Origin of the sequence: Agrobacterium sp. SORGH_AS_0745 (genome assembly GCF_030818995.1) — a bacterium.
Taxonomy (GTDB): Bacteria; Pseudomonadota; Alphaproteobacteria; order Rhizobiales; family Rhizobiaceae; genus Agrobacterium; species Agrobacterium tumefaciens.
Genome location: NZ_JAUTBI010000003.1, coordinates 2,703,523 through 2,761,193 on the forward strand (window position 1 = coordinate 2,703,523; position 57,671 = coordinate 2,761,193).

At 58.8% G+C, this 57,671-nt stretch carries 46 protein-coding genes, 1 tRNA gene and 1 pseudogene (2 of these 48 only partly in view); 22 read left to right on the top strand and 26 right to left on the bottom strand.

The genetic code is table 11. The annotated features are described in order from the left end of the window. From QE432_RS23010 to QE432_RS23020, 3 genes are all read left to right on the top strand, one after another. On the top strand, positions 1 to 650 hold the 3' portion of the coding sequence (locus QE432_RS23010) for a CaiB/BaiF CoA transferase family protein (protein ID WP_080798121.1). Its footprint begins 553 nt before the window's first position; only the last 650 of its 1,203 coding nucleotides appear in the window; its start codon lies beyond the left edge, outside the window; its stop codon occupies positions 648 to 650. Continuing rightward, positions 647 to 2,314, top strand: coding sequence for a thiamine pyrophosphate-binding protein (locus QE432_RS23015; protein ID WP_162701135.1), 1,668 nt, complete (start codon positions 647 to 649; stop codon positions 2,312 to 2,314). Before QE432_RS23010 ends, QE432_RS23015 begins: the two co-directional genes overlap by 4 nt. A gap of 67 nt (positions 2,315 to 2,381) precedes the next feature. Further along, positions 2,382 to 3,134: a HugZ family pyridoxamine 5'-phosphate oxidase gene (locus QE432_RS23020; RefSeq protein WP_306625849.1), complete on the top strand. Its 753-nt coding sequence runs from the start codon at positions 2,382 to 2,384 to the stop codon at positions 3,132 to 3,134. 222 nt (positions 3,135 to 3,356) lie between these two features. Here the strand turns inward: QE432_RS23020 and QE432_RS23025 are convergent, their stop codons facing one another. From QE432_RS23025 to QE432_RS23035, 3 genes are all read right to left on the bottom strand, one after another. After that, complete coding sequence (locus QE432_RS23025; RefSeq protein WP_003513295.1) at positions 3,357 to 3,698, bottom strand: RidA family protein; 342 nt, start codon at positions 3,696 to 3,698, stop codon at positions 3,357 to 3,359. Positions 3,699 to 3,747: 49 nt separating this feature from the next. Further along, complete coding sequence (locus QE432_RS23030; RefSeq protein ID WP_003513297.1) at positions 3,748 to 4,086, bottom strand: TIGR01244 family sulfur transferase; 339 nt, start codon at positions 4,084 to 4,086, stop codon at positions 3,748 to 3,750. A 142-nt stretch (positions 4,087 to 4,228) separates the two neighbouring features. After that, positions 4,229 to 5,062, bottom strand: coding sequence for an aldose 1-epimerase family protein (locus QE432_RS23035; protein ID WP_112682122.1), 834 nt, complete (start codon positions 5,060 to 5,062; stop codon positions 4,229 to 4,231). Positions 5,063 to 5,218: 156 nt separating this feature from the next. On the opposite strand from QE432_RS23035, the gene QE432_RS23040 reads away from it, so the two are divergent. Beyond that, positions 5,219 to 6,610, top strand: coding sequence for a L,D-transpeptidase family protein (locus tag QE432_RS23040; RefSeq protein WP_003513302.1), 1,392 nt, complete (start codon positions 5,219 to 5,221; stop codon positions 6,608 to 6,610). Between the two features lie 70 nt (positions 6,611 to 6,680). Here the strand turns inward: QE432_RS23040 and QE432_RS23045 are convergent, their stop codons facing one another. From QE432_RS23045 to QE432_RS23085, 9 genes are all read right to left on the bottom strand, one after another. Further along, positions 6,681 to 7,886, bottom strand: coding sequence for an MFS transporter (locus QE432_RS23045; RefSeq protein ID WP_306625851.1), 1,206 nt, complete (start codon positions 7,884 to 7,886; stop codon positions 6,681 to 6,683). Between the two features lie 46 nt (positions 7,887 to 7,932). Next, positions 7,933 to 8,580 carry a TetR/AcrR family transcriptional regulator gene (locus QE432_RS23050; RefSeq protein WP_026330777.1) on the bottom strand — a complete coding sequence of 216 codons (648 nt, stop codon included), beginning with the start codon at positions 8,578 to 8,580 and terminating at the stop codon, positions 7,933 to 7,935. Between the two features lie 59 nt (positions 8,581 to 8,639). Continuing rightward, positions 8,640 to 9,356, bottom strand: a complete 717-nt coding sequence (locus tag QE432_RS23055) for a ParA family protein (protein ID WP_038491666.1) — start codon at positions 9,354 to 9,356, stop codon at positions 8,640 to 8,642. A gap of 161 nt (positions 9,357 to 9,517) precedes the next feature. Then, positions 9,518 to 9,901 (bottom strand): hypothetical protein, encoded by a 384-nt coding sequence (locus QE432_RS23060; RefSeq protein ID WP_035251832.1) that lies wholly within the window; start codon positions 9,899 to 9,901, stop codon positions 9,518 to 9,520. Positions 9,902 to 9,910: 9 nt separating this feature from the next. Then, positions 9,911 to 11,056 (bottom strand): iron-containing alcohol dehydrogenase, encoded by a 1,146-nt coding sequence (locus tag QE432_RS23065; protein ID WP_306625853.1) that lies wholly within the window; start codon positions 11,054 to 11,056, stop codon positions 9,911 to 9,913. Further along, entirely contained in the window at positions 11,053 to 12,441 is a 1,389-nt protein-coding gene (locus QE432_RS23070) for an aldehyde dehydrogenase family protein (RefSeq protein WP_306625855.1), read from the bottom strand. The genes QE432_RS23065 and QE432_RS23070 overlap by 4 nt, the downstream gene beginning before the upstream one ends. An 18-nt stretch (positions 12,442 to 12,459) precedes the next feature. Further along, entirely contained in the window at positions 12,460 to 13,824 is a 1,365-nt protein-coding gene (locus tag QE432_RS23075; protein ID WP_013636540.1) for a glutamine synthetase family protein, read from the bottom strand. Between the two features lie 64 nt (positions 13,825 to 13,888). Beyond that, positions 13,889 to 15,403, bottom strand: coding sequence for an amino acid permease (locus tag QE432_RS23080; protein WP_003513319.1), 1,515 nt, complete (start codon positions 15,401 to 15,403; stop codon positions 13,889 to 13,891). 212 nt (positions 15,404 to 15,615) lie between these two features. Continuing rightward, positions 15,616 to 16,389, bottom strand: a complete 774-nt coding sequence (locus QE432_RS23085) for an N-formylglutamate amidohydrolase (protein ID WP_306625857.1) — start codon at positions 16,387 to 16,389, stop codon at positions 15,616 to 15,618. Positions 16,390 to 16,566: 177 nt separating this feature from the next. On the opposite strand from QE432_RS23085, the gene QE432_RS23090 reads away from it, so the two are divergent. The 6 genes from QE432_RS23090 to QE432_RS23115 all read left to right on the top strand — a co-directional run bounded on the left by QE432_RS23090 (position 16,567) and on the right by QE432_RS23115 (position 22,897). Further along, on the top strand, positions 16,567 to 17,445 hold the full coding sequence (locus QE432_RS23090) for a MurR/RpiR family transcriptional regulator (protein ID WP_111796076.1): 879 nt from the start codon (positions 16,567 to 16,569) through the stop codon (positions 17,443 to 17,445). A 288-nt stretch (positions 17,446 to 17,733) separates the two neighbouring features. Continuing rightward, entirely contained in the window at positions 17,734 to 18,840 is a 1,107-nt protein-coding gene (locus QE432_RS23095; protein ID WP_003513325.1) for an ABC transporter substrate-binding protein, read from the top strand. Between the two features lie 202 nt (positions 18,841 to 19,042). Then, positions 19,043 to 19,927, top strand: a complete 885-nt coding sequence (locus QE432_RS23100; RefSeq protein ID WP_038491680.1) for an ABC transporter permease — start codon at positions 19,043 to 19,045, stop codon at positions 19,925 to 19,927. Next, positions 19,924 to 20,706, top strand: a complete 783-nt coding sequence (locus tag QE432_RS23105; RefSeq protein ID WP_003513330.1) for an ABC transporter permease — start codon at positions 19,924 to 19,926, stop codon at positions 20,704 to 20,706. Before QE432_RS23100 ends, QE432_RS23105 begins: the two co-directional genes overlap by 4 nt. 13 nt (positions 20,707 to 20,719) lie before the next feature. Further along, positions 20,720 to 21,778, top strand: coding sequence for an ABC transporter ATP-binding protein (locus QE432_RS23110; protein WP_003513332.1), 1,059 nt, complete (start codon positions 20,720 to 20,722; stop codon positions 21,776 to 21,778). Positions 21,779 to 21,853: 75 nt separating this feature from the next. Then, positions 21,854 to 22,897: a zinc-dependent alcohol dehydrogenase family protein gene (locus QE432_RS23115; RefSeq protein WP_003513334.1), complete on the top strand. Its 1,044-nt coding sequence runs from the start codon at positions 21,854 to 21,856 to the stop codon at positions 22,895 to 22,897. 47 nt (positions 22,898 to 22,944) lie between these two features. On the opposite strand, the gene QE432_RS23120 is transcribed toward QE432_RS23115, so the two are convergent. Next, positions 22,945 to 23,589 carry a hypothetical protein gene (locus tag QE432_RS23120; protein ID WP_306625860.1) on the bottom strand — a complete coding sequence of 215 codons (645 nt, stop codon included), beginning with the start codon at positions 23,587 to 23,589 and terminating at the stop codon, positions 22,945 to 22,947. Positions 23,590 to 23,789: 200 nt separating this feature from the next. On the opposite strand from QE432_RS23120, the pseudogene QE432_RS23125 reads away from it, so the two are divergent. Next, a pseudogene (locus tag QE432_RS23125) lies at positions 23,790 to 24,567 on the top strand (AAA family ATPase). A 79-nt stretch (positions 24,568 to 24,646) separates the two neighbouring features. After that, positions 24,647 to 25,978, top strand: coding sequence for an MFS transporter (locus QE432_RS23130; RefSeq protein WP_306625862.1), 1,332 nt, complete (start codon positions 24,647 to 24,649; stop codon positions 25,976 to 25,978). Positions 25,979 to 26,047: 69 nt separating this feature from the next. Here QE432_RS23130 and metH read toward each other — a convergent pair whose 3' ends face one another. Beyond that, positions 26,048 to 29,821: a methionine synthase gene (gene metH, locus QE432_RS23135; protein ID WP_019565253.1), complete on the bottom strand. Its 3,774-nt coding sequence runs from the start codon at positions 29,819 to 29,821 to the stop codon at positions 26,048 to 26,050. 179 nt (positions 29,822 to 30,000) lie between these two features. On the opposite strand from metH, the gene QE432_RS23140 reads away from it, so the two are divergent. Next, a complete protein-coding gene (locus tag QE432_RS23140) occupies positions 30,001 to 31,260 on the top strand; it encodes an AGE family epimerase/isomerase (protein ID WP_306625864.1) in 1,260 nt (419 codons plus the stop codon). A 99-nt stretch (positions 31,261 to 31,359) separates the two neighbouring features. Here the strand turns inward: QE432_RS23140 and QE432_RS23145 are convergent, their stop codons facing one another. Both QE432_RS23145 and QE432_RS23150 read right to left on the bottom strand, forming a co-directional pair. Next, a complete protein-coding gene (locus QE432_RS23145; RefSeq protein WP_003513343.1) occupies positions 31,360 to 31,920 on the bottom strand; it encodes a dual specificity protein phosphatase family protein in 561 nt (186 codons plus the stop codon). A 202-nt stretch (positions 31,921 to 32,122) separates the two neighbouring features. Next, entirely contained in the window at positions 32,123 to 32,575 is a 453-nt protein-coding gene (locus tag QE432_RS23150; RefSeq protein WP_003513344.1) for a hypothetical protein, read from the bottom strand. Positions 32,576 to 32,961: 386 nt separating this feature from the next. On the opposite strand from QE432_RS23150, the gene QE432_RS23155 reads away from it, so the two are divergent. Further along, a complete protein-coding gene (locus tag QE432_RS23155) occupies positions 32,962 to 33,594 on the top strand; it encodes an outer membrane protein (RefSeq protein ID WP_003513345.1) in 633 nt (210 codons plus the stop codon). Positions 33,595 to 33,806: 212 nt separating this feature from the next. Next, the gene (locus QE432_RS23160; protein ID WP_003513347.1) at positions 33,807 to 34,169 is read left to right on the top strand and encodes a hypothetical protein; all 363 of its coding nucleotides are present in this window, start codon (positions 33,807 to 33,809) and stop codon (positions 34,167 to 34,169) included. Between the two features lie 156 nt (positions 34,170 to 34,325). Here the strand turns inward: QE432_RS23160 and QE432_RS23165 are convergent. Further along, positions 34,326 to 34,401: transfer RNA gene (locus QE432_RS23165), tRNA-Ile, on the bottom strand. A gap of 178 nt (positions 34,402 to 34,579) precedes the next feature. On the opposite strand from QE432_RS23165, the gene QE432_RS23170 reads away from it, so the two are divergent. Beyond that, positions 34,580 to 35,323 carry an SIMPL domain-containing protein gene (locus QE432_RS23170; RefSeq protein WP_003513348.1) on the top strand — a complete coding sequence of 248 codons (744 nt, stop codon included), beginning with the start codon at positions 34,580 to 34,582 and terminating at the stop codon, positions 35,321 to 35,323. Positions 35,324 to 35,494: 171 nt separating this feature from the next. Here the strand turns inward: QE432_RS23170 and QE432_RS23175 are convergent, their stop codons facing one another. Both QE432_RS23175 and QE432_RS23180 read right to left on the bottom strand, forming a co-directional pair. Continuing rightward, complete coding sequence (locus QE432_RS23175) at positions 35,495 to 35,872, bottom strand: hypothetical protein (protein ID WP_003513350.1); 378 nt, start codon at positions 35,870 to 35,872, stop codon at positions 35,495 to 35,497. A gap of 159 nt (positions 35,873 to 36,031) precedes the next feature. Then, positions 36,032 to 36,457 (bottom strand): secondary thiamine-phosphate synthase enzyme YjbQ, encoded by a 426-nt coding sequence (locus QE432_RS23180; RefSeq protein ID WP_026330776.1) that lies wholly within the window; start codon positions 36,455 to 36,457, stop codon positions 36,032 to 36,034. Between the two features lie 252 nt (positions 36,458 to 36,709). On the opposite strand from QE432_RS23180, the gene QE432_RS23185 reads away from it, so the two are divergent. Next, positions 36,710 to 39,262, top strand: coding sequence for an HWE histidine kinase domain-containing protein (locus QE432_RS23185; RefSeq protein WP_306625866.1), 2,553 nt, complete (start codon positions 36,710 to 36,712; stop codon positions 39,260 to 39,262). Between the two features lie 176 nt (positions 39,263 to 39,438). Here QE432_RS23185 and QE432_RS23190 read toward each other — a convergent pair whose 3' ends face one another. The 4 genes from QE432_RS23190 to QE432_RS23205 form a co-directional block, all read right to left on the bottom strand. Further along, the gene (locus QE432_RS23190) at positions 39,439 to 40,359 is read right to left on the bottom strand and encodes a DUF930 domain-containing protein (RefSeq protein ID WP_306625868.1); all 921 of its coding nucleotides are present in this window, start codon (positions 40,357 to 40,359) and stop codon (positions 39,439 to 39,441) included. A 195-nt stretch (positions 40,360 to 40,554) separates the two neighbouring features. Continuing rightward, positions 40,555 to 42,609 (bottom strand): RNA polymerase sigma factor RpoD, encoded by a 2,055-nt coding sequence (rpoD, locus tag QE432_RS23195; protein WP_003513359.1) that lies wholly within the window; start codon positions 42,607 to 42,609, stop codon positions 40,555 to 40,557. Positions 42,610 to 43,003: 394 nt separating this feature from the next. Further along, positions 43,004 to 44,989, bottom strand: coding sequence for a DNA primase (dnaG, locus tag QE432_RS23200; RefSeq protein ID WP_003513370.1), 1,986 nt, complete (start codon positions 44,987 to 44,989; stop codon positions 43,004 to 43,006). Positions 44,990 to 45,371: 382 nt separating this feature from the next. Then, positions 45,372 to 45,821 carry a GatB/YqeY domain-containing protein gene (locus tag QE432_RS23205; protein ID WP_026330775.1) on the bottom strand — a complete coding sequence of 150 codons (450 nt, stop codon included), beginning with the start codon at positions 45,819 to 45,821 and terminating at the stop codon, positions 45,372 to 45,374. Between the two features lie 339 nt (positions 45,822 to 46,160). Between QE432_RS23205 and carA the strand changes: the two genes are divergently transcribed. Then, entirely contained in the window at positions 46,161 to 47,366 is a 1,206-nt protein-coding gene (gene carA, locus QE432_RS23210) for a glutamine-hydrolyzing carbamoyl-phosphate synthase small subunit (RefSeq protein WP_035198637.1), read from the top strand. A 39-nt stretch (positions 47,367 to 47,405) separates the two neighbouring features. Here carA and QE432_RS23215 read toward each other — a convergent pair whose 3' ends face one another. Next, positions 47,406 to 48,803 (bottom strand): MATE family efflux transporter, encoded by a 1,398-nt coding sequence (locus tag QE432_RS23215; protein WP_013636556.1) that lies wholly within the window; start codon positions 48,801 to 48,803, stop codon positions 47,406 to 47,408. Positions 48,804 to 49,132: 329 nt separating this feature from the next. Here QE432_RS23215 and mcpU point away from each other — a divergent pair, with 329 nt between their 5' ends. Continuing rightward, positions 49,133 to 51,223 carry a methyl-accepting chemotaxis protein McpU gene (mcpU, locus tag QE432_RS23220; RefSeq protein ID WP_065659165.1) on the top strand — a complete coding sequence of 697 codons (2,091 nt, stop codon included), beginning with the start codon at positions 49,133 to 49,135 and terminating at the stop codon, positions 51,221 to 51,223. A gap of 200 nt (positions 51,224 to 51,423) precedes the next feature. Then, positions 51,424 to 51,903, top strand: a complete 480-nt coding sequence (locus QE432_RS23225) for a DUF2938 domain-containing protein (protein ID WP_306625871.1) — start codon at positions 51,424 to 51,426, stop codon at positions 51,901 to 51,903. 40 nt (positions 51,904 to 51,943) lie between these two features. On the opposite strand, the gene ypfJ is transcribed toward QE432_RS23225, so the two are convergent. Beyond that, positions 51,944 to 52,873 carry a KPN_02809 family neutral zinc metallopeptidase gene (gene ypfJ / locus QE432_RS23230; protein WP_003513383.1) on the bottom strand — a complete coding sequence of 310 codons (930 nt, stop codon included), beginning with the start codon at positions 52,871 to 52,873 and terminating at the stop codon, positions 51,944 to 51,946. A 95-nt stretch (positions 52,874 to 52,968) separates the two neighbouring features. After that, positions 52,969 to 53,457: a DUF2306 domain-containing protein gene (locus QE432_RS23235; RefSeq protein WP_112673545.1), complete on the bottom strand. Its 489-nt coding sequence runs from the start codon at positions 53,455 to 53,457 to the stop codon at positions 52,969 to 52,971. A 48-nt stretch (positions 53,458 to 53,505) separates the two neighbouring features. Here QE432_RS23235 and QE432_RS23240 point away from each other — a divergent pair, with 48 nt between their 5' ends. Both QE432_RS23240 and carB read left to right on the top strand, forming a co-directional pair. Further along, positions 53,506 to 54,372, top strand: a complete 867-nt coding sequence (locus QE432_RS23240; RefSeq protein WP_065687156.1) for a LytTR family DNA-binding domain-containing protein — start codon at positions 53,506 to 53,508, stop codon at positions 54,370 to 54,372. A 156-nt stretch (positions 54,373 to 54,528) separates the two neighbouring features. Further along, positions 54,529 to 57,671 carry the 5' portion of a carbamoyl-phosphate synthase large subunit gene (carB, locus tag QE432_RS23245; RefSeq protein WP_003513392.1) on the top strand. The gene runs 346 nt beyond the window's last position, so only the first 3,143 of its 3,489 coding nucleotides appear in the window; it begins with the start codon at positions 54,529 to 54,531; its stop codon lies beyond the right edge, outside the window.

Sequence of the window (57,671 nt, forward strand, 5' to 3'; positions counted from 1 at the left end):
GCATCTATTCCGTGTCAGCCATTCAGGCCGCCCTCATCCACGCCATGCGGTCAGGTGAAGGCCAGCATATCGACATGGCGCTTCTGGACGTGCAGTCGGCCGTGCTCGCCAACCAGAATATGAATTACCTGATTTCCGGCAATGCCCCCGTCAGGCTCGGCAACGCCCATCCGAATATTTCCCCCTATGAGGTGGTGCCGACGGCTGATGGTTTCCTGATCCTAGCGGTCGGCAATGACGGCCAGTTCCGCCGTCTCTGCAAGATCCTCGGAATCGAGGCGACCGCCGATGACGAACGTTTCGCCACCAACAAGGCGCGCGTGGCGCATAAGGCAGAGGTGCGGCGGATCGTTTCCACCGAAACGCTGAAATGGCAGAAGCGCGATCTTCTGACCGCCTGCGAGCAGAACGCCGTACCGGCCGGGCCAATCAACTCCATCGAGGAAATGTTCGCCGATCCACAGGTTCAGGCACGCGGCCTGCGTGTTGATCTCGAGGCGCAGGATGGCACCGTCATCCCCGGTGTGCGGACACCGATTATCATGTCACAGACGCCGCTGCGTTACGAACGCCCGAGCCCGAAGCTTGGCGAGCATCAGGCGCAAGTGCTGGCCGAACTGGATAACATCGAAAGGACCACGACGCCATGAAAGCAACCGGAATGAAAAGAACAGGCGGACAACTGATCGTCGAAGCGCTGAAAGCCAATGGCGTCTCCCGCGTTTCCTGCGTTCCCGGTGAAAGCTATCTGGCGGTGCTGGACGCGCTCTATGAAAGCGGCATCGAAACCGTGGTCTGCCGCCAGGAAGGCGGCGCTGCCATGATGGCCGACACCTGGGGCAGGCTGACCGGCGAACCCGGCATCTGCATGGTAACGCGCGGTCCCGGCGCCACCAACGCCTCGGCCGGCCTGCATATCGCGAGGCAGGATTCCATTCCGATGATCCTGTTCATCGGCCAGGTACAGCGCGAAGCCCGCGAGCGTGAGGCGTTTCAGGAAGTGGAATATCGCCGCGCCTTCACCGAATTCGCCAAATGGGTGGGCGAGATCGACGATGCGCGCCGCATTCCGGAATTCGTCACCCGCGCCTTTGCCGTCGCCACCTCCGGCCGCCCCGGCCCCGTGGTGCTGACGTTACCCGAAGACATGCTGGTTGAAGAGGTTGAAGCCCCCGAGGCAAAGCCCTATACGCCGGTCGAAGCGCATCCCGGCCCGTCGCAGATCGCCGCTTTCTCAAAAATGCTGGGCGAGGCCAAGCGGCCAATCTTCATCATCGGCGGCACACGCTGGTCCGAAGAAAGCGTCGCAAGCTTCACGGCTTTTGCCGAAAGAAACAAACTGCCCGTCGGCTGCTCCTTCCGTCGCCAGATGCTGTTCGATCACTTGAGCCCATCTTACGCGGGCGATGTCGGCATCGGCATCAACCCGGCCTTGGCGAAGGAAATCAAGGAAGCCGACCTCGTGGTGCTGCTCGGCGGTCGCCTCTCGGAAATGCCTTCCTCCGGCTACACGCTGATCGACATTCCCTACCCGTCGCAGAAACTTGTGCACATCTACCCGGAAGCCGAAGAGCTTGGCCGCGTCTATCGCCCCGATCTCGCAATCTGCGCCTCACCGCATGATTTCGTCGCCGCCCTTTCTTCCGTAACGCTCCCCGATAACGCCGCCTGGGCGGACCGCACGGCCACCATGCATTCGGCTTACCTCACCTGGTCGACACCGCCGCAGACCGGTCCGGGCGCGGTGCAGATGGGTCCGATCATGGACTGGATCGAGGCCAACGTGCCGGATGATGCCATCTTCACCAATGGCGCGGGCAACTATGCCACCTGGGTACACCGCTTCCACCGCTTCCGCCGCTTCAACACTCAATCGGCGCCGACCTCCGGCTCGATGGGTTACGGCCTGCCCGCGGCTGTGGCCGCCAAGCACCTGTTTCCCGAGCGCGAGGTGATCTGCTTTGCCGGTGATGGCTGCTTCATGATGCATGGGCAGGAATTCATCACCGCCGTGCGGTATGGACTGCCTATCATCACCGTGCTGGTCAATAACGGCACCTATGGCACGATCCGCATGCATCAGGAACGGGAATATCCCGGCCGCGTCAGCGGCACCGATCTCGTCAACCCGGATTTCGCGGCCTTCGCAAAGGCCTATGGTGGCCACGGCGAAACGGTCGAAAAGACGCAAGACTTCGCCGCCGCCTTCGAACGCGCCCGGGCAAGCGGCAAGCCCGCCATTATCGAGGTGAAGCTGGATGCCGAAGCGATCACGCCAACCCGCACGCTGACCCAGATCAGAAGCCGGACCTGATATTGCGCATGGACATGGCTCCGGCATGGTGTAAATCCTGACTAGAACATACAGGTTAGGAAACGACATGCCGGATGCAGCCCCTCCCGTCATCACCCCACGCGGCGCAAAGATCGAACCTTCGGCCGGTGCGCCATTCGAGGCCGTGCGCGTGGCACTCGATGTCCTGCACACATCCCGCACAGCGGCGCTCGCGACCCTCGATCCGGTCAGCGGTTATCCCTATACGACCGCCACCAATATCGGCATAGAGCCGGATGGTACGCCGTTCTTCTTCGCGGCGGGCCTGACGCTGCATGCCCGAAACATGGAGGCCGACCCGCGTATGTCGTTGACACTTGCCCCCTTCGGCAAGGGTGACGCGCTGACGCTGCCCCGGCTGACACTGGTAGGCAAGGCGGAACTGATCGATCCGAAAGAAGTGCCGCTTGCCAGACAGCGCTACATCGACCGCTATCCCAAGGCAAAACTCTACCTCTCTCTTCCCGATACAAGGCTCTACCGGCTGCGGACAGAGGGCGTGCAGATCAATGGTGGCCCTGCCCGCAACGCCAGCAACATCACACCTGCCGATCTGCGCAGTGACCTTTCCGGCGCGGAACAGCTGATGGCTGCGGCAGCGGACGAGGCCGCGCGCCTCAACGCCATCAAGGGCGAGGCATCACGGCTGGCCGCTCTTGCGGGTGCGAAAACCGCACGCTGGAAAATCACTTCCATAGACCCTGATGGTATCGACCTCGCCTCAACCAACGACCTGGCACGGCTGTGGTTTGCAGAACGGGTGAAGACGTTGAAGCAGCTTGAGAAGGCGCTTGCTTAGCTTCTGAAATGAAGGGCGCAAGCGATTCACAAACCTGGGACAATCGCCTCTCCTCCATCATGCTCGGGCCTGTCCCGAGCATCTGCTACCTATCAATTAGCGATACGTGATTGGCTCCTCGGGACAAGCCCGAGGATGACAAAACGAGCGTTTCGAATTTTCCCAACAAAAAAGGCCGGGCTGCATTCCGCAACCCGGCCTGTCTCAAAATCAAACCGTTACTCAAAGAGCAGCGGTAACGATGAACTCAACCTTGTAGTCCGGAGTAGCAAGCGCCGCTTCGCTGGTGGCGCGGGCCGGCGGGTTTGCCGGGTCGATCCAGCCTTCCCAGACGGCGTTCATTTCGCCGAAGGTGGACATGTCGGAGAGGTAGATGATGGTCTGCAGGATCTTCGACTTGTCGGAACCGGCAGCGGCCAGCAGACGATCGACTTCAGCCAGCGCCGACTTGCTCTGATCGGTCACGGACACGCCCTCACCGACCTGGCCGGCCAGATAAACGGTGTTGCCGTGGATGACGGCGCCGCTCATGCGCTTGCCCGGTTCGATACGCTTGATGGTCATGGAAAACTCCTGTTGATTGGCTTTAGAAAATCGAATTATCCGCGGAAAATCAGCCGCGCAGGTGGTGGGTCTTTTCGTAGATCGCGGTCGAGCGCGCGCCGGAACGGCAATAGCCGAGCATCGGGCGCTGCAATTCGTCAAGCGCATCCACCATGCCGGTAACCGCATCCGCATCGACGCCGTAGCGGCCAACCGGTACATGCACGATGGTCAGGCCAAGCTGTTCGGCACGCTCGGCAATATCGGCGAAAAGCGGCTGGCCTTCTTCTTCGCCGTCAGGGCGGTGGCAGACGATCGACTTGAAGCCGAGTGCCTTGACCTCGTCGAGATCGGCAACGCTGATCTGTCCCGTGACCGAATATTCGTCGTCTATGCGCCTGATATCCATAATAATGCCTCCGCTTAAACCGGCGCCTTGGCGCCGCTGGCACGCTGTCGCCACTGTCTGAAATCCGCAACCGATGTAAGGGCTCAAAACTCTTGCGTCAATGATGCGGCGCCTTCATTCGGTACGCCATTCAGTCCCCTATTCAGAGGATGGAAAAGCGAAGACCATAGGAGCGGCTTTCGCCCGGCTGCAGCATATTGAACTCGCCGGCAGCCTCAAGCTCGCCGCGCCCCACCCAGCGGTGCGAAACCGGTTCGATGCCAAGCACATTGGCCGGATCCTTCTGGTTCCGCCACATCTGCAGATAGGGCAACGTCTCCGTGCCGAAACGTACTTTCAGCGTCTTGCCGCCAATTGCGGCAATCGGACCGAGAGCTAGTTCCGCCCATTCGTCCTGACCGGCGGGTACACAGAACACCGTGCCCGGCTCCTCGCCAAAGCGCCAGCCATGACCACCGCCATCAAGCATGGCACCTTCCAGACGAACGGCCTCGTCAAACAGCCGCGCGCCGACATTCATGTGGTACATCAGAAAAACCGGGATCGGCCGCGAACTCGTATTGACGATCCGGTCATCGAGGCTGACTTCGCCGCTTTCGCCATCGATGCGCCATGTCCGCTCGAGAAGGGCCGTGCCGCCATCGGCAAGGTTCACGGGAACCTCGGCACGCGCCAATGCATTGGACTCATGAACGCCGAAGGCAACTATCTTGGCGGGATGCGCGGAGAAGGACCCATGCAACGGATATCGACGCCCCTCGCCCTCACCGCCGATCGGTTCGGGATGGCGGATATGATCGGGACCGCAGGTGAACAGAAAGCCTTCCAGCGAATGGTCGATGCGCGGATCGCCATCATCTGGAATGGCACGGCCGGGCGCGATGTCGATACCATCGACAACACAGGCGCCAATATCGAAAACGGAGGTTTCATCGAGGAAAATGCATGGCGATTTGCCGGCCTGAAACGAACGCAAGACAACCTCCCTGTGGCAGTAAAAGCGCAATAATCACGGAAACGCTACTAACCGTGACGTAAATTAAGATTGCTTTAACCGTGAATTCACCTTTTTCACAATAGGGTCAAGATTACGGTGTGTTTATCGATGAACGAAGTAAGGGATAGCAGAATCGTGAAACAGTTTGTTAACGCAGCTCTGGGTCTGGCGATTGCCTTGGCGGCGGTTTGCGCGCCTCTACAGGCTGGCGCGCAGCAGCGTTATGGCTATCAGGAACAGCCGGTTCTGGTGACGCCGGATGGCCGTGTTCTCGACTTCGTGCCCCAACGTGGCGACATCGTCATCAGTCGCGACAATATGGGCCGCACGGTATTTTATGACCGGTACGGCAATCTGCTGGCCACTGAAATGCCGTCAGGCTATCAGCAGCGGCAACAGGTACAGCAACGCGACACCACCTACTATCCCCCGGCCCCCGGCGGTGAATATCGTGAGCCGCAGCGCGATTACGGTTATCAGGATAATGGAAGCGTGCGCGATTACCGCGAATATCGCGGCAATGGTTCCGGCGATGATGTCTATACCGGCTCGGTTCCCGGCCCGGGCGCCGTCGAAAGCGCGCCGCTCAACCAGCCGATGCCCGAAGAAAGCACCACGGCTGCCGTTCCGCAGCCGCAGCACCTGATCGAGCGCCACACGCCTGTCACCACACCGGTCAACCGGTCCCGCCAGGAGATCGTGGCACTTCAGACCTTCCTCGACCGCGAAGGCATCTCGCCCGGCGTGATCGATGGCAAGATGGGCGACAACGTCAACAAGGCGATTGCCGCCTGGCAGGACATGACCGGCGAAAAGCTCGACCCGAACAATTCCGAGGACATTCTCGAGCGTCTGCGCGCCTCCGGCGGCATGCCGATCGTCGATTATACGATCACCGCAGCCGATGCAGCCGGCCCCTATGTCGCTTCCATTCCGGATGACTATGCGGAGAAGTCGCAGCTACCCGCCCTCTCCTTCACCTCCACGTCGGAGGCGTTGGCCGAACGCTTCCACATGGACGAGACCTATCTGAAAGAACTGAACCCCGGCATCGATTTTTCCGTGCCCGGCACCATCATCAAGGTCGTCAATCCGGGGGAACCGAAAAAGGGACAGGTGGCCCGCATCGTCGCGCATAAGGGCATCAAGCAGGTCTTCGCTTATGGAGAGGATGGTGCTCTGATCGCCGCCTATCCCGCCACCATCGGTTCTACGGACACGCCTTCGCCAAGCGGCACACACACCGTCGAGCGCGTCGCGCTTAATCCGGGTTACACTTACAATCCGAAGATCAACTTCAGGCAGGGCCAGAACGACAAGATCCTGCAAATTCCGCCCGGTCCAAACGGCCCTGTCGGCACAGTCTGGATTGCCCTTTCCAAACCGACCTACGGTATCCACGGCACGCCGGAACCCTCGAAGATCGGCAAGACCAACAGCCACGGCTGTATCCGCCTCACCAACTGGGATGCGACGGAGCTGGCAAAAATGGTCCGACCCGGCGTCGTGGTTGAGTTCGCGGAATAGGATTGACCGCGAAGACGAATTGCAAAAGCCCGGCGGATGCCATTCCGCCGGGCTTTTTCGTTGATGAATGTTATCCGCGCTTTTCAGTCAGGAAGTAAAGCAGCGCCGCCGCTGGTAAAGCAAAGCCGACCCAGGACGCAGCACCCCATTCCCCGACGGAATAGGCCCAGCCGCCGACGGCAGAGCCAATCGCACCGCCCATGAAAAATGTCGCCATGTAGACGCCGTTCAGACGGCTGCGGAATTCCGCCCCGAGCGTGAAGATGGCGCGCTGACCCAGCACCAGATTGGTGGTGACGCCGAAATCGAGAACGATGGCGGCGACCACGAGAATGCCGAGTGCCAGATGCGATCCTTCCGGCGCAAGATGCGTGACGGCGAATGACAGCGCCGCTGCCACCATCGCGGCAAAAGTAGCGGCATAGGTCCAGCCCCGGTCAGCCATGCGCCCCGCAATCGGTGCGGCGACGGTGCCTGCTGCACCGGCAAGGGCAAACAGCGCAATCTGGCCCTGGCTGAGATTGAAATGCGGCCCGCTCAGATAAAGCGGCGTCGTCGTCCAGAACAGGCTGAAGGCAGCAAACAGGAAGGCGTGATAGATCGCCCGCCGCCGCAGGATAGGCGTATGGGCGGCAAGCCTGCCCATGGAGGCCATCAACGCCCCATAACCCAGCCTTGCCTCAGGCACACGAACGGGCAAAAGGCGATAGAGCACAATGGCGAGAATTGCCATGACGCCAGCCGAAGTCAGGAACACACCGCGCCAGGAGACCACTTCCGACAGGATGCTGGAAACCGGGCGCGCCAGCATAATACCGGCCATCAATCCGCTCATGACATTGCCGACCACCCGCCCTCGAACAGCGTGCGGCGCCATGTGCGCCGCATAGGGAACGATAACCTGCACCGCGACCGAACTAATACCGACCAGAAAGGCCGCAATCAGAAAAGGTGCCGCATGCGGGGCAAAAGCCGCCGCGAGGAGCGCAAGCACCGCCATCGAAACGGTGCTGACGACCAGCCTGCGATTCTCGACCAGATCGCCAAGCGGCACGACGAACAGCAGGCCGACGCCGTAGCCGATCTGCGTCAGGGTCACGATCAGACCGGTTGCGCCGGCAGACAGGCCAAGCTCCGCTCCGATGATGCCGGCAAGGGGCTGGCCATAATAAAGATTAGCCGCAATCAGTCCGCAGGCGGTAGCCAGCAGAAAAGTCAGGGCCGGGGAAATGGATGTTTCGTAAACATCCTCCCCTTCAACTACACGCGTCGTCATCATTTTCTCCAAAATGGAAACGAATGTTTCCTAAATAGCCACAAAATCATTCGGCAAGTTTCAGGGCGATATCCACCACGGCCGTCATCTCTTCCAGACTGCGCCCGGTCTTTCCCACCACCCGCATGCCGTACATCATGCACAACATCGCTCTGGCGAGATCATCGGGATCGGTCTTCGACTGCACTGAACCGTCCCTCTGCCCCTCAGCCACCAGTCGGGCAACGATCCGCTCCCTCGCCTTCACCGCCCGCTCGACCACGACAGCGATATCGTCGTCCAGTGCGGCGAGATCGGCGGCGGCGCCAACCACGAGGCATCCATCCGAACCGGTGGCACCGTGCGACCGTTCCGCATAAAACATCAGGCCGGCTCGCAAACGCTCGTAACCGGTATCATAACCGGCAACGGCGGCTTCAAACCGCTCCGTCTGCAAGGTCCTGTAGCGCTCCATCGTCGCGATGAAGATGGATTTCTTGTCCTTGAAAGCCTTGTAGAGACTGCCCTGCGCCAGTTCCATCGCATCTGTAAGATCACCGACAGAGGTGGCGTGATACCCGCGCCTAGAAAAAACACGGATTGCTCCATCAAGCGCGCGGTCGATATCGAACTCGCGCGGCCTGCCGCGATGGCGTTGTTCCGGGGAATTGGTGTGGCTGGTATCGGTCATGATCGCAATATAGGAAATGATCATTTCCAAATCAAGCAAAAATAATGCCCGCACCTCCAGCAGTCCGGGCATTGGCAGTGTTTTCAAGCCGCCTTGCGGGTGAAAAAGCGCGCGGGTTGCGTACCGAACCGCGATAGGCGTTTCGGCAAAAGGCCTAGCACCTCGCTCGCGAATGCTTTCGCATTCTCCACCGCCTTGTCGATATTGCTGACCTTGTCCTTGTCGAGACAGAGAAGCGTTCCGCCATAATCGAAGATATCGCGATAAGCCGCTCTTTCGACAATCGGCGTATTCAGAACCGAAACGTTCTTCTCGGCCAGCAGCATTTTGACGAGCAGCAGCGAGCGGGTCGCCACCATGGCATTGACCCGCGTCAGCACGATGGAGTGGGCGATCGCCTTGCCCATCTTGCGGTTCAGGAACTCGATATGGTCAAGAACCTCGGCAGCCCCACGCGCATCCATGGCGCAGCCCTGCACCGGTATCAGCACATGGTCGGAAATACCAAGCGCCATGGTCAGAAGCGGGTTTTTCGCTCCCGGCAGATCGATGATGAAACAGTCGGTATTGGCATTGTTTTCGCGGATATGCCCCTCGAGGGACGCCATCGTGACATGCGAAATTACCGAGAGATTTTCGATCTCGCCTGATAATTCGTGCCAGCGGGAAATCCACAATTGCGGATCGGCATCCAGAACCGTTACGCGGTGGCCGCTGCGGGCAAGTTCGGTTGCCAGAAGCAATACGGCAGTTGTTTTTCCCGCGCCGCCCTTGGTGTTGGCAAAAGTAATGACAGGCATGATATCCCCTGATGATCAGAGCCGTTTCATGCTCATTCATGCACCGAACCAATCATGGTGCTTTCCATAACCTTAACGAACATGGTTAAGAAAAGACTAAGATCGTTTGTGTGGACAACAAAAAGCCCGCGATAAATCGCGGGCTTTTGCCATCTGATTGATCACGCCAGCTTTCGGCAGGAACCCACATCGTCCGCGCGCAGGCGGCCGGCTTTTAGATCCTCGTACTTCGGCAAGTTCAGGGAACTGCCCAGCCTTTTCTCAACGGTTGCACGATCAAGCGTAATCATGCGTCCGGCGCTGGTGAAGGACACCATGCCGTTCTTTCCAGAATACGCCATAGTCGCGCGCATTTCACAGAAATAGCGGTCTGAACCCCTGGACAAATTCCATCCCCGGATTCCCGCCTTATTGCTCGACAGAGCTCCGACTTTGTAACCTTGACCGGAAAGTTCCCTGAAAGAAGCGGCCTGCGCCACAAGGGGCAGGCTTAGAAACGCCACTGCGAGCAATGGCGAAAAAACTGAAAATCTCATGGCTGCCATAACTACCCTTTAAAAGCAGTCCTCAAACAATTTCCTGGTATTCTCCAGCGTCATCGGCACCGGATTGCCGCCGCAGCTCGGATCCTTGATCGCTTCTGCCGCCAGTTCGTCGATGCGGTCAGGCTTAATGCCCATGGCGGTCAGGTTATCAGGCACGCCGAGTTCCTTGCGAAGCTCCAGCACATAATCATAGAAACCATCGAAACCGCCCGAAATGCCGAGATATGCGGCAGCGCGGGCAATCTTGTCTTCGATGGCCGGGCGGTTGAAACGCAGGACGGCAGGCATGACCACGGCATTGGTCATGCCGTGATGGGTGTTATAGACAGCGCCGATCGGATGCGAGAGCGAGTGAATGGCGCCGAGACCCTTCTGGAAGGCAACCGCCCCCATCGCAGCCGCCGCCATCATATTGGTGCGCGCTTCGATATCCGTGCCGTCATTATAGGCGCGTGGCAGGAATTCCTTGACCAGACGCAGGCCTTCAAGCGCAACGCCGGCGCTCATCGGATGGAAGAACGGCGACGAATAGGCTTCGAGGCAATGGGCAAAGGCGTCCATGCCCGTGCCCGCCGTGATGACCTTCGGCATGCCGACCGTCAGTTCCGGATCGCAGATGACGACGCCGGGCAAAAGCTTCGGATGGAAGATGATCTTCTTCACATGGGTCCGCGAATTGGTGATGACGCTGGCGCGGCCAACTTCCGAACCGGTGCCCGCCGTCGTCGGAACCGCGACGATGGGCGCAATCTTCGAGGCGTCCGCCCGCGTCCACCAGTCACCGATATCCTCGAAATCCCAGACCGGACGCGTCTGCCCGGCCATGAATGCGATGGTCTTGCCAAGATCGAGGCCGGAACCACCGCCGAAGGCGACGACGCCGTCATGGCCGCCATCGCGATAGGCTTTTACACCGGCTTCCATGTTGATTTCGTTGGGGTTCGGATCGACATCGGCGAAGATCGCCCGGCCGAGCCCAGCCTCTTCCAGTACATCGAGCGCATGCGCGGTAATCGCCATATTGGCAAGGCCGCGATCCGTGACGAGAAGCGGCTTCTTGATGCCGAGCGTCTTGCAGGCTTCCGCCAGTTCCTTGATCCGGCCACGGCCAAGCTTGACGGCGGTGGGATAGCTCCAGTTGGCGACGATATTCATTTCGTGACTTTCTTCAGATGGTAGGATTTCGGTCGGGTCAGGTTCTGGAAACCGAGAACGGAAAGCGAGCCGCCACGGCCCGTTTCCTTCACACCTGTCCAGCAGAGCGCGGGATCGAGATAATCCGCACGGTTCATGAACACGGTGCCGGTTTCGATCTCACGGCCGATACGCCCGGCACGCGCTGCATCCTGCGTCCAGAGCGATGCGGTGAGGCCATATTTGCTGTCATTCATCAGGGCGATGGCCTCGTCGTCGTTCTTCACCTTCATGATGCCAAGAGCGGGGCCGAAGGTTTCTTCGGTCATGAACTCCATGGAATGATCGACATTGACGAGCACTTGCGGAGCGACGTAAGCGCTCTCGCCGTCATCGGCAGGGAAAAGCTTGGGATCGACCAAAGCCTTGGCGCCCTTTGAGACGGCATCAGCGATCTGTGCGCGCACCACCTTGGCGAAACGCTTGTTGGCCATCGGCCCGAGTGTCGTTTCCTGTTCCAGCGGATTGCCGAGCCTGTAGTTGGACACCCACGCCACGGACTTCTCGACGAATGCGTCATAGAGGTTTTCGTTGACGTAGATACGCTCGATGCCGCAGCAGCATTGCCCGGAATTATAGGTCGCGCCATCCATCAGCGTATCGACGGCAGCGTCGAGATCAGCATCCTCCATCACATAGCCGGGGTCCTTGCCGCCGAGTTCAAGCCCTAGACCGGTGAAGGTGCCGGCAGCAGCACGCTCAATGGCTCGGCCGCCTTCCACCGAACCGGTGAAGTTGACGAAATTGAACAGGCCTTCGGAGATCAGCGCCGAGGTCGTGCCGTGATCGAGGAAGACATTGATGAAGACATCGTCAGGCACGCCCGCCTCGACGAAAGCCCGCACCATCCGCTCGCTGACGAGAAGCGTTTGCGCCGCATGTTTGATGACAACTGTGTTGCCGGCCATCAGAGCCGGGGCAACGGTATTGATCGCCGTCATGTAGGGATAGTTCCACGGCGCGATGACGAAGACCACGCCATGTGCTTCGCGCTCGATGCGGCGTTCGAAATTGCCGCTTTCCTCGATGACGAGTGGCGCCAGCGCATCCGCGGCAATGGAGGCGACATAATTGGAGCGCTCGTTGAAGCCCTTGAACTCGCCGCCATAACGAACCGGGCGGCCCATCATATGCGCCAGTTCCGGCACCACCTCGGCCACCATTTCGTTAAGGCGCGCCACACCCTTGAGAACCAGCTGAACGCGGTCCTCAAGCGGACGTCGCGCCCAGTCCTTCTGCGCCTTGCGCGCTTTCGAAACGGCGGCGCGCGCCGCTTCCAGCGACATCGCCTCCCGCTCGGCATAAACCGAGCCGTCGATGGGCGAGATATTCTGGATCATGGTCATGATGTTTTCCCGTAATGATTAGGCTCTCTCGAAACCGCGCGCCACTTCCCAGTCGGTCACGCGGCGGTCGTATTCTTCCTGCTCCCACCTTGCGGCGTGCACGTAGTGATCGACCACGTCGTCGCCAAAGGCCTCACGCAGCATTTTCGATCCGTCCAGGAAGGCGGTCGCGTCGCGCAATGTCTTGGGTATCTCGCGCACGTCCTTCCCGCCATAGGCGTCACCGACAAAAGCGGGCTCAAGTTCGAGTTTATTTTCAATGCCGTCAATGCCCGCCGCAAGAAGGGCGGCCATGGCGAGATAGGGATTGAGATCCGACCCGCCGACACGACACTCGATACGGATGCCCTTGGTTTCCGCGCCGCAAAGGCGGTATCCTGCCGTGCGGTTGTCGAGGCTCCATATCGCCTTGGTCGGCGCAAAGGTGCCAGCCATGAACCGCTTGTAGGAATTGATGTAGGGCGCCAGGAAATAGGTGATGTCGCTGGCATGCGCCAGAAGCCCGGCAACATAATGCCGCATCACATCCGACATGCCGTGTTCGCCGTCCTTGTCGAGGAAAGCCGGCTTGCCATCCAGGCTCCACAGCGACTGGTGGATATGCGAGGAACTGCCAGCGGCATTGTAGTTCCACTTGGCAAGGAACGTCACCGCCTTACCCTTCGACCAGGCGATCTCCTTGGTGGCGTTTTTGATGATGGCGTGCCGGTCGGCCATGGTCAGCGCCTCGGCATAACGCACATTGATTTCCGCCTGACCGGGAGACGCCTCGCCCTTGGAATTCTCGACCGGAATTCCCGCACCTTGCAGGCCCTTGCGCAGCGCCCGCATGACGTCCTCTTCCTTGGTCGTCTGGAAGATATGATAATCCTCGTTGTAGCCGCTGGCGAGGTTCAGGTCCCTGTAGCCGCTGGCGCGTGCCGCATCGAAGGTCTGGTCGAACAGGAAAAATTCGAGCTCGGTGGCCATATAGGCCTTAAGCCCCATCGCCTCCAGCCGCGCCACCTGCTTTTTCAGCAGCGCGCGCGGCGAATGCGGCACTTCTTCATGGGTGTGGTGATCGAGCACATCGCACAGAACCAGCGCCGTGCCTTCCAGCCACGGCACCTTCCGCAGCGTCGAAAGGTCGGGCTTCAGCGTATAGTCGCCATAGCCCTTTTCCCAGCTTGAGGATTTGTAACCGGGAACGGTTTCCATCTCCATGTCGGTGGCAAGCACATAGTTGCAGCTATGGGTTTCCTCAAAGGCGCTTTCAACGAAAAACTCCGCCTGGAACCGTTTGCCCATCAGACGCCCCTGCATGTCGACAAGGCAGGCCAGAACCGTGTCGATGCGCCCTTCGGCCACATCCATCTTCAGCGCGTCGAATGTATAGCTCGTCATTTTGTCCATCCCTTTTCATGTGGCGAGCAGGCGGCCGGTATGCGGCCGCCCGTCAGTTCGAGCATCAGGCCTTTGCAGCCGCCGCTGCCATGGCAGCCTGCTTGTGCTCCAGCGCGAACTCCTCTTCCGGCGACAGGATGAGGCGATGGCGTCCGACAAAGGCGAAGTAGGCAATGGCAACCGCAAACCATACGGCTACCCACAGCACACCCTTGGTGAAGTTCGGATCCTGGATCTGATAGAGCAGCGTCACGATGGCGATGATGATTGTCAACACCGCGCCCGGAATGCCGAAGGGCGAGCGGAACGGCCGCTCGATATGCGGCAGATTTTTCCTGAGCAGAATGAAGGAAATCGCCTGCAGGATGTAGGAGAACATCGCACCGAACACGGCCATGTTCAAAAGCACGCTGCCGATGATGCTGCCGCCCTGTTCCGCACCCAGCGAGAACCAGATGACGAGCATGACCGCAAGGCCGACGAGCGCGCCGGCAATATTGGCAACGTATGGCGTCCGATATTTCGAATGAGTGATCGACAGCACGGTCGGAAAGTAACCCGCACGCGACAGCGAATAGATCTGGCGGCCCTGCGCATAGAGGATCGTATGGAAGCTGGCGATCAGGCCTGTCAGCGCCACGAGACCGAGCAGCACCACGCCGCCATCGCCGTAGATCGCCTTGAAGCCATCCAGCAGCGGTTCAAGCGACGAGCTGAGATGAAAGGCGCCGACGCCCGGTAGTGATGGGTTCAGCAGCACGATCATGAAGGCCGAAACCATCAGCGTGATGACGCCGAGAATGATACCCTTGGGCATATCGCGTTTCGGATCAACGGATTCTTCAGCCGCCAGCGGCAGCTGCTCGATGGCGAGGAACAGCCAGACCGCAAAAGGCAGCGTGGCAAGAACGCCCGAAAAACCGAATGGGAAAAAGGAACCGTTGCCTTCCGGCAGCTCCACAGCCTTGCCATCGGGTCCGACACCGATATTAAGCGCGTAACGCGAAAAATCCATGTTGGGAATGGCGCTGACCCAGAAGAACACCAGAACGCCGAGTGAAATCAGCGTGATGACAAGGGTGACCTTGAAGGAAAGCTCAAGTCCGAAGACGTTGAGAGCAAGGAAGATGGCGTAGAAGGCTATCCACACGAAAGGTGAATAGGCCGGATCGAGGCCGAGAATGGAGTTCACATAGGCGGTGATGAAGGTAACGACGACCGCCGGCGTCAGCACATATTCGACATTCTCGCAAAGTCCCGTGACGAAACCGCCCCACGGGCCCATGGCCGTGCGGGCGAAGGAATAGGCGGCACCCGTATGCGGCAGCGCCGGGCTCATTTCCGCAATCGAGAATGTCAGCCCGAGATACATGATGGCGATAATGATGCCCGCCACCAGCATGCCGCCCCAGCCGCCGGTGGAAAAGCCGAAATTCCATCCGGAAAAATGCCCTGATATGACCGCGCCGACGCCAAGCGACCACAGCGACCACACGCCAGCGTATCGGGATAGTCCGCGTTTTTCGAAATAGGATGCATCAGCCTTCTTGTAGCTGACGCCTGATGATGAACCGTCCATGCCCTTCTCTCCTTAATAGAAAAAAAAGCCAGCCAGCCGTTATTGGCCGATTGTGCCCCCAGTTTCCGGCATCGCCCGGGAGGTTTCCCGCACTGCGCCGCACGCATCTGCTGTTCCCTTGCCGCTTCATGCCGTTCCGGCTTTTGTCGATTGCGGCAGTCTCATTGACGGTCGGCTGCGGTGTTTTCACCATAAGCCGCCCCATTGCTCCCTCACTCATCGATTGATGAGAGCGCCTTCCCCATAAGCTCGTGGAGAAAATCGGCAATTGCCGATTGGTCTCCTTCATTGGCGATCAGATCGTTGCGGATCTCGATCATGACGTTCAAAAGTCCGTCCGGCAGCGCGTGCAGCCGCAATGTATGCGTTACACCGTCTTCCGGACCGTAGGGATCGTTGCGCTTTACCGTCAGCGCAGAACCCTCGGCGCCCATCAGCATCGCATCGGCCAGCCGGCTGTCAGTATCGTGCAGGATGCCGATCTGCACTTCACGGAACTGACCGTGATAGACCGGCGTGAAACTGTGAATGGTCACCACCACCACCTTGCGGCCGCGGTCCTGCCGCTCGGCAATAATCTCACTGACACGGTCGTGAAACGGCACGTAAAGCGCCGAGGTTCGGGCAAACCGTTCCGCATCGCTCAGATCGAGATTGCCGGGAATATTGTAAATCTCGCTTTTGACCGGCATGGCAGAAGGCGATTCCGGCGGCCGGTTGCAATCATAGACCAGACGCGAAAACCGCTGATGGACGAGCGTGGCATCAAGCTTCTGCGAAAGCAGCCTTGCAACCGCCAAGGCACCCGGATCCCAGGCCGCATGGCTCGAAAGCACGTCCGGCGAAAGACCAAGCGTACCGAGTTTTTCCGGGATAGTGGCTGAAGCATGTTCGCAGACGAGAACGACGTCGCCCTTTGCTGCGGCGTTCTCGACGCCGACAGCCTGTCCTTCCGCTTCCGTGAAAAACCGTGAACGCACCGTCATGCACGCATCCCGCCCCGAAACCTGCCATTCCGCCGATGACGAAAAGAATTCTTCACATTATCGCGAGTGTCAAATGGAATTTTGAAATTTTCTCTTCATTTTCCCCATTGACTCGATAGCTGGCACAGATGCTTATATTCGCCAATACACCGGCAAAAAGACCGGAAGGGGAAAGATTTGCGCAGTACGACGGCCACCGTGTCGGATGTCATCCATGCCCACTATGACGCGCTGACCCGTTCGGAAAAACGGCTGGCGGAGAGCCTACTCGGCAACTACCCCGTCTCGGGTCTCGGCAGCATCACCACCATTGCCGAAAATGCCGGTGTTTCGACGCCGACGGTGGCGCGCATGGTGCAGAAGCTCGGATATAAAGGTTACCCGGAGTTTCAGGCCCATCTGCACCAGGAACTGGAAGCGACGATCTCCGGCCCGGTTGCCAAACATGACCGCTGGGCAACCAATGCGCCGGGTCTGCATATTCTCAACCGTTTCGCCGACGCCATAACGGGCAATCTGCGCGACACTTTGAGCGATCTCGACACCGCGGTCTTCGATAATGCCGCAAAGCTGCTCTCGGACCGCAAACGCAGCATCTATTTCGTCGGCGGGCGCATCACCGGCGCGATTGCCGAATATTTTTTCACGCATATGCAGGTGATCCGGCCAAAGACGACGCTGATGTCGTCCAACTCCAGCGCCTGGCCTCAATATATGTTGAATATGAGCGCCGGCGATGTGCTGGTGATCTTCGACATCCGCCGTTATGAGCACGACATGACGACGCTTGCCGAGGTGGCGAAGGCAAACGGCGTACAGATCATTCTTTTCACGGATCAGTGGACATCGCCGGTGGCGCGCCACGCGCTGCACACCTTCCGTGTGAAGATCGAAGCCCCCTCGGCATGGGATTCATCGGTCGTTACATTGTTTGTCGTCGAAGCGCTGATCGAAGCGGTGCAGAGCAGCACCTGGGATGAAACCAAGGAGCGCATGAACGCGCTGGAAGGCCTGTTCGAGCAGACGCGTCTGTTCCGCAGGCCGGACCGGACATGAACATTAGTAGCCGGCACAGTGCTTGACGCGGAAACCGCCGGCTGATTGGATACCTGAAATCGCTACCAGCGCGATAAAGCGGGATAAAAACAAGCTGGGGAACATATCTGTCCAACACGAATGATGATGGGATTACCCCGCGATTGCAGGCACAAAGCCGGGTGATGGCGGAAAATGGGCGTAAAGTGACGGAATCCGGATAAATAAATTGCAATCCAGCCGTCACATTAGCTTCATCCAGAATCCGTATCAGCGTCCGTAATACGAGAACACGAAGAGGAGAAAAAAGTGATCTCTCATTGCCGTCGACTGCTTGCTGCCACCACCGCTCTGGTAATGGCCTCCACCGCGATCGCTGCCGCTGCGCCAAGCGCCGAACTGATCGCTGCCGCCAAGAAGGAAGGCATGCTGACCACCGTCGCGCTGCCGCACGACTGGTGTGGTTACGGCGACGTCATCGCCGCTTTCAAGGCGAAATATCCGGAAATCACCGTCAACGAACTCAACCCCGACGCCGGCTCTGCCGATGAAGTCGAAGCGGTAAAGGCGAACAAGGACAACAAGGGCCCGCAGGCTCCTGACGTTGTCGACGTCGGTCTCGCTTTCGGCCCGCAGATGAAGGCCGAAGGCCTGCTGCAGCCTTACAAGGTCTCCACCTGGGACGAAATCCCTGACAACGTCAAGGATCCGGAAGGTTACTGGTACGGCGACTATTACGGCGTGATGTCCTTCTTCGTGAACAAGGACCTCGTCAAGAACGTGCCGAAGGATTGGGCCGACCTGCAGAAGCCGGAATATTCCGGTCAGGTAGCGCTTGCCGGCGATCCGCGCGCTTCCAACCAGGCTATCCTCGGCGTTCTCGCCGCCGGTCTTGCCAGCGGCGCGAAGTCCGGCAAGGAAGCCGGTGAGGCTGGCCTGAAATATTTCGCCGAGCTCAACAAGGCTGGCAACTTCCTGCCAGTCATCGGCAAGGCCGGCACGCTGGCACAGGGTGCTACCCCGATCATCGTCGCCTGGGACTATAACGCGCTCTCCTGGAAGAAGACGCTGAACGACAACCCGCCCACGGAAGTCGTGGTTCCGGAAAAAGGCGTTCTGGCTGGCGTTTACGTTCAGGGCATTTCCGCTTACGCCCCGCATCCGAACGCTGCCAAGCTCTGGATGGAACACCTCTACTCCGACGACGGTCAGCTCGGTTGGCTGAAGGGTTATTGCCACCCGATCCGCTTCAACGCGATGGTCAAGGCCGGCAAGGTTCCGCAGGAACTGATCGACAGCCTGCCGCCGGCAGCAGCCTATGAAAAGGCAATCTTCCCGACGCTCGAAGACGTCGACGCCAACAAGGCCGCCGTTACCGGCGGCTGGGACAGCGTCGTCGGCGCGAACGTGAAGTAACCTTTGAAAAATACACCCCGGCTTTTCAAAAAGCCGGGGTGCTTCTTTGAAAGCATTTCAGGTAAAACTCCCTAGGTTTTACCCCCGGAAATTGCACAAAACAAAGATCGAAAGTGCGTCTGACGATTCCGTTTTTACCGGACGTGCGATAATAAAGAACTTTATAGACAGACCGTTTGAAAACGGCGTTTGGGGACCAGGCATGCCATCAACCAACTCCGGCGGACCATCCGATGCGGGCAGAAAGTTGCCGCTTCATTGGTTAGGCGTCGTACCTTTTGCTGTTTTTGTTCTGCTGTTTCTGATTTTTCCGACGATGAAAATCGTGGTCGGTGCGTTCCAGCGTCCCGATGGCAGCCTGACGCTGGAAAACGTCGCCGGGCTTTTCACCTCGTCCATCCTCGCGGCCTACTGGATTTCGATCAAGATCAGCCTCGCCTCGGCGGCTCTTGGCTGCCTGATTGGTTTTGCCGTCGCCGCCGCCGTGGTTCTGGGCGGTCTGCCGCAGCGCATTCGCGGGCCACTCCTGACATTTTCGGGCGTCGCATCGCAATTTGCCGGCGTGCCGCTCGCCTTCGCCTTCATCGCCACACTCGGCCCGGTCGGCCTACTCACCGTGTTTTTGAAGACGCAGATCGGCATTGATCTGAGACTCCTCGGCTTCAACATCCTGTCCTTCTGGGGCCTGACCGTCACATATCTGTTCTTCCAGATTCCGCTGATGATCCTCATCATCACGCCGGCGCTTGACGGATTGAAGCGCGAGTGGCGCGAAGCTGCGGAAATCCTTGGCGCGACCGGCGTGCAATATTGGCGCATGGTGGCCTTCCCCATCCTGCTGCCATCGCTGCTTGGCACCATGTCGCTGCTGTTTGCCAATGCCTTCGGTGCGGTGGCCACCGCGATCGCGCTTACCGGCTCGTCGCTCAACATCGTGCCCATTCTGCTTTTCGCGCAGATCCGCGGCGACGTTCTCGGCAATCCGCATCTGGGTTACGCTCTCGCCTTCGGCATGATCGTCGTCACCGGCATTGCCAATGCGCTTTACATCTGGCTGCGCGCCCGTAGCGAAAGGTGGCTCAAATGAAGAAGTTCTTCGCCTGGGGCGCGCTGATCTTCGGCCTACTCTATTTCGCCCTACCGCTGATCGGCATGACCAACTTCTCGCTGAAAATGCGCCGCGGTGAATATTCCTTCGACGCCTATGGCAAGGTGCTCACCGACCCGCGTTTTCAGGAAACCTTCAGCTATTCTGTGGTGATGGCTCTCTTCACCATCGTTTTCGGTGTGCTGCTGGTGGTGCCCACGGCCTATTGGGTCCGCCTCAAACTGCCGGGCTTGCGCCCCTATATCGAATTCATCACGCTCCTGCCGCTGGTCATCCCGGCCATCGTCATCGTGTTCGGTTATATCAGGCTTTACAACACCTCCAGCTGGCTTCCGCTGACTGGCACGACCTTCGGCACCAACCTGCTTTTGATGTTCGGTTATGCCACGCTCGCCTTGCCCTACATGTACCGCGCCGTCGATACTGGTCTTAGGACCATCGACGTCTCGACGCTGACGGAAGCGGCGCAGAGCCTTGGCGCGGGGTGGACGACCATTCTGTCGCGCATCATCCTGCCCAATGTTCTGGTCGCCGTGCTGTCAGGTGCGTTTTTGACCTTCGCCATCGTCATCGGTGAATTCACCATGGCCGCCCTTTTGAACCGCCCGGCCTTTGGCCCCTATATGCAGCTGCTTGGCGCCAACCGCGCCTATGAACCGGCTGCACTTGCCGTGATCTCCTTCGGCATCACCTGGGGTTGCCTTGGGTTGATCCAACTCGTTTCACGCTACCAGAAGGGCGCGCCTCCCAAGGCCTGAGGACAAGATTTTCATGAGCTTTTTGACACTTAGCAATATCAAGAAATCCTTCGGCTCCGTACAGGTCGTCCATGATTTCAACATGGCCATCGAAAAGGGCGAGTTCGTCTCCTTTCTAGGCCCGTCGGGCTGCGGCAAGACCACTGTGCTGCGCATGATCGCCGGTTTCGAAATCCCGACCGGCGGATCGATCGTCATCAACGGCAAGGACCAGACGACGCTCAGGCCCAACCAGCGCAATATCGGCATGGTGTTTCAGGCCTATGCGCTGTTCCCCAACATGAATGTCTACGAAAATGTCGCCTTCGGGCTCAAAGTCGCCGGCAAGCCGAAAGCCGAGATCGATGCACGCGTGAAGGAAATGCTTCAGCTCATCCATCTGGAGCATCTGGCGGATCGTTACCCCTACCAGATGTCAGGCGGCCAGCAGCAGCGCGTGGCGCTTGCCCGCGCATTGGCCCCGAAGCCGGAAGTGCTTCTGCTGGACGAGCCGCTTTCCGCGCTCGATGCCAAGATCCGCGTATCGCTGCGCGAAGAAATCCGCCAGATCCAGAGAAAGCTCGGCATCACCACAATTTTCGTGACCCACGATCAGGAAGAGGCCCTGTCGATCTCCGACCGTATCGTTGTCATGAATTCCGGCCGCGCCGACCAGATCGGTTCGCCCTTCGATATCTACAACAAACCCGCGACCCGGTTTGTCGCCTCCTTCGTCGGCACGCTGAACCTGATCGACGCAACCGTCGTCGATTCCTCTACCAGCACAATCCGTGTCGGTGAGCAGAACGTGACGCTCCACAAGCCGGTCGATGTTGCAAACGGTGAAAAAATCACCCTCGCCTTGCGCCCGGAAGCAGGAGCTCTCGGCGCTGACGCGAAGGGAGACGTGGCTATTTCCGGTATCGTCACCTCAAGCCAGTTCCTGGGTTCGGTCATCCGAACCCGTCTTGATCTCGGCGGTTCGACCTTGTCTTTCGACATGTTCAACGATCCCGGCACCGCACCGCCCGCCCTTGGCGAACAAGTAACGCTTAAATTCGCGGCTGGTGATCTTATGGTGATCAAAGATTAAATGGCTTTTCTCCAGCGTCGGAAGCAGATAGAGCAGGTATAATTCAAATCTGCTTACCGACGATGTGAGGCTAGGATGCGCGCGCTTTTTTACGAACTGTTCGGCGAGACCCCGATTGTGGCATCCTTGCCTGATCCGGAACCGACCGACGGCGGCGTGGTCATCGAGGTGAAGGCGACGGGCCTCTGCCGCAGCGACTGGCATGGCTGGATGGGCCACGATACGGATATTCGCCTGCCGCATGTCCCTGGCCACGAATTCGCCGGCGTTATCGCTGCCGTCGGAAAGAACGTTACCAGGTTCAAGACGGGCGACCGTGTCACCGTTCCCTTCGTTTCCGGCTGCGGCCGTTGCCATGAATGCCGCTCCGGCAATCAACAGGTGTGTGAGACGCAGTTCCAGCCCGGCTTCACCCATTGGGGTTCTTTCGCCGAATATGTCGCCATCGATTACGCGGACCAGAACCTTGTTCATCTGCCTGATACGATGAGCTACGCCACTGCCGCCGGTCTCGGCTGCCGTTTCGCCACGTCCTTCCGGGCTGTGACGGACCAGGGTCGCCTGAAAGGCGGCGAGTGGCTGGCGGTACATGGCTGCGGCGGCGTCGGCCTCTCCGCCATCATGATCGGCGCAGGCCTCGGCGCTCAGGTCGTCGCCATCGACATTGCGGAAGACAAGCTCGAACTTGCCCGCCAACTCGGCGCAACCGCCACCATCAACAGCCGCTCGGTTGCCGACGTCACGGAGGCGGTGCGCGAAGTGACCGGCGGCGGCGCGCATGTCTCTATCGACGCGCTTGGCCACCCGCAGACCTGCTGCAATTCCATCAGCAACCTGCGCCGGCGCGGGCGCCACGTTCAGGTAGGGCTGATGCTGGCCGATCACGCCATGCCAGCCATCCCCATGGCCCGGGTGATTGCCCACGAGCTGGAGATTTACGGTAGCCACGGCATGCAGGCATGGCGCTACGAAGACATGCTGGCGATGATCGAGAGCGGCAAGCTCGCGCCCGAAAAACTGATCGGCCGCCACATCACCCTTTCCGATGCCATCACCGCCCTTCCCGCCATGGACCGTTTCCAGGAAAGTGGCATCAGCATCATCGACAGGTTCGAATAACAGTCACAGCCGGAACGTCCCGGAAAATGCCGTTTGTCTAGACGGCATCAGGCATTCCTGCGTCCGAACGGCCGGACTGCCATCCCCGCGCGATTTGGCGCGGCCTCCGGTCTTCTGGTCGGCGGTGCAACCTCATTGAGAGTGGGCGTATAATCCTGGGTAACTGGCGCACGTTGCTGACGTATGGTCGGCGGACGGGGTTCCGGTAATTCGACGACCGCCTCGATATCTTCCCGCTCGAGACGAGCGTTTCTGCTACCCGACCGATAGTACCAGCGAATACCCCTGCGCAGGAGCACGAACAGGCCCACGAGCAGCACAAACCCACCTATCAGTCTCCCTATAGGCTCAGCCGCCTCCGAAGCCGCCGCACGTTTTTTGCGGTCCTCGACGGTAGGGTCAAATCCAAGCATACTGGAAATGCCCTTAAGGCCCACCTCGTCCAACTTCACGTATTGGTCGCCATTATAAAGAACATAAGTGTCGCCACTACTGCTGTTCAAATAGCCGAGGTCAAAGAACTTCCCTTCCACCACGAAAGTCGTTTGATTGGGCAAGTCGTAGACCCTGTCGATCGTCTCACCGCGACTGAAGCCAGGCACCGCAAAAAACCGAAAACGCTTGGCATCGGCATCCACAGCAGACGCGAACAAAAATATGATGGCGACGTAAACCAGCGCAATCTGATTCATATCTTCCCCGCAATACAAAAATATCGGGATATATTTCTACAATCGCCTTAATATAAAATTTAATCGATGATTATTCATTTAATTACTTTGAAAATACACAGATGTAATTTTGATACTTATAATATACACCAATATAATATACTCCTCTTCCGCCGCAAACGGACGCACAGAAAAAGAAGCATCGATAAAGAGGATTGAAAATGCTGTTTCTCGACAGCGTGACCATGAAGGAAACTCCGGACCGAAGGGACGAATACCCCTTTACCGTTCCGGCGCTGCGCCAGCTGGAACGCCTCGAATTCAAGACGCCGATCACCTTTTTCGCCGGCAATAACGGCTCCGGCAAATCCACCGCTGCTGGAAGGGCTGGCGGCCGGAATGACGGCCTATGCCATCGGCAATCATGGACAGGTTGCCGGCGACCTCTATCTTCAGCATGCGGAAACCGTGGCGAAGGCATTCTATTTCGCCCGCAAGAAATACCCGAAAATCCGCATGTTCATGCGCGCCGAAGACGTGCTTGGCTACATCCGCAAGCAGAATGAAGAGACCCTGGATGACTTTCGCTGGGAGCGGGAAAAAGCCCTGAAAAGAGGCGAAGATTTTCCCGAGGAAACACCGGACACTTTCAGGCATATCGTTAGAAGCAACGTCATAGACCGGCGTTCGCATGGCGAGGGATTTCTCGATATCATGCAGCAGCGCCTGCACGGCGCCGGCCTTTATTTTCTCGATGAACCGGAAAGTCCTCTTTCACCGCAAAAGCAGCTGGAGCTTGCAGCCCTCGTCCGTCACACGGCAGATAGTGGTGGGCAGTTGATCATCGCAACCCATTCGCCGGTGCTCTTAGCCATTCCCGAAGCGACGATTTATTACTTCGACGAGAGCGGCATCACCGAGCGTCTTTATGACGAGCTGGAAAACATCAGTTTCCTGCGGCGCTTTCTTGATCGTCCATCAAAATTCCTGAGCGATTAGGAGCTGATAAGGCTTGAAATCGCGCATCGCTTGCCGCATGCCCATTAGCAACATGTGAATTAGAAAAAGAAGCAGGCTTATGTCTCCCACCACCACACCGGCAACTGCCCGGCCCCTGAACAGGCAGGACTACAGAACTCTCGGCCTTTCGGCACTCGGCGGCGCGCTGGAGTTCTACGATTTCATCATTTTCGTGTTTTTCGCCACCGTCATCGGCCATCTGTTCTTCCCACCGGAAATGCCCGATTGGCTGGTGATGATCCAGACCTTCGGCATCTTCGCCGCCGGTTATCTGGTGCGGCCGCTGGGCGGCATCGTTCTCGCGCATTATGGCGATCGTTATGGCCGCAAACGCGTCTTCGCCTTCTCCATCCTGCTCATGGCGCTTTCGACGCTCGGCATGGCGCTGATGCCGACCTATGCCACCATCGGCGTTGCGGCCCCCATCCTTCTCATCTTCCTGCGCATGCTGCAGGGTGCGGCCATCGGCGGCGAAGTGCCGGGTGCCTGGACCTTCGTTGCGGAGCACGTGCCCTTTCGCCGCGTCGGGCTCGCCTGCGGTTTTCTGACGTCCGGCCTCTCTTTCGGCATCATGCTCGGTTCGCTGATTGCCTTTGCCATCAATTCCCTCTTCTCGGCAGAAGATGTGGCGGCCTACGCATGGCGCATTCCCTTCCTGCTCGGCGGCATATTCGGCCTGATTGCCGTCTATCTGCGCCGCTGGCTGGAAGAGACACCGATCTTCATGGAGATGAAAAAGTCGAAGTCGCTGACGGACAAGCTTCCGCTTGGCCTCGTGCTGAAGCACCATATGCGCGGCGTGATTATTTCCGCGCTGCTGACCTGGGTTCTGTCCGCAGCCATCGTCGTTACCACGCTGATGACGGCAACCTTCCTGCAGAAGCTCTATGGCTACACACCGACGCAGGCGCTGGCAGGCACCAGCTTCGGCACGCTGTTCCTCATCTTCGGCGTCATCATCGCCGGCGCATTGATCGATCGTGTCGGCTCCGGCATTTTCTTCATGGCCGCGAGCATCTTCTTCGGCATAGCCACCTTCACTTTCTACAGCTATGCCGGCACATCGCTAGAAACCATGTTCGTGCTTTACGGCGTCATGGGCCTGTCGGTTGGCATGGCAGGTGCAGTGCCCTATGTCATGGTGCGCGCCTTCCCGGCCTCGGTCCGCTTCTCGGGCCTCTCCTTCGCCTACAACGTCTCCTATGCCATCTTCGGCGGGCTGACACCGATTGGCGTAACGATGGCGCTAGCCGTCAATCCAATGGCGCATGCGTGGTATCTGGTGTTCATCGCCGCCCTCGCCTTCTGCATCGGCGTTTACCTGTATCTGCGCGGCAGCGAAATCGAAAGCCATGTCGGCATAGAGGAACTGGCGGCCTTAAGGTCGTAAGCCCAACGACGACACAAAAAAGCGCGGGCAGGACCCGCGCTTTTTATTGCAACAACGGTGGCCGAAACGTCAGGCCGCGCTGTCGATCTCCTCGGCACCGTTTACCGGTACGTAGTTGAGCACCGGTCCGAGCCAGCGCTCTACTTCTACCAACGGCATGTCCTTGCGACGCGCATAGTCCAGCACCTGATCACGTTCCACCTTGGCAACACCGAAATAATAGCTCTCGGGATGGCCGATATAGAGGCCGGAGACGGAGGAGCCGGGCCACATGGCATAACTCTCCGTCAGCTCCACGCCCGCCGCGTTGGTGGCGTCGAGCAGGGAGAACAGGGTTTTCTTTTCGGTATGATCAGGCTGGGCCGGATAACCGGGCGCAGGGCGGATACCGGCATAGGCCTCGCCGATCAGCTCATCGCCGGCAAGAGCTTCTTCGGGCGCATAACCCCAGAATTCCTTGCGCACCCGCTCATGCATACGTTCGGCAAAGGCTTCCGCAAAACGGTCGGCCAGCGCCTTGACGAGAATCGACGAATAATCGTCATTGGCCCGCTCGAAGCGTTCAGCAATCGCCACCTCCTCGATACCCGCCGTCACGACGAAGCCGCCGACATAATCGGCAACGCCGCTATCGACAGGCGCGACGAAATCGGAAAGCGCCACATTGGGGCGGCCGTCACGCTTGGAAAGCTGCTGGCGCAGCGTGAAGAAGGTCGCCAGTTCTTCGGAGCGGTTTTCATCCGTGAACAGCCTGATGTCGTCGCCCACCGCATTGGCGGGCCAGAAGCCGATAACAGCCCGCGGCCGGAACCATTTTTCCTCGATGATCTTCTTCAGCATCGCCTGCGCATCGGCATAAAGCTGCCGCGCGGCCTCGCCCTGTTTCTCGTCTTCAAGGATAGCGGGATATCGGCCCTTTAGCTCCCAGGTCTGGAAGAACGGCGTCCAGTCGATGTAACGGGACAGCTCCTCAAGGTCATAGGTCTCGAACACCTTGGTGCCGAAGAATTGCGGCTTCACGACACTATAGGTCGACCAGTCGATCTTGTGCGCATTCTCGCGGGCGCGGGAAAGCGGCAGACGCTGCTTTTCGCGCTCATTGCGGGCGTGCGCCTCCGCCACCTTGGCATATTCAGCCCGGATGCCGTCGATATAGGCTGGCTTCTGCTCGGCGGAGAGAAGTGCGGAGACGACGCCCACCGCACGCGAGGCATCGGTGACATAGATCGCCTGGCCCTGTTCGTAACGCGGATGGATTTTCACCGCCGTATGCACGCGGCTCGTCGTTGCGCCGCCGATCAGCAGCGGGATGTTGAAACCCTGCCGCTCCATTTCCGCCGCCACATGCACCATTTCATCAAGCGATGGCGTGATGAGACCGGAAAGACCGATCACATCGACCTTTTCGGCAATCGCCGTTTCAAGGATTTTCGTCGTCGGCACCATCACGCCGAGATCGATGATCTCGTAATTGTTGCAGGCAAGAACGACGCCGACAATGTTCTTGCCGATATCGTGCACATCACCCTTCACGGTCGCCATCAGCACCTTGCCGGCGGCCTTGTTCTGCTCACCGCCATTCAGGCGCTTTTCCTCTTCCATGTAAGGAAGCAGAACGGCGACGGCCTGCTTCATCACGCGGGCGGATTTAACCACCTGCGGCAGAAACATCTTTCCAGAGCCGAACAGGTCACCGACCACGTTCATGCCCGCCATCAGCGGCCCTTCGATAACGTGCAGCGGGCGGGCGGCCTGCTGGCGCGCCTCTTCCGTATCGGCTTCGATGAATTCGGTAATGCCGTTGACCAGCGCGTGTTGCAGCCGCTTTTCGACGGAAAGCTCGCGCCAGGAAAGATCCTGCACCTTCGCCTGTTTTTCACCCGTGCCGCGGAAACGCTCCGCCACGTCAAGCAGCCGCTCCGTCGCGTCGTCGCGGCGGTTCAGCACCACATCTTCGCAGGCCTCGCGCAGTTCCGCATCGATGTTGTCGTAAACCGCAAGCTGCCCGGCATTGACGATGCCCATATCCATGCCGACCTGGATGGCGTGGTAGAGGAACACGGCATGCATCGCCTCACGCACCGGCTCATTGCCGCGGAAGGAGAAGGAGAGGTTGGAAACGCCACCGGAAATATGCGTCAGCGGCATGGTTTCGCGGATAGTCTTGGTGGCTTCAATGAAGTCCACGCCGTAATTATTGTGCTCCTCGATACCCGTGGCCACCGCAAACACGTTTGGATCGAAGATAATGTCTTCCGGCGACAGGCCCGCCTTTTCGGTCAAAAGCTTGTAGGCGCGCGTGCAGATCTCCACCTTGCGCTGATAGGTATCCGCCTGCCCGACCTCGTCAAATGCCATGACCACGACCGCAGCACCGTAATTGTGGACGAGCCGCGCCTGCTGGAGAAACTTCTCCTCGCCTTCCTTCAGCGAAATAGAATTGACGATCGATTTGCCCTGCACGCATTTCAGACCGGCTTCGATGATTTCGAACTTGGATGAGTCGATCATCACAGGCACGCGGGCAATATCAGGCTCGGCGGCAATGAGGTTCAGGAACTCCACCATCGCCTTTTGCGAGTCGATCAGGCCCTCATCCATGTTGATGTCGATGATCTGCGCACCGTTTTCCACCTGATCGCGGGCGACAGCCAGCGCCGCCGTGTAATCGCCGGCGGTGATCAGCTTGCGGAAGCGGGCCGAGCCGGTGACGTTGGTACGTTCGCCCACGTTGACGAAGGGAATGTCCTTGGTCAGCACGAAGGGTTCGAGACCCGAAAGCGACATGAAGGGCTTGTGCTCGGGAATGGGGCGCGGCTTGTAGTCCTTGACGGCTTCGGCAATCGCCCGGATATGCTCGGGCGTCGAACCACAGCAACCGCCGACGATGTTGACAAGACCGTCGCGGGCAAAACCCTGCACCTGGCGCGCCATCATCTCGGGTGTTTCGTCATATTGCCCGAATTCGTTCGGCAGGCCGGCATTCGGATAGGCGCAGACGAAGGTGTCGGCCACATCCGAAAGCTCCTGCAGATGCGGACGCATGGCATCTGCACCAAGAGCGCAGTTGAGGCCGATGGTGAAGGGGTTGGCGTGTCGCACCGAGTTCCAGAAAGCAGACGGCGTCTGGCCGGACAGCGTGCGGCCGGAAAGGTCGGTGATCGTGCCTGATATCATCACTGGCAGACGGATGCCCTTGGCCTCGAAGCGCTCCTCGCAGGCGAAGATTGCGGCCTTGGCGTTCAGCGTATCGAAGATCGTCTCGATGAGGATGATATCCGCGCCGCCGTCGATCAGACCGTCGATCTGCTCGCCATAGGCGATGCGCAGATCGTCGAAACTGACGGCACGGTAACCAGGATTGTTGACATCAGGCGAAATCGAGGCGGTGCGGTTGGTCGGGCCGATAGCGCCCGCAACGAAACGGCGGCGGCCATCTTCGCGCTCAGCCCGCTGGGCAGCACGGCGGACGATCTGCGCCCCTTCGCGGTTGAGATCGTAGACGGCATTTTCCATCTCGTAGTCCGCCTGCGCGATGCGCGTCGACGAAAACGTGTTGGTTTCGAGAATATCCGCGCCCGCCATCGCATAGCGATAATGGATTTCTTCGATGGCATCCGGCTGGGTCAGGATCAGAAGGTCGTTATTGCCCTGCTGGTGACAGGCGCAGCCGATAAAACGATCACCGCGAAAATGATCTTCATCAAACCCCAGCCCTTGAATCTGCGTGCCCATTGCGCCATCGAGAATGAGGATACGTTCGCTGGCGGCCTGGCGCAGCGCGCGCAAAATTTCCGCGCCGTCGCGCTTTGCCCCTTCAGGGCCGAACAGATCGTCAAACACCGGCGCACTCCTCATTTCGATTTGCAAGATCGCAAGCCGTCAAGTCACATAAAGATATGTTTATGTCAATATATCTTCAAGGTATAGGTATGGCTTTGCGTCGTTGCGGCAGACTACGAAATTTCACTGACAGATGACAGGTTTATGCAGCAAGGATATAAGCCGAAGCAGCAAACCGTATGGAGGACGAAATGCCCGAGGACGACCACAACAACCGGAACTGGAACACCTTGCCATGGCATCGCCAGTGGCTGGTCAAACAGGCCGATGGGCTTTTCGACTTCTTCCAGTATCGCGCGGTCAATCCGGCCGGCGGCTTCTTCGATCTCGACGCCAAGGGTGCGCCGCTGCAGAAAAACGATCCCGTGCGCGGCATCCATGCCTCGGCACGCATGGTGCATTGCTTCTCCATCGGCCACCTGCTCGGACGGCCGGGCTGCGGCGATATCGTCGACCACGGCATGACCTACCTCTGGAACAATCATCGTGACAGCGAGCACGGCGGTTATTTTTGGCAGGTCAACGATGGCGGCCCGGTGGACGCCACCAAACAGGGTTATGGCCACGCCTTCGTGCTTCTGGCCGCCTCCTCCGCCAAAACTGTCGGCCACCCGCTTGCTGACAAGATGCTGGCCGACATCACCGAGGTTCTGGAAACGCGTTTCTGGGAAGAAAAACACGGCGCTATCGCCGAGGAATTCAACCGCGACTGGTCACCCATCGACAATTATCGCGGCCAGAATTCCAACATGCATCTGACCGAAGCGCTGATGGCCGCCTACGAGGCGACCGGCGACAGCCATTACCTGACAAAGGCCGAACGCATCGCCGATCTCGTCATCCGCCGCCGCGCCGGTGAGCTGGATTTCCGCGTGCCGGAGCATTTTGACGAGAACTGGACGCTCGACAAGGAGTATCGTGGTAACGAAATGTTCCGCCCCTCCGGCTCCACTCCCGGCCATTGGCTGGAATGGGCGCGCCTCATCCTGCAATTATGGGTGCTGGGCGAACGCCGCCATGACTGGATGCCGGTGGCGGCAAAATCGCTTTTCGTGCAATCCATGGCGCTTGGCTGGGACCGCGAAAAAGGCGGCTTCTTTTATACGCTCGACTGGCACGACAATCCCGACAAGACGGCAAAGCTCTGGTGGCCCATGTGCGAGGCGGCGGGTGCAGCCCACTTCCTCAACGAAAATCTGCCGGCGGACGAATTCTACGAAGACAGCTACCGCCGCATCTGGAGCACGATCGCCAACAATTTCATCGACCAAGACAATGGCGGCTGGCACGAGGAGCTGACGGAAAATCTGATTCCAGCCAACACGCTTTTCCCCGGCAAGGGCGACATCTACCACGCGCTTCAGGCCTGCCTGATCCCGCTATTTCCGGCAACGGGAAGTTTGACGAAAGTGATCAAGGAAGGCGGCGGCTCCTATTGAGGCCGCTGCAAGAATGAAGCATCTGACACGCTCCGTCATACCGGACGTGATCATGCTGGACCCCGGATCAAATCCGGGGTGTCAGCATATCGAGGCGCCTCAAAATCCGATAGTTTCCTCGAAATCATCCCAGGACTGGTACATTTCATAACGGCCGATACCCGGGATCGGCACATGTCCGTAATAGGGTGAAAGCTGGAACTCGGCGGCAGCCTCGCTTTTGCCGGCAACGGCGCTCACATAGATCGCGGAGGCGAGCCCGGTTCGGTTGGCGCCGTGTTCGCAATGGATGAGGATCGGTTTTTCAGCGTTGCGCAGCACGGCGACGAGCGTTTCCGCTTCCTCCACCGAGACCTTCTCGCTTGAACTCAGCGGATAATCGACCAGCCGGACACCGTTGTTTTTCGCTGCCTGGCTTTCGGCGTCATACCAGCCTTCACGCTTTTCATCGCGCAGATTGATGATCGTCTTGATGCCGTAGGCCTTGGCATAGGCCGTGATGTCCTTGCCGCTCGGCTGGGCCGAACGATAAAGTTCGCCGGGGATGACCTCGTGAAAATTTCCGGTCAGCTGGCCGATGCCCATATGCGCGCCGGCCAGAACCGGCAGAGCCACCAGGCCAATGGCGGCAATTTTCAGAAACTTCAGAACTATACGCAAAACCTAAACCCGCAACATTCATCGGACGGGTGGGCAGGTGGCATTGCAAATCGGCGAAAACAAGTCCCGCAACGGCGAAAGCGGCCTCGGCGTGGCCGGCAACGACGCGGGCACCTTTACGAACCCCTTGCGAAACAAGGGGTTCAGGCGACAGCACGAAAATGTTCAAGAAACCGTGAGGGTCGGAAGCAGCGACAGCCGTTCAATCGAATTCCGCAGAAACGATGGTGACGCGCCATTCCAGCCGTTGCGGATCTACCGTTTCATTGTTGCGCAGTCGGAAAGAGCGGCACGCGGCAAAGGTCTCTCCAGCCTCGATCCGCCTTTCACTCACCTGATAGGGATCAAAGGCGACGGAGGCGCGGAAGGCAGGCTCGAACCCTTCAAGCGTATAGGTCAGGCGCTGCACGGCAACATTATTGTCGTTGCGGAAGCTGACGCGGATCGGCAATGCCGCATCCGTGCACGCCGCATCGAAGCTAGCCGTCGCAATCACATGGTCGAGCCGCTGGCTACCGCGCTGCCAGTCGTAAATGACAAAGGCGGCAGTGGTTCCCCAGATCAACAGCAGGCAGATGACGACCGGTTTGAGGTGCCGCGGAAACGCGATGAGGGTGAGAAGAAGAATGGCACTGAGAACGGCTCCGACAATCACGTCGCCCCTCCCCCATGAAAACTAACCCGCATGCGATCCTGTCCTCCCTTGCCCATTCCTGCCCGCAACATCAGCCCTATCCAGGTGTCGAAGCACCGGCATTGCCGCAGACAGGCACAACTCTATGGTCGTGCCCCCCGCTGTCAAGACAACCAAGCGTGACCCCGCTTCCGTTGCTTTGACAAGGCGGCGAAAGGAACCAAACGCCGTTGAAGGCGTTCGCCGCATCAGAACAGCATGACGGGGCGGTAAAAAACGTCGCGATTTGGGCAAGGAAGGCCGGCAACTCGAGGGAACGATCTGCCCTTTGGAACCGCCGATCTCCAACCCATATTAAATGCACCTAATATATGTTATAGAAGTCAATCAGCTCAGGGAGAAAAACGATGAAAACGCTGATCGTAACGTCACTCTTGGCCCTGTCCGCCAGCACCGCGATGGCTGCGGATGCCGTCTACGAAACCCCGGCGCCTCCGGTCGCGCAGGAAACCCTGCCGGTATTTACCTGGTCTGGTCCGTATCTTGGTATTCAAGGCGGCGCTGGCTGGGCGAACGGCGATTTTTCGGCTGGCGGCCCCGTCGCGTCGGATAGTTTCGATGGTGGCATTCTGGGCGCTTTTGCCGGTTACAATTACCAGTTCGACAATAATTTCGTCCTCGGTATCGAAGGCGATGTCGATTATAACTGGAACGACAATGACTATGCCGGCGTGAACATCGGCACCGACTGGCAGGGTTCTGTTCGTGGCCGTGTCGGTTACGCTTTCGACCGTGCCTTGATCTATGGTACCGCCGGCTGGACAGCGACGCGCGGTTTCATCGAAACGCCTGGCGCCGGCAAGGATAGCACCACGTTCAACGGTTACACCGTCGGCGCTGGCCTGGACTATGCCTTCACCGACAATGTATTTGGCAGGATCGAATATCGCTATAATGACTATGGCGACAAGGACATCTTCGGCGTCAACACCGATTTCGACCAGAGCACCGTCAAGGTCGGCCTTGGTGTGAAGTTCTGATAGCGTCGACAAACGTCAGCAAAAGAGCCCGGCCAAGTGCCGGGCTTTTTCTTTGTCGGAACGCCGCACCAGCTTCGCCCTGAGACTCTAAAAACGTGGAAAATGTGAACATCGCAGAAATGAGATATTCACGGACCGTTCAGCCGGCCCGTGCCATCATGCGGGCATAATGAGCCTCTATCTCCCGAAGCAGGCTTATGGAGTAGCCCTCGATGAAAAAGATCATTCTTACAACCCTTGCCGCGCTGGTTGCCACCGGCAGCGTCTTCGCGTCCTACGGCACCGCTGCCGCGCAGGACTATCCCTATCGTCCGCGCTACGACCGTGGCGGCCCGCCCCCACCGCCCTATCGCGAACACCGCCGCCACAATGATGGTGCTGCGATTGCCGGCGGACTGGCTGCAGGCGTTATCGGCGGCCTGATCGGCGGCGCAATCGCCAACGGCGGCAACAGCGGTCCCCGCTACTACGAGCCACCACCGCCGCCCCGCCCACGCTGCTGGTTCGAAGACCGCCGCGTTCCCAATTCCTATGATGGCGGCTGGCACACCGAAAGCATGCGGGTCTGCGACTGACCCCATAGCTGAAAATCCGTAATGAACAATCCGATCAGTCTGAATGGCTGGTCGGATTTTTTGTTGGATGAGCAAAATCCAAGGAATGCGCAATGATCGATGATGTATCGACTTGCTATGCGGAATCGCACCAACTCGTTCAAAATATAAGGAAAATGGTGGGCCCGGAGAGACTCGAACTCCCAACCAAGCGGTTATGAGCCGCCGGCTCTAACCATTGAGCTACAGGCCCTTTCGGAAAAATTATCCGAAACACCGGCTTCGCAATGGTTCGAATCCGGTGGGTCACGCTCTAACGTAATTTTTACGGCCCGACAAGCCATTGATGCTATCGCAAGCTGCCGTTGCCGTATTAGCTTCACAATCTAAGGCAATACCCTGCAAAGGGACACAATCAACGAGGAAACACCATGACGACGACAAAGGCCCGCCTTTTCGCACTCAGTGCATTGACCGCAGCAGCAATGATGCCGCTTGCCGGTAATGCTCTTGCGCAGGATGCCACCCCGCGCGAAGCAACCATCAGTGTTTCCGGCGAAGGCCAGTCGGCAATCGCGCCCGATATGGCGATACTGTCATTCAGTGTCGTCAAGCAGGCGGAAACGGCGGCTGCGGCTTTGACAGAGAACTCCAAGGCGCTCGCCGAGGTTCTGAAATCGCTGAAGGCGTCCGCTATCGAAGACCGCGACCTGCAGACGAGCAATTTCTCCGTGCAGCCGCTTTACAAGCATTATGAGCCGAAAGACGGCGTTTACGTCGCACCGGAAATTACCGGCTATCAAGTTTCCAACGGACTGACCGTGCGCGTACGCGACCTGAAGAAGCTGGGAGAGATACTCGATACCTCCGTCAAGCTCGGTATCAACCAGGGCGGCGATATTACCTTTACCAATGACAAGCCGGAAGCAACCGTGACCGAGGCCCGCAAGCAGGCGGTTGCCGATGCGCTGGCCAAAGCGAAAACGCTGACGGAAGCGGCGGGCGTGAAGCTTGGACGCGTGATCCAGATCAGCGAGAACATGCAGCGCCCCATGCCGGTGCCGCAGACCATGATGCGAGCTTCGATGGCGAAGGAGGCCGACAGCGTGCCGATCGCTTCGGGTGAGAACAGCTACAGCGTGGTGGTCAACGTCACCTTCGCCCTGGGCGAATAAAACAGTCGGAGCGGCGGCATTGCCCGCCGCCCGCATCTGCCGAACGGCTGCGCGTAACCGCCACCCGAGAGGCCACAAAAAGAAACGCCCCCCGCCTGTCATAACAAGCGAGGGGCATTTTTTTTGATCCGCGCGAAGGGCGGGGGATTTCCGCGGATCAATATCAGCCGTTTAGCGACGGATCACCGGGCAACCACGCTCATTGGCGAAGAAGATGCGGTCAGGGCCGCGACGGTCGAATCCTGCAACCACGACACGGCGCGGCGATACATCGACAACGCGCGCGCGGCGAAGACCCATGCGGCTAGCCTTTTCCTCCGCAAGCCGCGGCGAGCAACCGTAACGCGGGCGGTCAGGACGGCCCCAACCCGGACCAGGACGATCGGGACGACCCCAGCCCGGGCCGCGGCCTCTGTCATGACCGTATCCATCCTGAACCTGAACTCTGAGCTGAACATCCGGGCCAGCCGAAGCAGCTGGAGCGGTGACGGAAATTCCGCCGAGGGCGATGAGGGCAGCCAGGCCGGCTTTTGCGAAGGTACTGAACATGAACTCACTCCGTTTGTTTCTGCGCCGGCAGGGACGTCCCCCGGCGATTGACGAGACCCTAGACCCGCCCGCCTGAACGCCGACAGAACCGCATGTTCAGCAGACGTTCAGAGACATTAACGGGAAAACGAAAGGAAAAGTCGGGGCTTTTGACGGGAATCATGGGGAGATATGCAGAACGATTTCACGGCGGTGCGGCCGGTCGCGATGTTCGAAAAGATAAAGGCCCTGCCATGTGCCAAGGGTAAGCCTGCCATCGCTGATCGGTACTCCGATGGAAACCGCGGTCAGGGCCGATTTGATGTGAGCAGGCATGTCATCAGGGCCTTCGAGCGTGTGGACGACCCAGCGCATGGAGACATCGTCGGAAGGTGGCACGAGGCGGGAAAAAAATACCGCCAGATCACGCCGGACATCCGGATCGGCATTTTCCTGGATAAGCAGGGAGCAGGATGTGTGCCTGACGAAGACGGTCAAAAGGCCTTCGTCCACGCCTGCCTCCTTCACAAAGCGCTCGGCCTCGGACGTAAATTCGTAGAGTCCCTGCCCGTGGGTGGTGGTAATGGTCATTTTCTTCTGCGGCACGTTATTTCCTTTAGAAAATTCGGAACAAATTAGGCACTGCAAACGTTGGACCATGTCGAATTGTAACTGATGGCGAAAAGGCGTGCTTCCATGACATGGCGGCTGCCTTTAATAGAACGGAATACCGGCGTCACGGTTGCAAAAAACGGGGAAGGATTGGCACTATCAGAATGAACCATTCAGGCTTTCCCGTCTGCGGACGACTAAACTATTTTCAGTGCAAGACAGGCAAAGGGTGCGAGAGATAGATTCATGGCATCCACTGATTATATTGTCGACCTGACAAATTGCGACCGCGAACCCATCCACATTCCAGGTTATATTCAATCGCACGGCTGCCTGATTGCTTGCGACAACGCCATGCGCATGGTCCTGCGGCATTCGGAAAACTGTCGCGAGATCTTGCGCGTCGATGGCGATATCAACGGCAGGACCGCCGAAGAAGTGCTTGGTAAAAATCTCGTCCATGACCTTCGCAACGCACTTACGGTAACCGGGAGGACCACCCGCCCTGCCATGCTGCCCAATATGGAACTGCGCGATGGTCGCAGCTTCGATATTGCGCTCCACCGCTATAAATCCACGACGATCATCGAATTCGAACCGTCAGGGAGCGAGACCCAGCCGCTTGGTACCGCACGCAAGATGGTGGACCGCATTCGCGAGGCGGACACGGTCGAAAGCCTGATTTCGAGAACAACCCGGCTGGTAAAGGCGACCTTGGGTTACGACCGGGTGATGATCTACCGTTTCGAGGATGACGGTGCAGGCAAGGTCGTGTCGGAGGCAAAGCAGCCGGAACTGGAAAGCTTTCTCGGACAATATTTTCCGGCAAGCGACATACCGCAGCAGGCCCGCACGCTCTATCTTAAAAACACACTGCGTATCATCTCCGACGCCAGCGGAATACGAGTTCCCGTATTGCCCGCCATCGATGTGTCTGGTGAACCGCTTGATCTGTCATTCGCGCATTTGCGCAGCGTTTCTCCCATCCATTGCGAATATCTTCGCAATATGGGCGTTGCTGCCTCCATGTCGATTTCGGTGATCGTCGATGGCGCCCTGTGGGGCCTTATCGCCTGCCACCATTATTCGCCACGCGTTCTGACGATGTCGGTCAGGATCGCCGCAGAAATGTTTGGAGAGTTTTTCTCCATGCATTTGCAGGTCCTTAAGCAGAAGCGCAAACTCGATACCGTCAACCACGCCCATGCCGCTCTCGACCGCTTCCTGCGGCTCGCCGCCCATCACGCGCACATCGAGGAACTGCTGATCGACAGTTTCCAGGATTTTGCCGATCTGATGCCATGCGACGGCGTCGGGCTTTGGGTGGACAACAACTGGCACGGCCACGGCGCAACGCCGCCCGCGGATGCCATTCCAAGGCTGGCGCGCTTCGTAACCTCTGTCAGTGAGGGAAGGGTCTGGGCAACCCATGCCATCTCGCAAGCCATACCGGAAGCGGAGATTTATGCAGATATCGCAGCCGGAATGCTCGCCATTCCGCTGTCACAGGTCAAAAACGACTATCTGCTGTTTTTCCGCAGGGAGATCGTGCAGAACCTGAACTGGGCCGGCAACCCGGAAAAATCCTATGAGACCGGTCCGCTCGGCGATCGTCTCACCCCGCGCAAGAGCTTCGCGATCTGGAAGGAGACCGTGCGCCTGCAGGCGCAGCCATGGTCCGATGCGGACCGGGAAATTGCCGAAGCCGCAAGAATAGCGTTGGTCGAGGTCGCATTTCATCACAGCGAGCTGATGGCGGGCGAAAGGGAGCGCGCGGAAGTGCGCCAGCGCATGCTGAACGAGGAACTCAACCACCGCGTCAAGAACGTTCTCGCCATTATCAAATCGCTGGTCGGCAATCCCTCGCAAGAGGGTAAAACGCTGCAGGAATATGTCGGTGCGCTAAAGGGTCGTATCCAGGCATTGTCCTTTGCCCATGACCAGATCATTCGCGGTGAAGGCGGCGGGTCGTTGCGCGACCTGCTGGACGCCGAATTGTCGCCGCACCGTTCAGCCGAGGCTATTGTTGATCTTGCCGGACCACAGGTCACGCTCGATTCGCGCGCATTTTCCGTCATGGCCCTCGTACTGCATGAACTGGCGACGAATGCTGCCAAATACGGCGCGCTTGCGCAGACCGGCGGAAAACTGGATCTGCGCTGGGAAGTCGACGAAAACCGCGATTGCCTGATACATTGGCGCGAAACTCTGCCTACCAAGCTGCCCACACCATCACGCTCCGGGTTCGGCACGGCGCTCATCAGCCGCAGCATCCCCTACGATCTGGGCGGACGCAGCACCATTCGGTATTTGCCTGATGGGCTTGAGGCGGAAATTCTCCTGCCCTCCCGCCATATCTCAGCAGTCATGACAGCTTCCGAGATGAAGACGGAGGATGACACCGTACCACAACCCAGACGGTCCAACCGGGAGGAAACGTTGAAAATATTGCTCGTAGAAGACCAGATGCTGATCGCCATGGATGTGGAGAACATGCTGGAAGACAACGGCATCAAGACAATTGAAACCGCGACCTCCTCGGCAATGGCCATCGAGAAGCTGAAGAGCTACGTGCCGGATGTGGCTATCCTCGACATCAATCTCGGTTCCGACACCTCCATCGCCGTCGCACGCGAGCTTCACCGCCGCGGCATCCCCTTCCTGTTCGCCACCGGCTATGCCGATGCCAGCATGGTGCCTGACGACTTCGGCAACGTGCCTGTTATCAGGAAGCCGTACGACGAGGATGCGCTGATGGCGGGTATCGGGCTGTTGGTCGGTGATACGGAGAGGGTGTAAGCTCCCAGCCCTGCTGACCGACATATGTCCAGACTGGACGTCATCCTTGGGCTTGTCCTAAGGATTTAAACACGTCTACAAATCAGTCGGGTGCATATCCTCGGGACAAGCCCGAGGACGACGGAGTGGCGGACGAAAACCTTCGTCAGCAAACCAAAAGTTTAAAAAACTAGCTTTCATTGAAATCGGGTGAAGCCCCGCTTTTTCGCCTCATCCGGTGTTAAGGCGTTCCCAATCTTAAACCGGAATGCCGTTACGGCGTAGTTATCCAGATCGACTTCGCACTGAAAAGACACATCGTGCCAGCTATTGCCGGTATTGAATGCGCCGCCGGAAGCATCAATAGAATTCCCCGATATCCTCCCGCCCGTATCCGAATAGGGTATCATGCCACGGGCGGCAAAACCCGCGCCCTGAATTTGCGCCAGAGCCTCCGTGCTGCAAAGCTGAACAATGCGGCGGCGGGGCGGCAGATCACCAAACATCTGGCGTCTTTGGGCCGGAGAAAGCAGCGACGAAGACAATAATTGTTTGGCGGCCGGAAGTTTCGCGGGCTCCTCCTTTGCCACCTCGGCAGGTTTTTCGTCAGCCGGTTTCTCCTGCGGCACCGGCGCTTTTTCCGGCTCAGCCTCTTGCTTGACGGGTGAAACCGCAATTTCTCCCTGTTCGGCGGACGCCTTGAGATCGCCGTTGGCGGCAGATGGCGCGGGCTTGTCCTCAGCCGTCTTTTCAGGCTGGCTTTCAGGCTCCTTGGAAGGCTCGGTCTTGTCCGCTTCCTCCGCCTTACCTGTCTTGTCCTCTGGGTCCGCCTGCGTCTCCTCCGGCCGCATGGCGATAGCCGGCAGTGTCGCCTGCAAGGGCGGCGAAGGTTTCGGCTCCTCTGCCGGCGGAGCGGGCGGCGGCGGTGGAGGCTGCGGCTTTTCTTGCTTTGCCTGCTCGGCGGCGGGAGGCTTGGCTTCCTCCGGCTTCTTTTCCTCAGGCGGCGGCACCAGATCGACGCTGATGCTTTCCGGCTCCTGCGGTTCGGCTATGCGTTCGGGCAGTTCGAAAAGAAAGATCGCGACCACAGCCAGATGCAGCAACACGGAGACGGGCACCGCCCATCCCTTCCCTCGCCATCTGCTTGCCGAAACCTGTTGCATGTTATCGAGCCAAATCGAACCTGAGCATTTCCGAAAACGCGGAACGCTTTGTTTTTACACATAAGGCTTGTCGCAGAGATCGCCAGTGCGGGAAACAAAAAACCCGGCCAGAGGTGACTGACCGGGTTCAATTTTAAAGCAGGCAAAGGCTTAGCTGTCGAGGAAGCTTCTGAGCTTTCTGGAGCGGCTCGGATGCTTCAGCTTGCGAAGTGCCTTCGCCTCGATCTGACGAATACGTTCGCGCGTGACCGAGAACTGCTGGCCGACTTCTTCCAGCGTATGGTCGGTGTTCATGCCGATGCCAAAACGCATGCGCAGAACACGTTCTTCACGCGGCGTCAGCGAGGCGAGAACGCGGGTCGTCGTCTCGCGCAAGTTGGCCTGAATGGCGGCGTCGATAGGCAGCAGCGCGTTCTTGTCCTCGATGAAGTCGCCGAGATGCGAATCCTCTTCGTCACCTACAGGGGTTTCGAGCGAAATCGGCTCCTTGGCGATTTTCAGAACCTTGCGCACCTTTTCAAGCGGCATGGCCAGCTTTTCCGCCAGCTCTTCCGGGGTCGGCTCGCGGCCGATCTCGTGCAGCATCTGGCGCGAGGTGCGAACGATCTTGTTGATCGTCTCGATCATGTGAACCGGAATACGGATCGTGCGCGCCTGGTCGGCGATCGAACGGGTGATCGCCTGTCTGATCCACCATGTCGCATAGGTCGAGAACTTGTAACCACGGCGATATTCGAATTTGTCCACCGCCTTCATCAGGCCAATATTGCCTTCCTGAATGAGATCGAGGAACTGCAGGCCGCGGTTGGTGTATTTCTTGGCGATGGAGATCACGAGACGCAGGTTGGCCTCGACCATCTCCTTCTTGGCGATACGCGCTTCGCGCTCACCCTTCTGTACCATGGAAACGATACGGCGGAATTCGGCGATGGAAATACCGGTTTCCGTCGACAGATTCTGGATTTCCTGACGGATCTCGCGGATCGTGTTGCTTTCCTCGCGGGCGAATTCCTTCCAGCCGCGGGCGGCCAGATTGGCAATCGACTTCATCCAGTTCGGATCGAGTTCCGCACCGTGATACTGCTCGAGGAAGCTGTCGCGCTTTACGCCATAGGATTCGGCAAGGCGCAGCAGCCGGCCTTCGTTCTGCATCAGACGCTTGGAAATATCGTAAAGCTGCTCGACAAGGCTGTCGACACGGTTCTGGTTCAGCGACAGCGACTTCACAGCCGTGATCAACTGGTCCTTGAGATCCTTGTAGCGGCGCTCCTGACCGGAGGACAGGGTCCCCGTGCAGGCAAGGCGAGCCTCAACCTGCTGGTCCTGAAGCTTGCGCAGCTTCTTGTAGGTGTCGGCAATGGTGTCGAGCGTTTCCATGACCTGCGGACGCAGCTCGGCTTCCATCGCGGCAAGCGAAAGGTTGGACTCGTCGTCGTCCTCTTCTTCCTCTTCCGGCGGCAGGCCATCGCCACCCACGTCAGTCACATCCTCGTCACCGGAGGGCGCACGCAGTCTGCGGGTCTTTTCCTTCTCTTCGGCGGCCTTGCGGTCCGCCTCGATCTTTTCCGGGCTCTGGAACTGCGGGGCAGCCTTGGCTTCCGGGCCGGAATAAGTGGTTTCGAGATCGATAATCTCGCGCAGCAGCGTCGTGCCTTCGTTGAGTTCGTCGCGCCAGATGATCAGCGCCTGGAACGTCAACGGGCTTTCGCAAAGGCCGGAGATCATCGTTTCGCGGCCGGCCTCGATGCGCTTGGCGATGGCGATTTCGCCTTCGCGCGACAGAAGCTCTACGGAACCCATTTCGCGCAGATACATGCGCACAGGATCGTCGGTACGGTCGGTCGGTTCTTTTTTCTTCGCGGTCGCAAGCGCGGTACCGCCGGAAGGTGCCAGTTCGCCGCCTTCGGACTCTTCGTTATCGGAATCGTCGCTTTCGGCTTCGCCCGGTGCTTCCTCGGCATCCTCGTCCTCGATAACGTTGATGCCCATATCGGACAGCATCGCCATCGTGTCTTCGATCTGCTCGGACGTCACTTCTTCGGACGGCAGGACGGAATTCAGCTCGTCCATCGTCACATAGCCGCGCTTCTTGGCGGCCTTGATCATCTTTTTGACCGCGTCATCCGAAAGATCGAGAAGCGGACCGTCCGTCGCACCGTCGCGTTCGTTTTCTGCTTCTTCGTTTTCTTTGACTTTGGTTGCCATCTATCTCGTCGCTTTCCCTGACGCTAACACCTGTTCCGCCGCATCGCCGTTCGCCTTGAGAGCATCCGGCTGATAACAGCGAATCACTGTCAGACACCTAACGGAGTGATCTTTAATTGCCGATTAACCACGGCAGCCTCAGGCAGAATGCAAAGACAGTGCACCCGAAAATGCTTGCTCATGCAATTTCTATCCGCCAAGGCTCATTCCACCTTACTATTCCTGAATTGGTGATTCCCGCTATTTCCCGCCCCGTCAAGCCTTTGAGGGCGAGACAGCCACGGAAATTCATAAAAAGGGCCGCATTTTGCGAGTTATCACCAGACTACCCCCTATTTAGGGCGCTTGCAGCAAAAGGCAACCCCACACGTCTTTCTATTCTTGGCCGCAGTCCTCAGCCATGGCCGACAGCTGGACCCTTTACCCGGCCGGACATGACGCCGAAACCATCGATGATCGCTTCCTGATTTTCCATTCGGCCGATTTCCAGCTGAACTTCGGCCAGCGCCCGCACCAGAAGCGTGCCGCGTTCGTCGTCCGTCGCCTCGCCTATTTCCCGCTCCAGCTCGCGCTTCTGCCAGAGCAGGGATTTCGTTCTCTTGTGCAGGGAAAGTGCCTGCACATATCCCTCACGCGCATCTTCCAGCGCCGCCTGTTCCGTGGCCGTCCACAGGCGCGCATTGCGCACCTGCTGGTCCATGGTTTTCAAAAGCACCTCGAAACCCTGCTGCGACAGGCGCTCGATCAGCCCTGCCCGCGAAATCTCGGCCGCACTTTCCGCAGCAAAGGTCAGCACAGTCGACCACAGGCGTTGCAGATCGCGGTTTTCGTAATCGATCGCGGCGATCTCGTCATATTCCTCAAGCAGCAGTTCGGGATGGTTGACGATGGTGATGGCGAGAACGCTTTCGCGAAGTGAAGGCTTGGTCTGGTGCCCCCTGACCAGACCCGACTGGGTAAGCCGGTCGGAAATGTTACTGGCCGGCGCAGCCATGGCTCCACCCCGTCCGGAAGCGTTCCTCTGGAACCCGCGCCCATTACCCTGCTGGCCATCGCGTCGGAAATTTCCACCCTGCGAACCGCCCTGCTGAAAACGCGGCTGGAAGAAGGCATTCAGCCTGTCGCGCATATCCTGCTGGTAAAAACGCCGCACGGCCTCGTCGCCGATCACGGCAACGATCTGCCGCAGCCGGCTTTCAAGCTGGGCACGCTTTTCAGGCGTATCGAAAGTCACCGAAGACGTCTCGCGGCTCCAGATCATCGCCGCGAGCGGTTTTGCCTCAGAAAGCACACGGTCAAAAGGCGCACGCCCCTCCAGCCGCACGAGATCATCAGGGTCTTTTCCGTCGGGCAAAAGCGCAAAACTCACCGAACGATCGGGCTTGATATGCGGCAAGGCGAGATCGGCTGCGCGGTTGGCGGCACGAATGCCGGCGCCGTCGCCATCAAAGCAGAGGATCGGCTGCGGCGACATTTTCCACAGGAGCTCAAGCTGGCTTTCCGTCAGCGCCGTGCCGAGCGGGGCGACAGCATTTTCCACACCCGCCTGATAAAGCGCAATGACATCCATATAACCTTCGACGGCAATGACGGTGCCACCGGAAGCCTGCGAGGCGCGCCGCGCGCGGGCGAAATTGTAGAGAACATTGCCCTTGTGAAAAAGCTCGGTCTCGTTGGAGTTCAGATATTTGGCCACTGCATCCGCCGCCATGGCGCGGCCGCCGAAAGCGATCACCTTTTCGCGCGACGACAGGATCGGGAACATGATGCGGTCGCGGAAGCGGTCATAGGAAACCGGCACGTTTTCATGCACCACCAGCCCGCAGGCTTCCATCTGTTCGCGCGCCACACCCTTGCTCGCCAGATGCTCCTTCAGCGCATTGCGGCTATCTGGTGCAAAACCGAGCCTGAATGTCTCGATGGTGCGCCCAGTCAGTCCGCGATCGCGCAGATAAGCCCGCGCCCGTGCACCTAGCGCGGTCTGCAACTGATCCTGAAAGAACAGCGTCGCCATTTCCATGACGTCCTGCAACGAGGTGCGCTCGCGCTCGCGCTTCTCAGCCTGCGGATCGGGCTGCGGCATGGAGATGCCGGCCATGTCGGCGATCTGCTGAACCGCTTCGGGGAAACTCAACCCCTCGAGATCGGTGAGAAACCGGAAATGATCGCCGGAAACACCGCAACCAAAACAATGGTATCGCCCCTTGCGATCCTCGCAATGAAAACTCGGGCTTTTTTCGCCATGGAACGGGCAGCAGGCCCAATAATCGCCCCGCGGCGTATTGGTCTTCTTCTTATCCCAGGACACACGTCTGCCGATCACATCGGAGATGTTCACGCGGTCGCGTATCTCATCGAGAAAAGAATTGGAAAATCGCATGGTTTACCTGTTCGAGGCCAGTCTTTCATATAAGCGCAGAAAGGGGTCAGTACCAAACCCAAAGAACCGGAATACCCGATATTCACAGGCCATCGCACTAAAACCGCATCGCCGCTGTCGCCCGCTTCGGGCAAATTTATGGCAGCGCATCATCACAAAAAATTATGTTTTTGTAATTTGAGCCAACCGTCGCCGAGGTATAAAACATATTCAAAGGCAGCGCCCGGACATTCTCATAAAGCTGCTGACGCCCGCAGGCACGTCCCCCGAAAAACGCCTGCGCGTGACCGCATTTTGATCCGCCGAAATGCGCCTTCGTCGGCAGCAAAAAGGCAGGGCAGCCATGGCTGCCCTGCCTTTACTTTTTCCGAACGGGCGACACCTACTTCAGCAAATCCTTGACGACGCCGGAGGCTTTCGCGAAGTCGATCTGGCCGGGATAGCGCTCCTTGAGCGCATTCATGCACTTGCCCATGTCACGCAGGCCGGAGGCGCCGGTTTCGCTGATGACGGCCTGACACAATTCGCGCACCTTTTCGGCCGGAATCTCTTCCGGCATGAATTCCTTGATGATGACGATTTCCTCGCGCTCCTGAGCGGCAAGCTCGGCGCGACCGGCACCATCATAGATGCTGGCGGACTCTTCCCGCTGCTTCACCATCTTGGTCAGGATCTGCATGATCTCGTCGTCGGTGACGGGGTCCTTGCCCACGCCGCGATTGGCAATATCGCGATCCTTGATGGCTGCCTGGATGAGACGCACGGTCGATGTACGCCGGGCGTCACGAGCCTTCAGCGCGTCTTTCAGAGTATTAGCGAACGTGTCGCGCATCATTTCTTCTTCTCCTTGGGAAAGTGCATTCCGCAGCTTCTCGACACGGAAACTTTCCACCTTATTTTTCGAAACGACATAACCGAGCAAACCCGCTCAAGCAAATCAAATGCATAAGCCCTTGAATGTGCGAAGGTTTAATTCCGCGTAAATCTTGAGCCTGCGGTTGACCGTTTAAGCAGCTTTCGTTATTTTCCGGCACCTGCACGAGATTTTAACGAAGGGTCAAAACGCGAGTTTTTCGCGCGCCCCTTTATGTCACGAAGCCTGCGACAAAAAATGGCCCCTCTCCCCCTGCCTTTCAAGAGGCGGGGTGCGAAGCGGCAGAAACGGAACGAGATGACCGAGACAGCGCCCTGGACTACCCGCAAACCGACCGCAATGCTTGTTCTTGCCGATGGCACAGTGATCGAGGGAACGGGGATCGGCGCAACCGGCAAGGTACAGGCCGAAGTCTGCTTCAACACCGCACTGACCGGTTACGAAGAAATCCTGACCGATCCGTCCTATCTCGGCCAGATCGTCACCTTCACCTTCCCGCACATCGGCAATGTCGGCACCAATGAGGAAGACATCGAAGACCTGACGCCAGCCGCCCGCCGGGGCGCAGTCGGCGTCATCTTCAAGGCCGACATCACCGACCCTTCGAACTTCCGCGCCGCCAAGCATCTGGATGCCTGGCTGAAAGCCCGCGGCGTCATCGGCCTTTGCGGCATCGACACGCGCGCGCTGACGGCATGGATACGCGAAAACGGTGCACCGAACGCGGTGATCGCCCATGATCCCAACGGCGTGTTCGACATCGAGGCGCTGAAGGCGGAAGCCAAGGCATGGAGCGGTCTCGTCGGCCTCGACCTCGCCATCGAAGCCACATCCGGCCAATCCTCCACCTGGACGGAAACGCCTTGGGTTTGGAACGAGGGTTACGGCACGCTGAGTGAAGCCGATGCGAAGTACCATGTCGTCTGCGTGGATTTCGGCGTCAAGCGCAACATCCTGCGCCTCTTCGCCGGTCTCGATTGCAAGGTCACGGTGGTTCCGGCCCAGACATCCGCCGAAGACATTCTGGCATTGAAGCCGGATGGCGTTTTCCTTTCCAATGGTCCGGGAGACCCGGCAGCGACAGGCGAATATGCCGTACCGGTCATTCAGAACCTCATCAACAGCGACCTGCCGATCTTCGGCATCTGCCTCGGCCACCAGATGCTTGGCCTGGCCGTCGGCGCCAAGACTGAAAAGATGCACCAGGGCCACCACGGCGCCAACCATCCGGTCAAGGATTTCACCACCGGCAAGGTGGAAATCGTGTCCATGAACCACGGTTTTGCGGTTGACGCCAAGTCGCTGCCTGATGGCGTCGAAGAAACCCACACGTCGCTGTTCGACGGCACTAATTGCGGCCTGCGCATCGTCGGCAAGCCGGTCTTCTCCGTCCAGCACCATCCGGAAGCATCGCCCGGCCCGCAGGACAGCCACTATCTCTTCCGCCGCTTCGTCAACCTGCTGCGCGAGAGACAAGGTGAGGCAGCGCTCGCCGAGCGCTGAGACATCTTCGGAAAATCAGGAAAAATATACGGCCCGCTTTCAGCGGGCCGTTTTCATTTCGCGCTTCACCAGAATGACGAAACGTATAGTCAGGAGAACGGCCGCCGTCGAAAGGCCGATCACGAAACCGAACCAGACGCCGCGTCCGCCAAAGCCGAGCGGAAAGGCCATGGTCCAGGCCAGCGCCAGCCCGATCGGCCAATAGGAAATCAGCGCCAGCATCGCCGGAATGCGCGCATCCTTCAATCCGCGCAGCAAACCTGCTGTCACGGCCTGGATACCATCGACCAGCTGGAAGATGCCGGCGATCACCACGAGGCTGCTTGCGTAGGCAAGCACTTCCGCCGCTTCCGGCAACTTCGCGTCAAGAAACCACTTCGCCAGAAATTCCGGAACAGCCGCAAACAGGATGCCGCCGCAAACGGCAATGCCGCAGGCAATCGCGTAGACCATGATGGCGGCGCGCACTAGGTTCCTGAAATCACCCTGACCGAACGCGACACCGACCCTCACGGTCGCCGCCTGCGACAGGCCGAGCGGGATCATGAAAGCGATGGAGGCAAGCTGCAGAGCGATGCCATGCGCCGCAAGCTGCACGGTGCCAATCTGTCCCATCAGGATCGAAGCCGCCGCAAACAGCGTCACTTCGGCAAGGATGGTGATGCTGATAGGCAGGCCAAGGCGCAGCACTTCGAACAGCGCATGCCAGTCCGGCCGCCAGAAGCGCACGAACAGCTCGTATTTCCTGGTTTCCTCACGCGTCTGCACATAAGCGACGATGAAGATGAAGCTGAAGGCATTGACGATGACGGCGACGACGGCCGCGCCGTTCATGCCCATCACCGGCAATCCGAAATGGCCGAAGACCAGCGCATAGGCCATCAAACCGTTCATCACCAGCATGATGATGGTGACATACAGAATGATGCCCGCACGGCCGATGGCACTGACAAGCCCGCGCAGCACGTAAAAAAGCAGCGCCGGCAAAAGGCCGAACTTGGCGATGGCGAGATAATGGCCGGTCAACGCCGCAACTTCGGGGTTTTGCCCGAGATAGACCAGAATGCGCTCGGCGTTGAAGAATATCGGCAGGGCAAGAATCCAGTACGCGATTGCAACCCACATGCCCATGCGCAGCGAGCGGCGGGCAGCCGTCGCATCGCCCTGCCCGTAAGCCTGCGCTACCATTGGCACCACGGCCACGGAAAATCCCGAGCCGAAAATGAAGACAACGAAGAAGAACTGCCCGGCCAGCACCATGGCCGCCAGCTTCTCAGCTCCGAGCTGACCGACGATGACCATATCTGTAGTGTGGATGCCAAGCTGCGCGAGCTGCGCACCGACAAGCGGAATTCCAAGCGCAAGCGTAGCCTTGAAATGCGAAAGCCACGACCCCGATCCAGAGGGAACGGTTTCTGCAACAACCGACGAAGACATTGTAATTCACCTGAATTTTGGCCATTGCCCGCGAATTGCGCAATGGCAGCAGGTGATGAATAAAATATTCCCTTCCTGCACGCAACCTTTGCGGATCAATGATCAAAATTTACGCAGAGCGGCAATTTTACGTCCACTTGGGCCGAAAAGGCCTGACATATAACAAATTTAGCCGAATTTTACCATTTCACTTTACGCATTAGAATATCGCGAAGTTCTTTCAAACCATAAGCTGCATGACGCAGAATATTCCCGCCATTGAGGCATGTCTTTCCCATTATTTTCCAAGATGAGCCGAATGGGCACATCTGGTTCCAAGGACGTGTAGCTTGCCCAAAAAAACCAATCTCATGACGCGCATTCTGTTTGCGGCGTCATCGCTTGTCGTCGCCGCTTTTGCCGGCTTTTCCTTCTATATCGACAGTCTTCAGCACCAGGTGACAACGCAAGCCGTGGCGGAAAATATCGATTCGTCCGGCAAGCAGGCAGCGCAAAGCATCGCCAACTGGCTGAACGGCCGCATCATGCTGACCGAAACGGTTGCGAAGACGCTCGCCAAGCTCCCAGATGACGACGCCAAACTGCAGTTCCTCCAGAACGACGTGCTGACGGCTCAGTTCATGTCCACCTATTTCGGCAATGCCGAAAGCGGCAGTTTCACGACTTTCCCGAAATTGCCATTGCCGGAAGGCTACGACCCGCGCAAGCGCCCCTGGTATCTGGACGCCGTCAAGGCCGGCAAGCCAGTACTGACCGAGCCCTATAGCGATGCGTCGACCGGCGGCCTTATCATCACTGCCGCCATTCCCGTGTCCATCGACGGCAAGCTGGCCGGCGTGACGGGTAGCGACTTCTCGCTGGATTCGCTGGTCACGATGATCAAGTCGGTGGATGCCGGCAAGGATGGATACGCCTTCCTCGTCAGCAAGGACGGCAAGATCCTCATGCATCCCGATGCGAAATTCGTCGACAAGCCGCTGACCGATCTCTTCAAGGTTGATACACCGGCAATTTCTTCCGCGATTTCGCAAACCGAGATCGACGGCAAGGGCAAGATCACCAGCTTCATTCCCGTCGCTGGTCTGCCCTCGGTCGATTGGTATCTCGGTTTCGTTGTCGATTCCGACGTCGCCTATAGCGCGATCGGCCAATTTCGCCTCGCGGCAACCATCGCTACGATCCTTGCCGCCGCGATCATGATCGCCCTTCTGGCAACCGTTCTCAGCCGTTTCATTGTTCGCCCCGTCACGCAGATGACTGCTGCCATGGAAAGGCTTGCCGCCGGCAATCTCGATGTCGCCATTCCCGGCCAGGAGCGCAGTGACCAGATCGGCTCGATGGCTGCGGCGGTTGCCGTATTCAAATCGAACGCCACGGAACGTCTGCGTCTTGAAGGCGACGCCGAACAGAACCGCACGCTTTCCGAACAGGAGCGCAACGACCGCGAACGACTGGCGGCGAAAGACGCGGCCGACATCCAGTTCGCAGTCGATTCGCTGGCAAAGGGACTGACGCACCTTTCGAACGGCGACCTCAACTACCGGATCGAGACACCTTTCGTGACCCGCATCGACCGCTTGCGCGACGACTTCAACAACTCCGTCGCCAAGCTGAACGTTGCCTTGAGCACAGTCGGCCAGAATGCACGCGCAATCGATGCCGGTGCTGGAGAAATCCGCCAGTCTGCCGACGATCTGGCCAAGCGCACCGAGCAGCAGGCCGCCTCTGTCGAGGAGACTGCGGCCGCACTTGAGGAAATAACCACGACGGTCAAGGATTCCGCCCGCCGTGCCGAAGAGGTAGGCCGTCTGGTCGACCGCACGCGCAACAATGCCGAGCAGTCCGGCATCATCGTCGAGGACGCTGTTCGCGCCATGGAAGGCATCGAAAAATCGTCGTCGGAGATCAGCAACATCATTGGTGTGATCGACGAAATCGCCTTCCAGACAAACCTGCTTGCGCTGAATGCCGGCGTGGAAGCCGCCCGCGCCGGTGAGGCAGGCAAGGGTTTTGCCGTCGTCGCACAGGAAGTGCGCGAGCTTGCCCAGCGCTCTGCAAATGCCGCGAAGGAAATCAAGACGCTGATCAACGCCTCAACATCACAGGTGCAATCCGGTGTCGATCTCGTCGGCAATGCCGGCAAGGCGCTGGAAACCATCGTGCGCGAAGTCCAGGAGATCAACCGCCACATCGACGCCATCGTAACGTCGTCGCGCGAACAGTCCACCGGACTTCAGGAAATCAACACCGCCATCAACACCATCGATCAGGGCACCCAGCAGAATGCCGCCATGGTCGAAGAACAGACTGCGGCAAGCCACGGCCTCGCCTCGGAAGCGGCGGCGCTCAACGAATTGCTTGCGCAGTTCCAGCTCGCCACGGCAACGCGGCGGCAGGCTGAATATGGGCGTGCCGCGTAGAGCGAGAATAGCTCACTTGTGAGACCATCGCACCGTTACCCCGGATCCAGTCCGGCATGACGGAGGAGACGTTTCAGTATTCATTATGGCCGGAGCGATCCGGCCATTTTTCTTGTCCGCCCTCAGCACGCGAAAAACCCTGTTCACGCCACTCACACGATCAGCTAGAGCTTGGTCGATCATGATTTGCGGAGGGATCTATGCTGGATTTGATTTGGCGCGGTATTGCCATGGGGGTTGGTGGCACCGTGTTTATGGATATATGGGCGATTGTGCTGCACCGGTTTTTTGGCCAGTCCGCCCCGAACTGGGCGCCGGTCGGCCGCTGGTTCTGGCATCTGCCGAAGGGCAGGATATTTCACGACAGCATCGCCACGGCCGCACCTTACGAGCATGAACTGGCGCTCGGCTGGATTTCGCATTATGCCGTCGGCATTCTCTACGGCATCATTCTCGCCCTGATAGTGCCGGCCTCGTGGTTTTCAGAGCCGTCCTTCATTCAGCCTTGGATCGTGGGCATCGTCACGGTCGGCGCGGGCTGGTTCCTGCTGCAACCTGGCCTCGGCATCGGCTGGGCGGCATCGAAGACGCCGAACCCGAACAAGGTTCGCTTTCTCAACCTCGTTGCCCATACGATCTTCGCGCTTGGCATGTATGCCGTGGCGCTCTTGATGCGCTGAATAAAAAGGGGGCTGAAAAGCCCCCTCGTTCATTTGATTATCAGATATTCGCCGAAAAGGTGTCGCAGTCCTCGACGCGTCCGTTCTGGAAGCCGCGCTTGAACCATTCCATGCGCTGCGCCGACGTGCCGTGGTTGAAACTGTCAGGCACCACATATCCTTGAGTCTGCTTCTGCAGGGTGTCGTCGCCGATCTGGTGAGCAGCGTTGAGCGCTTCCTCAAGGTCACCGGTTTCCAGAATTCCCTTCTGTTCGGTGAACTTGCCCCAGATACCGGCATAACAATCGGCCTGAAGCTCCACACGCACCGACATCTTGTTGGCATCCACCTGGCTCATGGACTGGCGGCGGCGGTTGAACTCCGGCAGGACACCGGTCAGGTTCTGGACGTGGTGGCCCACCTCATGCGCAATCACGTAAGCCTGCGCGAAATCGCCAGACGCGCCGAAACGCTTGTCCAGTTCACTGAAGAAACTGGTGTCGAGATAGACCTTGCGGTCACCAGGGCAATAGAACGGGCCGCTGGCCGCAGAGGCAGAACCGCAGGCAGACGCAACCTGCCCGGAAAACAGCACAAGGGTCGGTTTCTGATAGGTCTCGCCGGCGGACTGGAAAATGCCGCTCCAGGTATCTTCCGTCTCAGCCAGCACGGTGCGCACGAAAGCCGTCGTCTCGTCGGACGATTGGCCCTGCGGCCGAGTGCCCGCCTGCTGGCCGGATTGCTGCGTGGTACCGCCCCCATCCAGTGAAATGTCTCCGCCCGAAAGCAGCGTCAGCGGATTGATGCCAAGCACCCAGCTGATCAGCAGGATCAGCAGAAGACCGCCAATGCCGATACCGCCGCCGCGGCGCCCGATCGGCACGCGCATTCCGCCACGCGAAAAAGGATCGTTGCCGGATGGCCCCGATCCCGCCGACATGCCGCGCCGATCCTCGATATTGTCCGACTGGCGGCGCCCTCTCCATTCCATGCTTTTCTCTCCGCAAACGTCGCCTCAACAGGCAACCTTATAACGGCACTATAATACATCTTGTTCCGGAAGAAAGCGGAGGTGGGTGCATTCGTTCAGGAGGTTCGCCGCCTTTGCGTGAAGACGGTCAGAGACAGCAGGGCAAACACGAACACGCCCGCGAAAAGCACCACAAGACCCGGCTGACCGTCACCGAAAGCAACCTCGTGAATGATCCGCCCCGGAACGAAGGTGAAACCGCCTGCGATGACGATACCGCCGAGATAAACACTCTGCATGATCCTCATATGGCGCCTGATTTCGCCCCTGCGCGCGAAAAGGACCGATTGCAGACAGCCATATATGGTGAGAACCGATAAAAGATGAATCGGGCTGAAACCGTAAAACACCCTCAATTCATGAATGAAGAAGGTCGAAACGGACGTCATGACCATCAGCGTCACCCAAATCCTGCCGAGTAGCCGGTGGATGGCGGTTCCTTTGGGGCGAAGGAAAATGAAGGCGCCGAGAATCGCGGCCGGAACAACGGTGGCGACATGGAATTGCACGGCAAGCGGTGCGTCTAGCAAAGGCTGAAGTGACATGGTGAAGCGTTTTGACCCGGTTGAAATTATCGCTAACTTCGGCAAAACATGCGCGAAAGAAAAACGCATTGGCGTCAACCGCAGGAAAACTTCGTGGATCACCTCTCTTTGCAGTCCACGCTTCGTGAAATGCACGCCATCCTGCAATCGCGCAGACTGTGGCTGACCTTCCTTGCCATATTGGCGATCTTCATTCTGACCGGCCCTTTCGGGACAAGTGAGACCATGAGTTTCGCCGACCGGCTGCTTTACTGGACAATCGTTCAGGCTGGCGCATGGACGTTCGCAATATCCTTTTCCATCCTCGCCAACACCATCCTTGCCAGCAGCATTGAAAATATGCTGACACGCATGATGATCGGCTCGCTGACGGCAGCCCTGCCCATCGGGCTGCTGCTTTCCATCATGAACCAAATCTTTTCCGGCAGGGAAATGGGTTTCGCTGCCTTTCTGAAAAGCAGCCTGTCGGCCCTGCCGCTCTGCGCCATCTTTTGCCTGCTGAGCTACCTCACGGCCTGCCAGTCACGCGCAACGGCAACGGATGCCGTTGCGGACCCGAATGGAGATGCCAAAGGTGAGGTGAAAAGCATCGCGCCGCTGCTGGAGCGGCTGCCGCCGCAAAAGCGCGGAGAATTGCTGCGGCTGTCGGTGCAGGACCACTATACCGAAATCGTCACCACGCGCGGCCATCAGCTCGTTCTGCTGCGTTTTGCCGATGCGCTGAAAGAAATAGGCCTCACGGAAGGCTTGCAGGTGCACCGTTCCCACTGGATTGCCATTTCCGACGTCGTCTCGTTGCGTAAACAGGCTGGCCGTCTGCACGTCATTACAAGAGACGGCTCGGAAATACCCGTCAGCCGCTCCCATAGCGCGGCCGTGCAGGCCCGTTTCGCCGCGCATACACCGGCGGGTTAAGAGTTTCTGTCGATTCCGGAATTTATGGGGTTCCGTTCTCAAAAACATTTGCCTATAAGCCGCTTCTAGCCTGAAAACTTTGAATTGCGCGCCCCGGCCGGTGATCTTTCACCCTGGCTGGTGTTTTGCGCAACCAAAACGCGGAACGAGAGAGCCATGCCGAAGCGCCAAGATATCAAGTCCATCCTCATCATTGGCGCAGGACCGATCGTCATCGGCCAAGCATGTGAATTCGACTATTCCGGCACCCAGGCCTGCAAGGCGCTGAAGGAAGAGGGTTACCGGGTCATTCTGGTCAACTCCAACCCGGCCACCATCATGACCGATCCGGGCCTCGCCGACGCAACCTATGTCGAGCCGATCACCCCGGAAGTCGTCGCCAAGATCATCGCCAAGGAACGTCCGGACGCGCTGCTTCCCACCATGGGCGGCCAGACCGCGCTCAACACCGCGCTGTCCCTGAAGCGCATGGGCGTTCTCGACCGCTACAATGTGGAAATGATCGGCGCCAAGCCCGAAGCCATCGACATGGCCGAAGACCGCGCCCTCTTCCGCGAGGCCATGGCTCGCATCGGCCTCGAAACGCCGAAGTCCATGCTGGCCAACGCCACTGAAATCAAGGACGCCGACCGCAAGAAGCACGAAGCTGCCCGCGCCGAACTCAAGGCGAAGCTTTCCGGTGCGGAACTGGACAAGGCGCTGGACGATCTGGAAAACCAGTGGAACCTTGGCGAGACCGACCGCAAGCAGCGTTACATGGCGCATGCGATTGCAATCGCCGCCCAGGCGATCGACCATGTCGGCCTGCCAGCCATCATCCGCCCGTCCTTCACGCTCGGCGGCACCGGCGGCGGCATTGCCTATAATCGCTCCGAATTCTTCGACATCGTCTCGGGCGGCCTCGACGCTTCGCCGACCACCGAGGTGCTGGTCGAAGAATCGGTTCTCGGCTGGAAGGAATATGAGATGGAAGTGGTCCGCGACACCGCGGACAATTGCATCATCATCTGCTCCATCGAAAACATCGATCCGATGGGCGTCCACACCGGCGATTCCATCACCGTTGCGCCAGCGCTGACGCTGACCGACAAGGAATACCAGATCATGCGCAACGCCTCGATTGCGGTGCTGCGTGAGATCGGCGTGGAAACCGGCGGCTCGAACGTGCAGTTCGCCGTCAACCCGAAAGACGGCCGCCTCGTCGTCATCGAAATGAACCCGCGCGTTTCGCGCTCGTCTGCTCTCGCCTCCAAGGCGACCGGCTTCCCGATCGCCAAGATCGCCGCCAAGCTCGCCATCGGCTATACGCTCGACGAGCTGGAAAACGATATCACCGGCGGCGCGACGCCTGCCTCGTTCGAACCGTCGATCGACTACGTCGTCACCAAGATCCCGCGTTTCGCCTTCGAGAAGTTCCCGGGCGCCTCGCCGATCCTCACAACGGCCATGAAGTCCGTCGGTGAAGTCATGGCCATCGGCCGCACCTTCGCAGAATCGCTGCAGAAGGCGCTGCGCGGCATGGAAACCGGCCTCACCGGTCTCGATGAAATCGAAATCCCCGGCTTTGAAGAGGGCGAAGGCTCCAAGAACGCCATCCGCGCCGCCATCGGCACGCCGACGCCGGATCGCCTGCGCATGGTCGCCCAGGCGCTGCGTATGGGAATGACGGAAGAGGAAGTCCACGAAAACTCGAAGATCGACCCCTGGTTCATCGCCCAGTTCAAGGCAATTGTGGACATGGAAGCCCGTGTCCGTGAGCAAGGCCTGCCGCAGGACGCAGAGAACCTGCGCATGCTCAAAGCCATGGGCTTTTCCGACGCCCGCCTGGCAATTCTGACGGGCAAGCGCCCGAAGGAAGTGGCCGAGCTGCGCAACAGCCTCAATGTTCGCCCGGTCTTCAAGCGCATCGATACCTGCGCGGCAGAATTCGCCTCGCCCACCGCCTACATGTATTCGACCTATGAAATCCCCTTCGTCGGCGCTGCCCGCTCTGAAGCGCAGGTTTCCGACCGCAAGAAGGTCGTCATCCTCGGCGGCGGTCCGAACCGTATCGGCCAGGGCATCGAGTTCGACTATTGCTGCTGCCATGCTGCCTTCGCGCTGAAGGATGCAGGCTTCGAAGCGATCATGATCAACTGCAACCCGGAAACGGTTTCAACCGACTACGACACCTCCGACCGCCTCTATTTCGAACCGCTGACGGCCGAAGACGTGATCGAGATCATGCGCGCCGAACAGGAAAAGGGCGAACTGGTCGGCGTCATCGTGCAGTTCGGCGGCCAGACGCCGCTGAAGCTGGCCGAAGCGCTGGAAAAGAACGGTATCCCGATCCTCGGCACCGCGCCTGACATGATCGACCTTGCCGAAGACCGCGACCGCTTCCAGAAGCTTCTGATGAAGCTCGACCTCGCCCAGCCGAACAACGGCATTGCCTATTCGGTTGAACAGGCGCGCCTCGTCGCTTCGGAAATCGGCTTCCCGCTGGTCGTGCGTCCTTCCTATGTTCTGGGTGGCCGCGCCATGCAGATCATCCATTCGGAAGGCCAGCTCCAGACCTATCTGCTCGACACGGTTCCGGGCCTCGTGCCAGAGGACATCAAGCAGCGTTACCCGAACGACAAGACCGGCCAGATCAACACCCTGCTCGGCAAGAACCCGCTTCTGTTCGACAGCTACCTGACCAACGCCGTCGAGGTCGACGTCGATGCACTGTGCGACGGCGAAAACGTCTTCGTGTCGGGCATCATGGAGCACATCGAAGAAGCCGGTATCCACTCGGGCGACTCGGCCTGCTCGCTGCCGTCCCGTTCGCTGAGCAAGGAAACCCTCGACGAGCTCGAACGCCAGACGACGGCGCTTGCAAAGGCGCTCAACGTCGGTGGCCTGATGAACGTTCAGTACGCGATCAAGGACGGCACGATCTACGTTCTCGAAGTCAACCCGCGCGCCTCGCGCACGGTGCCCTTCGTTGCAAAAACCATCGGTGCGCCGATCGCCAAGATCGCTGCCCGCGTCATGGCCGGCGAAAAGCTTGATGCGGCGATTGCCGCTTACGGCAAGAAACCCGACCCGCGCAACCTGAAGCACATCGCCGTCAAGGAAGCCGTTTTCCCGTTCGCCCGCTTCCCCGGCGTCGACATTCTGCTCGGACCGGAAATGCGCTCGACCGGCGAAGTCATCGGCCTCGACACCGATTTCGCCCTCGCCTTCGCCAAGAGCCAGCTCGGCGCCGGCGTCGACCTGCCGCGCTCCGGCACCGTCTTCGTCTCGGTGCGCGACGACGACAAGGACCGCGTGTT

Coding starts and splice junctions, on each gene's coding strand:
- QE432_RS23015 (WP_162701135.1), top strand. CDS start 647: ATGAAAGCAACCGGAATGAAAAGAACAGGCGGACAACTGATCGTCGAA.
- QE432_RS23020 (WP_306625849.1), top strand. CDS start 2,382: ATGCCGGATGCAGCCCCTCCCGTCATCACCCCACGCGGCGCAAAGATC.
- QE432_RS23025 (WP_003513295.1), bottom strand. CDS start 3,698: ATGACCATCAAGCGTATCGAACCGGGCAAGCGCATGAGCGGCGCCGTC.
- QE432_RS23030 (WP_003513297.1), bottom strand. CDS start 4,086: ATGGATATCAGGCGCATAGACGACGAATATTCGGTCACGGGACAGATC.
- QE432_RS23045 (WP_306625851.1), bottom strand. CDS start 7,886: ATGACGACGCGTGTAGTTGAAGGGGAGGATGTTTACGAAACATCCATT.
- QE432_RS23050 (WP_026330777.1), bottom strand. CDS start 8,580: ATGATCATTTCCTATATTGCGATCATGACCGATACCAGCCACACCAAT.
- QE432_RS23055 (WP_038491666.1), bottom strand. CDS start 9,356: ATGCCTGTCATTACTTTTGCCAACACCAAGGGCGGCGCGGGAAAAACA.
- QE432_RS23060 (WP_035251832.1), bottom strand. CDS start 9,901: ATGGCAGCCATGAGATTTTCAGTTTTTTCGCCATTGCTCGCAGTGGCG.
- QE432_RS23065 (WP_306625853.1), bottom strand. CDS start 11,056: ATGAATATCGTCGCCAACTGGAGCTATCCCACCGCCGTCAAGCTTGGC.
- QE432_RS23070 (WP_306625855.1), bottom strand. CDS start 12,441: ATGACCATGATCCAGAATATCTCGCCCATCGACGGCTCGGTTTATGCC.
- QE432_RS23075 (WP_013636540.1), bottom strand. CDS start 13,824: ATGACGAGCTATACATTCGACGCGCTGAAGATGGATGTGGCCGAAGGG.
- QE432_RS23080 (WP_003513319.1), bottom strand. CDS start 15,403: ATGGACGGTTCATCATCAGGCGTCAGCTACAAGAAGGCTGATGCATCC.
- QE432_RS23085 (WP_306625857.1), bottom strand. CDS start 16,389: ATGACGGTGCGTTCACGGTTTTTCACGGAAGCGGAAGGACAGGCTGTC.
- QE432_RS23100 (WP_038491680.1), top strand. CDS start 19,043: ATGCCATCAACCAACTCCGGCGGACCATCCGATGCGGGCAGAAAGTTG.
- QE432_RS23105 (WP_003513330.1), top strand. CDS start 19,924: ATGAAGAAGTTCTTCGCCTGGGGCGCGCTGATCTTCGGCCTACTCTAT.
- QE432_RS23110 (WP_003513332.1), top strand. CDS start 20,720: ATGAGCTTTTTGACACTTAGCAATATCAAGAAATCCTTCGGCTCCGTA.
- QE432_RS23115 (WP_003513334.1), top strand. CDS start 21,854: ATGCGCGCGCTTTTTTACGAACTGTTCGGCGAGACCCCGATTGTGGCA.
- QE432_RS23120 (WP_306625860.1), bottom strand. CDS start 23,589: ATGAATCAGATTGCGCTGGTTTACGTCGCCATCATATTTTTGTTCGCG.
- QE432_RS23130 (WP_306625862.1), top strand. CDS start 24,647: ATGTCTCCCACCACCACACCGGCAACTGCCCGGCCCCTGAACAGGCAG.
- QE432_RS23140 (WP_306625864.1), top strand. CDS start 30,001: ATGGAGGACGAAATGCCCGAGGACGACCACAACAACCGGAACTGGAAC.
- QE432_RS23155 (WP_003513345.1), top strand. CDS start 32,962: ATGAAAACGCTGATCGTAACGTCACTCTTGGCCCTGTCCGCCAGCACC.
- QE432_RS23160 (WP_003513347.1), top strand. CDS start 33,807: ATGAAAAAGATCATTCTTACAACCCTTGCCGCGCTGGTTGCCACCGGC.
- QE432_RS23170 (WP_003513348.1), top strand. CDS start 34,580: ATGACGACGACAAAGGCCCGCCTTTTCGCACTCAGTGCATTGACCGCA.
- QE432_RS23175 (WP_003513350.1), bottom strand. CDS start 35,872: ATGTTCAGTACCTTCGCAAAAGCCGGCCTGGCTGCCCTCATCGCCCTC.
- QE432_RS23185 (WP_306625866.1), top strand. CDS start 36,710: ATGGCATCCACTGATTATATTGTCGACCTGACAAATTGCGACCGCGAA.
- rpoD (WP_003513359.1), bottom strand. CDS start 42,609: ATGGCAACCAAAGTCAAAGAAAACGAAGAAGCAGAAAACGAACGCGAC.
- dnaG (WP_003513370.1), bottom strand. CDS start 44,989: ATGCGATTTTCCAATTCTTTTCTCGATGAGATACGCGACCGCGTGAAC.
- QE432_RS23205 (WP_026330775.1), bottom strand. CDS start 45,821: ATGCGCGACACGTTCGCTAATACTCTGAAAGACGCGCTGAAGGCTCGT.
- carA (WP_035198637.1), top strand. CDS start 46,161: ATGACCGAGACAGCGCCCTGGACTACCCGCAAACCGACCGCAATGCTT.
- QE432_RS23215 (WP_013636556.1), bottom strand. CDS start 48,803: ATGTCTTCGTCGGTTGTTGCAGAAACCGTTCCCTCTGGATCGGGGTCG.
- QE432_RS23225 (WP_306625871.1), top strand. CDS start 51,424: ATGCTGGATTTGATTTGGCGCGGTATTGCCATGGGGGTTGGTGGCACC.
- ypfJ (WP_003513383.1), bottom strand. CDS start 52,873: ATGGAATGGAGAGGGCGCCGCCAGTCGGACAATATCGAGGATCGGCGC.
- QE432_RS23235 (WP_112673545.1), bottom strand. CDS start 53,457: ATGTCACTTCAGCCTTTGCTAGACGCACCGCTTGCCGTGCAATTCCAT.
- QE432_RS23240 (WP_065687156.1), top strand. CDS start 53,506: ATGCGCGAAAGAAAAACGCATTGGCGTCAACCGCAGGAAAACTTCGTG.